The organism is Methanomassiliicoccus sp. (assembly GCA_033485155.1).
In the GTDB taxonomy this organism is placed as follows: domain Archaea; phylum Thermoplasmatota; class Thermoplasmata; order Methanomassiliicoccales; family Methanomassiliicoccaceae; genus UBA6.
This window is the reverse complement of the sequence record JAWQJJ010000009.1, coordinates 55,323-111,503: the sequence shown is the minus strand read 5'-3', so window position 1 is coordinate 111,503 and position 56,181 is coordinate 55,323. Positions and strand designations below refer to the sequence as shown.

Annotated in this window: 64 protein-coding genes and 2 tRNA genes (2 of these 66 running past the window's edge); 30 read left to right on the top strand and 36 right to left on the bottom strand. The window is 60.1% G+C overall.

Going from position 1 to position 56,181, the window contains the following annotated elements:
- A protein-coding gene (locus tag SA339_12640; GenBank protein MDW5564060.1) for an aconitase X crosses the window boundary here: on the top strand, positions 1-271 show its 3' portion. It extends 824 nt beyond the left edge of the window; 271 of the gene's 1,095 nt are visible here — the last part of the coding sequence; its start codon lies off the left edge, out of view; its stop codon occupies positions 269-271.
- 108 nt (positions 272-379) lie between these two features.
- On the opposite strand, the gene SA339_12635 is transcribed toward SA339_12640, so the two are convergent.
- From SA339_12635 to SA339_12615, 5 genes are all read right to left on the bottom strand, one after another.
- Positions 380-451 (bottom strand) — tRNA-Gly (locus SA339_12635).
- A gap of 46 nt (positions 452-497) precedes the next feature.
- Complete coding sequence (locus tag SA339_12630; protein ID MDW5564059.1) at positions 498-752, bottom strand: UPF0147 family protein; 255 nt, start codon at positions 750-752, stop codon at positions 498-500.
- Between the two features lie 38 nt (positions 753-790).
- The gene (locus tag SA339_12625; GenBank protein MDW5564058.1) at positions 791-1,141 is read right to left on the bottom strand and encodes an Lrp/AsnC ligand binding domain-containing protein; all 351 of its coding nucleotides are present in this window, start codon (positions 1,139-1,141) and stop codon (positions 791-793) included.
- Positions 1,142-1,229: 88 nt separating this feature from the next.
- Positions 1,230-1,397: a hypothetical protein gene (locus SA339_12620; GenBank protein ID MDW5564057.1), complete on the bottom strand. Its 168-nt coding sequence runs from the start codon at positions 1,395-1,397 to the stop codon at positions 1,230-1,232.
- 99 nt (positions 1,398-1,496) lie between these two features.
- Positions 1,497-1,961, bottom strand: coding sequence for a GNAT family N-acetyltransferase (locus SA339_12615; GenBank protein MDW5564056.1), 465 nt, complete (start codon positions 1,959-1,961; stop codon positions 1,497-1,499).
- A 197-nt stretch (positions 1,962-2,158) separates the two neighbouring features.
- Between SA339_12615 and asnS the strand changes: the two genes are divergently transcribed.
- Entirely contained in the window at positions 2,159-3,472 is a 1,314-nt protein-coding gene (asnS, locus tag SA339_12610) for an asparagine--tRNA ligase (GenBank protein MDW5564055.1), read from the top strand.
- Here asnS and SA339_12605 read toward each other — a convergent pair.
- From SA339_12605 to SA339_12590, 4 genes are all read right to left on the bottom strand, one after another.
- Positions 3,463-4,518: a M20/M25/M40 family metallo-hydrolase gene (locus tag SA339_12605; protein MDW5564054.1), complete on the bottom strand. Its 1,056-nt coding sequence runs from the start codon at positions 4,516-4,518 to the stop codon at positions 3,463-3,465. The two genes, asnS and SA339_12605, sit on opposite strands and share 10 nt — an antisense overlap.
- Positions 4,515-5,666, bottom strand: a complete 1,152-nt coding sequence (gene gcvT, locus SA339_12600; GenBank protein ID MDW5564053.1) for a glycine cleavage system aminomethyltransferase GcvT — start codon at positions 5,664-5,666, stop codon at positions 4,515-4,517. The genes SA339_12605 and gcvT overlap by 4 nt, the downstream gene beginning before the upstream one ends.
- 133 nt (positions 5,667-5,799) lie before the next feature.
- Positions 5,800-6,288, bottom strand: a complete 489-nt coding sequence (locus SA339_12595; GenBank protein MDW5564052.1) for a hypothetical protein — start codon at positions 6,286-6,288, stop codon at positions 5,800-5,802.
- A gap of 10 nt (positions 6,289-6,298) precedes the next feature.
- Positions 6,299-6,706, bottom strand: a complete 408-nt coding sequence (locus tag SA339_12590) for a hypothetical protein (protein MDW5564051.1) — start codon at positions 6,704-6,706, stop codon at positions 6,299-6,301.
- A 303-nt stretch (positions 6,707-7,009) separates the two neighbouring features.
- Between SA339_12590 and SA339_12585 the strand changes: the two genes are divergently transcribed.
- From SA339_12585 to SA339_12575, 3 genes are all read left to right on the top strand, one after another.
- Positions 7,010-7,858, top strand: a complete 849-nt coding sequence (locus SA339_12585; protein ID MDW5564050.1) for a hypothetical protein — start codon at positions 7,010-7,012, stop codon at positions 7,856-7,858.
- Positions 7,859-8,394: 536 nt separating this feature from the next.
- Complete coding sequence (locus SA339_12580; protein ID MDW5564049.1) at positions 8,395-8,583, top strand: hypothetical protein; 189 nt, start codon at positions 8,395-8,397, stop codon at positions 8,581-8,583.
- Between the two features lie 89 nt (positions 8,584-8,672).
- Entirely contained in the window at positions 8,673-10,052 is a 1,380-nt protein-coding gene (locus SA339_12575; protein ID MDW5564048.1) for an aldehyde dehydrogenase family protein, read from the top strand.
- Between the two features lie 7 nt (positions 10,053-10,059).
- On the opposite strand, the gene SA339_12570 is transcribed toward SA339_12575, so the two are convergent.
- Genes SA339_12570 through SA339_12555 form a run of 4 tightly spaced genes read right to left on the bottom strand, consistent with a single transcriptional unit; the run spans position 10,060 to position 13,843 of the window.
- Positions 10,060-11,097: a uroporphyrinogen decarboxylase family protein gene (locus SA339_12570; protein ID MDW5564047.1), complete on the bottom strand. Its 1,038-nt coding sequence runs from the start codon at positions 11,095-11,097 to the stop codon at positions 10,060-10,062.
- Positions 11,098-11,115: 18 nt separating this feature from the next.
- Positions 11,116-12,096 carry an ABC transporter substrate-binding protein gene (locus SA339_12565; GenBank protein MDW5564046.1) on the bottom strand — a complete coding sequence of 327 codons (981 nt, stop codon included), beginning with the start codon at positions 12,094-12,096 and terminating at the stop codon, positions 11,116-11,118.
- A gap of 3 nt (positions 12,097-12,099) precedes the next feature.
- Positions 12,100-12,915: an ABC transporter ATP-binding protein gene (locus SA339_12560; GenBank protein MDW5564045.1), complete on the bottom strand. Its 816-nt coding sequence runs from the start codon at positions 12,913-12,915 to the stop codon at positions 12,100-12,102.
- A gap of 1 nt (position 12,916) precedes the next feature.
- Positions 12,917-13,843, bottom strand: a complete 927-nt coding sequence (locus SA339_12555; protein MDW5564044.1) for an ABC transporter permease — start codon at positions 13,841-13,843, stop codon at positions 12,917-12,919.
- Between the two features lie 290 nt (positions 13,844-14,133).
- Here SA339_12555 and SA339_12550 point away from each other — a divergent pair, with 290 nt between their 5' ends.
- From SA339_12550 to SA339_12540, 3 genes are read left to right on the top strand one after another with little or no spacing between them, the layout of a single operon-like run.
- Positions 14,134-14,493, top strand: a complete 360-nt coding sequence (locus tag SA339_12550; GenBank protein MDW5564043.1) for a NifB/NifX family molybdenum-iron cluster-binding protein — start codon at positions 14,134-14,136, stop codon at positions 14,491-14,493.
- 12 nt (positions 14,494-14,505) lie between these two features.
- Positions 14,506-15,333, top strand: a complete 828-nt coding sequence (locus SA339_12545; GenBank protein ID MDW5564042.1) for an ATP-binding protein — start codon at positions 14,506-14,508, stop codon at positions 15,331-15,333.
- Positions 15,330-16,235: an ATP-binding protein gene (locus SA339_12540; GenBank protein ID MDW5564041.1), complete on the top strand. Its 906-nt coding sequence runs from the start codon at positions 15,330-15,332 to the stop codon at positions 16,233-16,235. The genes SA339_12545 and SA339_12540 overlap by 4 nt, the downstream gene beginning before the upstream one ends.
- Positions 16,236-16,240: 5 nt before the next feature.
- On the opposite strand, the gene SA339_12535 is transcribed toward SA339_12540, so the two are convergent.
- From SA339_12535 to SA339_12520, 4 genes are all read right to left on the bottom strand, one after another.
- Complete coding sequence (locus SA339_12535) at positions 16,241-16,564, bottom strand: NifB/NifX family molybdenum-iron cluster-binding protein (GenBank protein ID MDW5564040.1); 324 nt, start codon at positions 16,562-16,564, stop codon at positions 16,241-16,243.
- A gap of 78 nt (positions 16,565-16,642) precedes the next feature.
- A complete protein-coding gene (locus SA339_12530) occupies positions 16,643-17,020 on the bottom strand; it encodes a DUF134 domain-containing protein (protein ID MDW5564039.1) in 378 nt (125 codons plus the stop codon).
- A 57-nt stretch (positions 17,021-17,077) separates the two neighbouring features.
- On the bottom strand, positions 17,078-18,256 hold the full coding sequence (locus SA339_12525; GenBank protein ID MDW5564038.1) for an AAA family ATPase: 1,179 nt from the start codon (positions 18,254-18,256) through the stop codon (positions 17,078-17,080).
- On the bottom strand, positions 18,253-19,203 hold the full coding sequence (locus tag SA339_12520) for an NGG1p interacting factor NIF3 (GenBank protein MDW5564037.1): 951 nt from the start codon (positions 19,201-19,203) through the stop codon (positions 18,253-18,255). Before SA339_12520 ends, SA339_12525 begins: the two co-directional genes overlap by 4 nt.
- A gap of 79 nt (positions 19,204-19,282) precedes the next feature.
- Here SA339_12520 and SA339_12515 point away from each other — a divergent pair, with 79 nt between their 5' ends.
- A complete protein-coding gene (locus SA339_12515) occupies positions 19,283-19,630 on the top strand; it encodes a hypothetical protein (GenBank protein ID MDW5564036.1) in 348 nt (115 codons plus the stop codon).
- A gap of 79 nt (positions 19,631-19,709) precedes the next feature.
- Here SA339_12515 and rpl12p read toward each other — a convergent pair whose 3' ends face one another.
- The 8 genes from rpl12p to ftsZ (SA339_12475) all read right to left on the bottom strand — a co-directional run bounded on the left by rpl12p (position 19,710) and on the right by ftsZ (SA339_12475) (position 25,886).
- On the bottom strand, positions 19,710-20,021 hold the full coding sequence (gene rpl12p / locus SA339_12510) for a 50S ribosomal protein P1 (protein ID MDW5564035.1): 312 nt from the start codon (positions 20,019-20,021) through the stop codon (positions 19,710-19,712).
- A 21-nt stretch (positions 20,022-20,042) separates the two neighbouring features.
- Entirely contained in the window at positions 20,043-21,038 is a 996-nt protein-coding gene (locus tag SA339_12505; GenBank protein ID MDW5564034.1) for a 50S ribosomal protein L10, read from the bottom strand.
- 11 nt (positions 21,039-21,049) lie between these two features.
- A complete protein-coding gene (locus SA339_12500; protein ID MDW5564033.1) occupies positions 21,050-21,688 on the bottom strand; it encodes a 50S ribosomal protein L1 in 639 nt (212 codons plus the stop codon).
- 106 nt (positions 21,689-21,794) lie between these two features.
- The gene (locus tag SA339_12495) at positions 21,795-22,274 is read right to left on the bottom strand and encodes a 50S ribosomal protein L11 (GenBank protein ID MDW5564032.1); all 480 of its coding nucleotides are present in this window, start codon (positions 22,272-22,274) and stop codon (positions 21,795-21,797) included.
- 6 nt (positions 22,275-22,280) lie between these two features.
- Positions 22,281-23,156 carry a transcription elongation factor Spt5 gene (locus SA339_12490; GenBank protein MDW5564031.1) on the bottom strand — a complete coding sequence of 292 codons (876 nt, stop codon included), beginning with the start codon at positions 23,154-23,156 and terminating at the stop codon, positions 22,281-22,283.
- Between the two features lie 25 nt (positions 23,157-23,181).
- Entirely contained in the window at positions 23,182-23,406 is a 225-nt protein-coding gene (locus tag SA339_12485; GenBank protein ID MDW5564030.1) for a protein translocase SEC61 complex subunit gamma, read from the bottom strand.
- A 46-nt stretch (positions 23,407-23,452) separates the two neighbouring features.
- Positions 23,453-24,559 (bottom strand): cell division protein FtsZ, encoded by a 1,107-nt coding sequence (gene ftsZ, locus SA339_12480; protein MDW5564029.1) that lies wholly within the window; start codon positions 24,557-24,559, stop codon positions 23,453-23,455.
- Between the two features lie 193 nt (positions 24,560-24,752).
- A complete protein-coding gene (gene ftsZ / locus SA339_12475; GenBank protein ID MDW5564028.1) occupies positions 24,753-25,886 on the bottom strand; it encodes a cell division protein FtsZ in 1,134 nt (377 codons plus the stop codon).
- Positions 25,887-25,990: 104 nt separating this feature from the next.
- Between ftsZ (SA339_12475) and SA339_12470 the strand changes: the two genes are divergently transcribed.
- Positions 25,991-26,266 (top strand): acylphosphatase, encoded by a 276-nt coding sequence (locus SA339_12470; protein MDW5564027.1) that lies wholly within the window; start codon positions 25,991-25,993, stop codon positions 26,264-26,266.
- On the opposite strand, the gene SA339_12465 is transcribed toward SA339_12470, so the two are convergent.
- On the bottom strand, positions 26,267-27,109 hold the full coding sequence (locus SA339_12465) for a TatD family hydrolase (GenBank protein MDW5564026.1): 843 nt from the start codon (positions 27,107-27,109) through the stop codon (positions 26,267-26,269).
- Complete coding sequence (locus SA339_12460; GenBank protein ID MDW5564025.1) at positions 27,106-27,654, bottom strand: TATA-box-binding protein; 549 nt, start codon at positions 27,652-27,654, stop codon at positions 27,106-27,108. The genes SA339_12465 and SA339_12460 overlap by 4 nt, the downstream gene beginning before the upstream one ends.
- Before the next feature lie 295 nt (positions 27,655-27,949).
- Between SA339_12460 and SA339_12455 the strand changes: the two genes are divergently transcribed.
- Both SA339_12455 and ftsZ (SA339_12450) read left to right on the top strand, forming a co-directional pair.
- Entirely contained in the window at positions 27,950-28,258 is a 309-nt protein-coding gene (locus SA339_12455) for a CopG family transcriptional regulator (protein MDW5564024.1), read from the top strand.
- Between the two features lie 41 nt (positions 28,259-28,299).
- Positions 28,300-29,355, top strand: a complete 1,056-nt coding sequence (gene ftsZ / locus SA339_12450; protein MDW5564023.1) for a cell division protein FtsZ — start codon at positions 28,300-28,302, stop codon at positions 29,353-29,355.
- Here the strand turns inward: ftsZ (SA339_12450) and SA339_12445 are convergent, their stop codons facing one another.
- Entirely contained in the window at positions 29,356-30,072 is a 717-nt protein-coding gene (locus tag SA339_12445; protein ID MDW5564022.1) for an RNA methyltransferase, read from the bottom strand.
- Positions 30,073-30,114: 42 nt separating this feature from the next.
- On the opposite strand from SA339_12445, the gene truA reads away from it, so the two are divergent.
- Positions 30,115-30,909 carry a tRNA pseudouridine(38-40) synthase TruA gene (gene truA / locus SA339_12440; GenBank protein MDW5564021.1) on the top strand — a complete coding sequence of 265 codons (795 nt, stop codon included), beginning with the start codon at positions 30,115-30,117 and terminating at the stop codon, positions 30,907-30,909.
- A gap of 11 nt (positions 30,910-30,920) precedes the next feature.
- Here truA and SA339_12435 read toward each other — a convergent pair whose 3' ends face one another.
- Positions 30,921-31,220: a DUF3243 family protein gene (locus SA339_12435; GenBank protein MDW5564020.1), complete on the bottom strand. Its 300-nt coding sequence runs from the start codon at positions 31,218-31,220 to the stop codon at positions 30,921-30,923.
- A gap of 400 nt (positions 31,221-31,620) precedes the next feature.
- Here SA339_12435 and SA339_12430 point away from each other — a divergent pair, with 400 nt between their 5' ends.
- Together SA339_12430 and SA339_12425 are read left to right on the top strand one after the other, a co-directional pair.
- Positions 31,621-32,145 carry an adenylate kinase family protein gene (locus SA339_12430; protein MDW5564019.1) on the top strand — a complete coding sequence of 175 codons (525 nt, stop codon included), beginning with the start codon at positions 31,621-31,623 and terminating at the stop codon, positions 32,143-32,145.
- Positions 32,136-32,831 carry a CDP-alcohol phosphatidyltransferase family protein gene (locus tag SA339_12425; GenBank protein MDW5564018.1) on the top strand — a complete coding sequence of 232 codons (696 nt, stop codon included), beginning with the start codon at positions 32,136-32,138 and terminating at the stop codon, positions 32,829-32,831. The genes SA339_12430 and SA339_12425 overlap by 10 nt, the downstream gene beginning before the upstream one ends.
- Here the strand turns inward: SA339_12425 and SA339_12420 are convergent.
- Entirely contained in the window at positions 32,782-33,882 is a 1,101-nt protein-coding gene (locus SA339_12420; GenBank protein ID MDW5564017.1) for a DNA primase large subunit PriL, read from the bottom strand. The genes SA339_12425 and SA339_12420 overlap by 50 nt on opposite strands.
- 46 nt (positions 33,883-33,928) lie before the next feature.
- A complete protein-coding gene (locus tag SA339_12415) occupies positions 33,929-35,545 on the bottom strand; it encodes a radical SAM protein (GenBank protein MDW5564016.1) in 1,617 nt (538 codons plus the stop codon).
- A 721-nt stretch (positions 35,546-36,266) separates the two neighbouring features.
- Here SA339_12415 and SA339_12410 point away from each other — a divergent pair.
- From SA339_12410 to SA339_12395, 4 genes are all read left to right on the top strand, one after another.
- Complete coding sequence (locus tag SA339_12410; GenBank protein MDW5564015.1) at positions 36,267-36,854, top strand: hypothetical protein; 588 nt, start codon at positions 36,267-36,269, stop codon at positions 36,852-36,854.
- 237 nt (positions 36,855-37,091) lie between these two features.
- On the top strand, positions 37,092-37,649 hold the full coding sequence (locus tag SA339_12405) for a hypothetical protein (protein ID MDW5564014.1): 558 nt from the start codon (positions 37,092-37,094) through the stop codon (positions 37,647-37,649).
- A 629-nt stretch (positions 37,650-38,278) separates the two neighbouring features.
- The gene (locus SA339_12400) at positions 38,279-39,619 is read left to right on the top strand and encodes an NADP-dependent malic enzyme (GenBank protein ID MDW5564013.1); all 1,341 of its coding nucleotides are present in this window, start codon (positions 38,279-38,281) and stop codon (positions 39,617-39,619) included.
- Positions 39,620-39,654: 35 nt separating this feature from the next.
- Entirely contained in the window at positions 39,655-40,098 is a 444-nt protein-coding gene (locus SA339_12395) for a DNA-binding protein (GenBank protein MDW5564012.1), read from the top strand.
- Positions 40,099-40,154: 56 nt separating this feature from the next.
- Here the strand turns inward: SA339_12395 and SA339_12390 are convergent, their stop codons facing one another.
- From SA339_12390 to SA339_12375, 4 genes are all read right to left on the bottom strand, one after another.
- Entirely contained in the window at positions 40,155-40,421 is a 267-nt protein-coding gene (locus tag SA339_12390) for an elongation factor 1-beta (protein ID MDW5564011.1), read from the bottom strand.
- A gap of 9 nt (positions 40,422-40,430) precedes the next feature.
- Positions 40,431-40,601, bottom strand: a complete 171-nt coding sequence (locus SA339_12385) for a zinc finger domain-containing protein (protein MDW5564010.1) — start codon at positions 40,599-40,601, stop codon at positions 40,431-40,433.
- Positions 40,602-40,662: 61 nt separating this feature from the next.
- Positions 40,663-41,652, bottom strand: a complete 990-nt coding sequence (corA, locus tag SA339_12380; protein ID MDW5564009.1) for a magnesium/cobalt transporter CorA — start codon at positions 41,650-41,652, stop codon at positions 40,663-40,665.
- A 327-nt stretch (positions 41,653-41,979) separates the two neighbouring features.
- A complete protein-coding gene (locus SA339_12375; protein MDW5564008.1) occupies positions 41,980-42,726 on the bottom strand; it encodes a metallophosphoesterase family protein in 747 nt (248 codons plus the stop codon).
- 79 nt (positions 42,727-42,805) lie between these two features.
- On the opposite strand from SA339_12375, the gene SA339_12370 reads away from it, so the two are divergent.
- The 8 genes from SA339_12370 to SA339_12335 all read left to right on the top strand — a co-directional run bounded on the left by SA339_12370 (position 42,806) and on the right by SA339_12335 (position 52,798).
- Positions 42,806-43,528 carry a DNA alkylation repair protein gene (locus tag SA339_12370; GenBank protein MDW5564007.1) on the top strand — a complete coding sequence of 241 codons (723 nt, stop codon included), beginning with the start codon at positions 42,806-42,808 and terminating at the stop codon, positions 43,526-43,528.
- 153 nt (positions 43,529-43,681) lie between these two features.
- A tRNA-Lys gene (locus SA339_12365) sits at positions 43,682-43,823 on the top strand.
- A 123-nt stretch (positions 43,824-43,946) separates the two neighbouring features.
- Positions 43,947-44,219, top strand: coding sequence for a DNA-directed RNA polymerase subunit H (locus SA339_12360; GenBank protein MDW5564006.1), 273 nt, complete (start codon positions 43,947-43,949; stop codon positions 44,217-44,219).
- Between the two features lie 7 nt (positions 44,220-44,226).
- Positions 44,227-47,826, top strand: coding sequence for a DNA-directed RNA polymerase subunit B (locus SA339_12355; protein ID MDW5564005.1), 3,600 nt, complete (start codon positions 44,227-44,229; stop codon positions 47,824-47,826).
- Positions 47,823-50,612, top strand: coding sequence for a DNA-directed RNA polymerase subunit A' (locus SA339_12350; protein MDW5564004.1), 2,790 nt, complete (start codon positions 47,823-47,825; stop codon positions 50,610-50,612). Before SA339_12355 ends, SA339_12350 begins: the two co-directional genes overlap by 4 nt.
- The gene (gene rpoA2 / locus SA339_12345; GenBank protein MDW5564003.1) at positions 50,612-52,090 is read left to right on the top strand and encodes a DNA-directed RNA polymerase subunit A''; all 1,479 of its coding nucleotides are present in this window, start codon (positions 50,612-50,614) and stop codon (positions 52,088-52,090) included. The genes SA339_12350 and rpoA2 overlap by 1 nt, the downstream gene beginning before the upstream one ends.
- Positions 52,087-52,365 (top strand): 50S ribosomal protein L30e, encoded by a 279-nt coding sequence (locus SA339_12340; protein ID MDW5564002.1) that lies wholly within the window; start codon positions 52,087-52,089, stop codon positions 52,363-52,365. Before rpoA2 ends, SA339_12340 begins: the two co-directional genes overlap by 4 nt.
- A 4-nt stretch (positions 52,366-52,369) precedes the next feature.
- Complete coding sequence (locus SA339_12335) at positions 52,370-52,798, top strand: NusA-like transcription termination signal-binding factor (protein ID MDW5564001.1); 429 nt, start codon at positions 52,370-52,372, stop codon at positions 52,796-52,798.
- On the opposite strand, the gene SA339_12330 is transcribed toward SA339_12335, so the two are convergent.
- Entirely contained in the window at positions 52,785-53,846 is a 1,062-nt protein-coding gene (locus SA339_12330) for a 4Fe-4S cluster-binding domain-containing protein (protein MDW5564000.1), read from the bottom strand. The genes SA339_12335 and SA339_12330 overlap by 14 nt on opposite strands.
- A gap of 123 nt (positions 53,847-53,969) precedes the next feature.
- On the opposite strand from SA339_12330, the gene SA339_12325 reads away from it, so the two are divergent.
- The 3 genes from SA339_12325 to SA339_12315 form a co-directional block, all read left to right on the top strand.
- Positions 53,970-54,491, top strand: coding sequence for a hypothetical protein (locus tag SA339_12325; GenBank protein ID MDW5563999.1), 522 nt, complete (start codon positions 53,970-53,972; stop codon positions 54,489-54,491).
- Between the two features lie 45 nt (positions 54,492-54,536).
- Positions 54,537-55,190 carry an orotidine-5'-phosphate decarboxylase gene (gene pyrF / locus SA339_12320; GenBank protein ID MDW5563998.1) on the top strand — a complete coding sequence of 218 codons (654 nt, stop codon included), beginning with the start codon at positions 54,537-54,539 and terminating at the stop codon, positions 55,188-55,190.
- 278 nt (positions 55,191-55,468) lie between these two features.
- Positions 55,469-56,181: the 5' portion of an STT3 domain-containing protein gene (locus SA339_12315; protein ID MDW5563997.1), read on the top strand. Its footprint extends 5,743 nt past the window's final position; the window shows 713 of its 6,456 coding nt (coding positions 1-713); the start codon lies at positions 55,469-55,471; the stop codon falls past the right edge of the window.

The following is a 56,181-nucleotide window of genomic DNA, read 5'->3' as shown; positions in this document are numbered from 1 at the left end:
GTCTAAGAAGCTGGCCGATCGAGCGCCAAGCAATATCGAAGCATGGTTCTTCACCTCCCGACTGTGCTTGGACAAGTGTCCCATCTTCGGGGATGTGCTCAGAAAACGAGGCCATGTGTTCGTGGACGAATGCCCCCTGGGCATGAGGGAGGAGCTCGTTGGTAGAGCGATAGCGTGCGACAGCCCCTCACTGGTCGAGTGCTTACGCAACAGCGGTCTCAGGGCATCCTATCGTTCGGAGGCAGAAATGCATCAGTTGCTTACGATCTGATGCCCGCTAAACGCTGCCTGTCTGTGCCATAGTGGGATGGTCCAATGCGATGACGATATCACGCCTGTTTATTGACAAGAACACATTTTAACTGGGTTTGTTTAAAAGTGCGGGCGCCGGGATTCGAACCCGGGCTTCAAGCTTGGGAAGCTTAAGTCCTAACCACTAGACTACGCCCGCCTATCGAGCCTGAACGTGGATTGGTGATTAAAAGGTTTTGAGGCGGTCACTTCACCGTCTCAAGCTGGCTTATGATATTCCAGATTAACGTCCTGCCGTGGAGCGGGATGTTCGGGTCGTTGGCCAGCTCGTCCAGTATGTGCACGGCGCTGGCCGCCCTGACGTCCATGGCCTCGTTGGGCTGCTGCAGGCGCCCCTTGGCGTCGGTAGCGCCCCGTCGGATGTTGCGGGGCACCGAGGTGTCCTCAGCCAACTGGTCCAACACGTCCATTATCTGCTTGAGTTTTATGTTGTCTACCATTGGTTTCACCCCCGTCGAGCGGGGAGGGTCTTTCCTCATCACTTGCTTTCCGGGCCACCTTCGGTCCGTTCGTACTTGAGCTCGCCACCCTTCTTGAAGGTGGTGACCACCATGAAGGTCTTGCTCTCCTTAACCCCAGGGATGCTGGTCACAGTGTCCATAAGGAACCTCTTCAGCTGCCCGTAGGTCTCGAACTTGACGACCGCCACGATGTCGGTGTCGCCTGTCACCAGGTAAACGTCGTCAACGGCGTCGTTCTCCGCGATGGCCTCTGCGATGATGTCGGCGTCCTTGGTCTCGACCTTAAGGTTGATCAGGGCAGTGACCTGATCATCCCCGAAGTAGGACGACATGACGGTATCGTAGTCGGACTTTTCCCGGTTCTGCATCGGATGACCTCTCCTGACACTATAGGATGTATAGGAAGATATGCCCTATGAATATGGTTGGCCCTATTCACGTGGGCGCAAAAAGGCTCTATCCCGCCGTTTCGAACTCTTCCTGGAGGTCGATGATGACCTGTTCAAGCACTTCTTCCAGGGAGGAGCTGCGATACTCTCTCACCCCGCCTATCTCGCTCTGAACTCTTGCGATATAGTCGTTGTTGTCCTTGATGAATTCAACGTTGCATAGGGTCTCTTCCATCTTCCTTCACCCGGCCAACATCCACAAGGGATGACAGCACGCCGAATACTACGATGTCTATATATTGATTTTCCCTTCAACGCCTGGCCTGGTCCTCATTCAACGGGCGGTGGGATCAAGCACCTTGTCCATGAAGTACGCATCTCTCCCTGGACCGTAGTAGTCGCCAATCATGCCATCGAGTACGTAGCCCTGGTGTAGGTACAGGTTCAGCCCGGCGACGTTGGTGACGCTGACCTGGAGGACCATCCGGTCCGCTCCCCTCCTGCCTACCCTGGCTTCGGCCTCGGCCAGGAGAGCCTTGGCCACCCCCCGGCCACGGAACTGGGGGAGCACGGCGAGGGAGACCAGCTGGGCGGCCACCAGCTCCGGGCGGTAGTTGACGGTGGCCGATCCCATGACCTCGCCCTCCTCGGCCAAGAAGGTCTCGAAACCCTCCTCCTCGAGCATCGCGGCGAGGACCTCGACCGAGTAGCGATCTTCCTGGAAACAAGCGTTCTCGATGCGCTGCACCTCCGGCAGTTCCTCGATCCCGGCGTCCCTCATCCTCACAGGAGCGCTCATGGCCCGGCTATGATAAATCCCCTTGCCTGGGCCAGAGCCGCTCGAGAGGTAGCATCGCCACAGAGGATGACCGGCCGTTCGTGTCCCAGCACGGAACAGACCGTTTTTCGGATCAGCAGCCATGGCGGAGCGATTCGCGATCGGCGCTCGCTGCCATGCTCACCGCCGGTGACTGGCATGACGAAATCATGAGATAGTTGAACGATAATGGAACAATGATGTCCTACCTTCCGGTGAAGCGGCTGTTCAGCGCCCCTGCCGACGCTGAGGTGGAGGTACGGGGATGGATCTACCGTGCCCGGTCTAGCGGTGCAATCGTCTTCCTCGTGCTGAGGGACCATACCGGCATAATCCAAGTGACCGTGAAGAAAGGTAACCTGCCAGAGCCGGATTTCGAGGCGGCGCACGGCGTGACCGTCGAATCTTCGGTCAAGGTCAGGGGCAGGCTCTTCGACGATAAGCGCGCCCCGGGGGGAAAGGAGCTTCGAGCTACTGCCTTCACCGTCGTCGGTCCGGCCGCTATCTTCCCTATCACCGAGTACCAGAGCGAGGAGTTGCTGCTCGATAACCGCCACCTGTGGATACGTTCCCGGGAGCAGACCGCGGTCATGCACATCAAGGCCGTGGCGATGGCCTCGGCCCGCGATTGGCTGAGGGAGAACAACTTCACCGAGGTGACCCCACCGATCCTGACCACGAACGCCTGCGAGGGCGGGACCACCCTGTTCAAGCTGAAGTACTTCGATCGCGATGCATACCTCAGCCAGAGCGCGCAGATGTACCTCGAGGCGCTCATCTTCTCCCTAGACCGCGTGTACTCCATCACCCCATCGTTCCGGGCGGAGAAGTCGCGCACGACCAGGCACCTGACCGAGTACTGGCACCTGGAACTCGAGGAGGCATGGGTCGATAACCGGGGGAACATGGAGATCCAGGAGCAGTTGGTGACGGCGATGGTCCAGGGGGTCCTCAAGAACGCCGCGGAGGATCTGTCGCTCGTGCGCAAGAACATCGAGCCGCTGAAGGCCATCGTCCCGCCGTTCAAGCGAATGACCTACTCCAAGGCGATGGAGAAGCTTCAAGGACAGGGCTACGAGATCGGTTGGGGATGCGATCTGGGCGCGCCGGAAGAGCGCGCCCTTACGGCCGAGGAGACGGTGCCAGTGTTCGTGACCAACTACCCCAAGGAGTGCAAGGCATTCTACATGAAGGAGGACGACGAGGACCCTCGGACCTACGCCTGCGCCGACCTTCTGGCCCCCGGAGGCTTCGGCGAGATCATCGGCGGCTCGGAGAGGGAGACGGATCTCGGCAAGCTCATCGCCCGGATGCAGGCGCAGGACATTTGCCAGGACCCGTACCAGTGGTACCTGGACCTGCGCCGCTTCGGTTCGGTTCCGCACTCCGGGTTCGGGCTAGGCATCGAGCGGGTCGTCAAGTTCATCTGCGACCTGGAGCACATCCGGGACGCGGTGCCGTTCCCCCGGACGGTCTCCCGCGTCTACCCCTGAACGTACCTTGCGAGGTGCACGATCATGTCGTACGCCTCTTCTAGCTCTTGGATCTCCACGAACTCGTCGGCAGTATGCGCAAGATGGGGGTCCCCGGGGCCGCAGATGTAAACGTGGGGGTTCACCGCCGCGTACTTGGGGGCCTCGGTGGCGTACGGCACGACGATGGGGTCGGTGCCCAGGAAGTTGGACAGTACCTGGCTGATCTCCGAACCGGGATCGGACTCGAACGCTCCCAGGGTGTACTCGATCTTCATCTCGTACACCTCGCCCCGGAGCCGGTTGACGATGATATCCTCTATGTCGTTAGCGGTCTGGGTCGACGGATGCCGGATGTCGACCTCCACCGTGCAGTGGTCCGAGACGACATTGTTCTTGTTGCCCCCCTTGATCGTGGAGAAGCACACCGTCATTCCGGTGGATCGCTGGGAGGACATCTCCGCCAGGTCCAGCAGGCGGTCGAGGCAGTAATGCATCTTGAGTATGGCGTCATCCCCCAGCCACGGCTGGCTGGCGTGAGCGGCCCGGCCTCGGGTGGTCAGCCGGAAACGGAAGACCCCCTTCTCTCGATACGCCGGGGCGAGCTCGGTGGGCTCCATGATGAGGATGCCCTTGGCCTTGCGCACAAGATCCTCCTTGACGATGGCATCCACTCCCTCCATCTGCTCCTCCTCGTCGGTGGTGAGGCAGATGCTGAACGGAACCTCGTCCTTCACCAGTTCGCCGGCCGCTTCGATCATGGCCGCACATGCTCCCTTCATGTCGCAGGTGCCTCGTCCGTATACGCGGTTGCCGTCTTCCTCTCCCTGGAACATCGTCCAGTTGTCTCCGACCGGCACGGTGTCAAGGTGACCGGAGAACAGCATGCCGTTCTTGCCGTAGGTGGCGATGAGCGCCGGGTACCGTTCCGGACCGACCAGCCGCACTCGCATGCCCGCGGACTCGAGCCTGCGACGGGTAAATCTGAGGATGGTGCTCATGTCCGCATGTAGGTCGCTGTCCATGGCCAGCAGGTCCTGCAGAGTATCGACGACCTTGTCTCTCAATCCTTCACTCTCCTGATGAACGGTGGCTTGACCACCACCGCTCTGACTTTATTATCCCTGATCATCACCTCAAGCTCCTCGCCCTCCCTGGCGTGGTCCGCGTCCACGTAGGCCAGGGCGATGCCCTTGTTGAGGATCGGTGACAGGGTGCCGGAGGAAACCCTTCCGATCTCATCCCTGCCCGCCATCACCGTGTACCCATGGCGCGGGATGCCCCGGTCCAGAAGCTCGAGTCCTACCAGCTTGCGGTAGGCGCCCCGCTCCTTCTGCCGGAGCATCGCCTCCCGGCCTATGAACTCATGGCTCCATTTGATGACCCACGCCGGGCCGGTCTGGAGCGTGCTCTGGGTTCCGTCAAAGTCAGCGCCAGAGAGCAGGTACCCCATCTCCAGCCGGAGCACGTCCCGAGCACCAAGGCCGCAGGGCCGGAGCTCGAGGTCCCTCCCGACGGATAGGAGGGCGTTCCAGACCATTTCCGCGGCCCCGCTCTCGACAAGGATTTCGAAACCGTCCTCGCCAGTGTACCCGGAGCGGGTGACGTAGCTCTGAGTCAGGCCGGAAGGCAGGGGAGCGCAGTTCATAAGATCTGGAAGGAAGCGCTCGGAATTCTCTGACGACGGGACCTTGAGGTTGACGATGTCGCCGTAAAGCCGCTTCAGCCCTTTTAGATCCATGTCAGTGAGGCGCTGCAGGACCTCCTGCGCTTTCGGGCCCTGCAGGGCGATGCACGCCAGGCGCTCGGAGACGTTGATCACTTCCGCGTCTCGGACACGGTCGCGCACCCACTCGTAGATTTGCTCTGCATGGGACGCGTTCGGCACCATCAGATAGGTGTCAAGGCCGACGCGGAAGGTGAAGGTGTCGTCCATGATCTTTCCCTGCTCGTTCAGCACGTGGGCGTAGATACCCTTGCCCAGGGGGAGGTCCTTGATGTCGTTGGTGAGGAGCTCTCGCAGCGAGTCCTCCGCTCCCTCACCCCGGATGATGAGGTCACCCATGTGGGAGACGTCGAAAATGCCTGCTCGCTCCCTCACGGCGCGGTGCTCCTCCAGGATGCTGGTGTACTGGACCGGCATCTCCCAGCCCCCGAACTCGACTATCCGGGCGCCCAGCGCGACGTGGGCATCATAAAGAGGAGTGCGCTTCATGGACCTTCTTAGGAAGTCCCAGGACGGCTAAAATGATTTGCTCGTTGTATCGCCAGGTCCCTTGGCGTTCACAACGCGCTGAAGAGCTCCACCGCCCACGTCACGAACGCCTGGAATGCGTCGACGAAAGGACCTATACCACTCTGTCATTGCTTCGGTCCGGAGTGGTAGGGGCTGAACGGCTGTCTCCCCTGCCTCCCGGATCTCGGCCGGTACGAGCGAGGCACTTTTCTCGCACCGCTTTTGCTATCTCATTGGTGATGACGAACGAGCCGTGCTGCGCATTTAGGGAATGATCGCCGCTCCTGGCCAGGCTCGGATACGGCACTATGGAGATGATTCGATCATACTGTATCTCCATCGCCCCCCTGGACCTATGTTGAAGTACGAGGACATCGCCGAGTACCACCGATTGCGGACGTCCAATCTCGTACTGACCGGCCAGCAGGTAGAAGAAGAGGGACATGAAGAGGACGACGGCGATCAAACCGGCGATCATCATGTCCGGAACGACGAGCGCGATGGCGATGAACGCCACCGCGCCGGTGATGGCGAATAGGACGCCCCAGATCGCCAGGTTCCGGCGGTTCATCGGATTCTGGAAGTTCGTAGTTCCATTCACAGTACCATCCTCACAGCTCCCGGATCTCGACGGTCTTGCTGTTGATGACTCTCCTCAACGTGCCGTTGCCCGAGCCCCTCTGCTCGATCTTGGTGCCCCAAGCGTCGTGCATGGTATCGACCACCAAACGAATGGTCCCCGGCGGACGCGGACCAGAGCGGCGCTTCTTACCGTTCTTGAGATGAACGATGAACTCCACCGGAGCGTTCTCCCACCAGTACTTCTCCTTCTTGCCGTCTCCGACCATTAGGTTGCGGCGTCGTACGACGACGATGCGGTCGATCTCCTCCTTCGAGATGAACCCTCCCTTCTTGGTGTACTGACGGAAGTACAGCGGGGGGATGATCAATCCGTTCTCGTAGACACGCAACGGCATGGCGGAGAGGACCTGATTGGTGTAGTAAACGACTTCGCTCAATAAAAATAGGAGTATAATGCCAAATATGCCGATGATTAGGCAAAATATTAAAACTGGCTCATAGGGGCCATCAATTAGAGCAAAGAGGAATATACACAGAGCGGCAGTCCCTCTAAGGTACCAAGTCATCGCTAGATTTCTTTTATATGAATTGAAACCTCCCGGCATATACGATGGCATCATCGTTTCTTCGAACACTATGGCTCCATGTTCCGATACCCCCACCACCATCACCCTCCACTAGACCAGGCGTTGTATGTTGTCCAGACGCTTAAAGCCGACACTCCCAGATCGAGGCCAGAGATGAGCTTGGAGACCGAATCGAAGCTTGGGCATATCTTGCCCTCTGTTCCTCCACCGGTCATCTCAAGCGCAAATCCAGCCCCTGATAATGCGAGGCTAAAGCACGAAATCTCGACCCAGGTAAAATCTGTTGATTGTTCGTTTATCTGGGTCAAAGAAACGACGGATAGGATCGCTCCCATGATCGATACAGCGAAGGACGCGAAATCCCTCATCGTCCCCATCACCGCCGTGCTCACGAACGTTATCAGGGAACCGACGCTGCTGAAGATGATCCCGAACATCGTCGCCTCCATATTCACCAGATCATTTCCCAGGATCGATCTTATGGTGTTCTCCACGGTCGAGGCCGCCGCCGAAGCTATCTCTCCGGCGGCATTGGCAATGAAGCCGTCATTGGCATCCAGTATCGCCATCATCACGATCGGCACGATCATGATGATGGCTATCCTCGAGACCACCCCTCAAGTAATAGGTGATGCTGTCGACGCTGCTAGCTCGGCAATCGGAGAGGCTGGTCAAGCGATAGTAGAATCAGTTCTTGGGAGCGCACTCGTTAATGATGTGGCAATGATTCTCAGTATCATCCTTGGAGGGATGAGCGCGCTATTGGATAGTATTGTTTTTACTGTTGGCGGTTCTTTCTTGACGTTCGCATTCTCTCTATTTGGGGCTTTCCTTTCAATAATCGCCATGGTAGAAGTACTATCATCTGGTTGCTCCTTGGATATTCTTATGATAGCGATACTGGGCGCGGTTGCTTCTGGTTCGGCTATATCGTGGCCGATTATTATTCCGAGAGCATGGAGGAAGAGTTTTGCCCTTCCTACGACGCTTGCTCGAATATAATTGCTTTAACTTCATTTGGGGTCTCTGTAATCTGGCTCGGAACAGCAGTATATAGTTACAATGAAGGGAGTTGATAAATTGTTTCAGGCAGAAAAAAGGCCGATATTCAAGGAGACACCAATCCCCTTTTTCCGCGAGAAGCTGGGTATGATGACTTACCGGAAGATCCTCTTCATTACCTTCTTCATACGGGGGTGGGGGTCACTGATTATCCTTCTAGTAAGTTATCTCTTGATGTTGCAGAAGCAAGAAAATCACTACAGTATTCAATTTATCCTTTGTGACATAGTGGCAATTCTGTTTATCATATGCATTTTCTTTGTGTCCGAGAACCTCTACGTCACTCGTGGCCTGACTTCTCGCCCCCTCATCGTACATGAAAACGGCCTGACCATACCGCCGATCTATTTCCGCGTGCTGTTCAAGACGGTGGCTTCGTTCCGAAAGAGAAGATCGCCTACGTCACCGTTCGAAGGTGGAAAAAGTTCTACATTCGTCTTCAGGAGAACGACGCCACCATATGGTACAACGCCCCGGTGGAGTTCGTCATCCACCAGACCAACGGTTGGCGGCGCCGGTCCGGTCCGCGTCCGCCGGAGGTGATCAAGGAAGCGGTGGACTCCATGCATAGCGCTTGGGGAGTCAAGGTCGTCCAGCGCGGCCAAGGCAACGGCACGAGGAAGAGGGTCGTCGATGGCAAGCGCGTGGAACTGATCGAGCTTTGATCTCGTGTATCGACGGACACGGCCCTAGGTGAGCGTTCGACCGCTCGACGGCCAAAACAATCAATAGCGACGACGAAGATGGAAGCCTCGTGACCGTCCGTTCCATCAACCCTCGCACCGGGCAGGTGATCCGCGAGTTGCCATCATCAACGCCGTCGGAGCTTCGCGACGCCCTGGCCCGGGCGCGCCTCTGCCAGAGAAAGTGGTACGCCGGAACCCCTCGCAAGGAGCGAGCCTCGCTGATCAAGGAGCTGGAGGCCGTCTGCCTCCGCCGAAGGGACGAGGTCGTAGGCTTAATGCACGAGGAGGTCGGCATCCCGAAGAAGGCGCTGGCCGGCGCGTACAACAGCGCCTTGTCGGGGGTGGACCGCTACGTCGAGGAGTACCTGGCCTCGATGGACCGCCCCTATTCTCTCCCATCTTCGTGGACCGCCACCGACGCCATGATCTCCTTCCACCCGCACGGCGTCATCGGCCATATCGGGGTGTGGAACTTCCCGTTCTGGCAGACGATGATAACGGCCATACCGGCGCTGCTCACCGGCAACGCCGTGGTGTTCAAGCCGTCGGAGTTTTCGACCCTCTCCGGCCTCAAGATCGCCGAGCTGGTCCGCGAGGCCGGGTACCCCGAGGACCTCTACATCCAGGTGGTCGGGGGAGCGGAAATCGGGAAGCTGATGGTCACCTCCGACGTCGACGCGATCACCTTCACCGGGGGCATCGAGACCGGGCAGGACATCGCCAGGAAAGCGGGCATAAGGCCGCTCATCCTGGAACTCTCGGGAAACGACGCCGGGATCGTCCGCGCCGACGCCGACGTCGAGCAGGCCGCCAGGGGCATCGCCTACGGCACTTTCAGCCGCGGCGGGCAGGTGTGTGTTCGCATCAAGCGAGTGTATGCGCACGAGGACGTGGTCGACGAGCTCCTGGAGCGCCTTGTGAGCATCGCGGGGCGCTTGAGCATGGAGGATGACATCGGGCCGCTGATACGCGGGGAGGCGCGCGAGAACGTCCATCGCGTAGTTCGCGACGCCGTCGACGGCGGAGCGGAGCTGCTGTGTGGCGGTGAGGTCCCCGAGGGCCCCGGTTTCTTCTACCCGCCTACGGTGCTCAGGCATTCGGACGACAGCCTCGAGGTCGTCCGCAAGGAGACCTTCGGGCCGGTGTGCCCGGTGCGCGCGGTCGGGAGCGACGACGAGGCCGTCACCCTCGCCAACGACACCCACTACGGGTTAGGGGCGACGGTGTGGACCTCCGATTCCGAGGCCGGAATCGAGATGGCCGGGAAGCTGGAGGCCGGAAACTTGTGGGTCAACGAGTGCGTTCGGACGCTGCCGGGCGGCGAGTACTTCCAGGGGTGGAAGCAGAGCGGCATCCCGTCGTCGATGAGCAGGCTGCAGATGTTCACCAAGAAGAAGACCATCGTCGCGCACCGCTCCTGCCAGCCCCGCGCCCACTGGTTCTGCTGATCGAGCGTTAGGGGCGGCAGGCGTCGACCATCGCTTTCACGTTCCGGAGGGGGATGCCGCGGTGCAGGGAGCAGGAGCACATCATTACGAAGCCGGACGGCCCGCACTCCTCGAGGTACTTCCTCGTCTCCGCTTCTATCCTCTCTTCCGGGCCGAGGAGCAGCGTCGTGAACGCGTCGACCCCTCCCAGGATGCAGGTCTCGCCGCCCCATGTATGCTTAGCCAAAGGCAGGTCGTTGCGCTCGGCGAACTGGAAGCCAGAGATTCCCTGCTTAACGCACTCGGAGACCAGGGGCGAGAACGCCGGCTCGGTGAAGATGCCGTGGGGATGAAACACCGTCGGAAGGTCGTTGTCCTTCCCTACCTCCACCACCCTCCGTAACCCGGGGAGCGAGTATCTCGAGAAGTCCTCAGGTCCGATGAGATCCGGGTTGTCGGAGGCGGCGGCGACGAACAGCGAACAGTTCACTCCATGCGAGCATAGCGCGCCCGCGAGGTCCTCGCCTAACTTGGACGCGAACTCTATCGTCCGCTCAGCCAGGGCGCGGTCGGTCAGCAGGTCCATGAGGAGGGCCTCGAGACCACGGAGCATCCCTGCTTTGGTCACTGCTCCCTCGATGTTCCCCAGGACGGCGACCTCCTTCCCTATCCTCTCCGACGTGAGCGCGTGGGACCTAACTACATTCGACAGCGGCTCGTCGGTGAGAGGGTCTGGCAGCTCGGCCCGGTCCACGGCGCCCGGATCGGCGAACGGGGGGCGCTCGATGGTAGGGATGCCTCGCTCCGGGAATCGAAGCTGTCCGCCGAGCATCTCCGTTTCGAGACCGCAGAACTGGATGCTCCCGACCACGGCATCGTGTCCGAGAAGGTGCTGGGCCCCCACCACCGCCCGGGACGACAGCTCGGCGTCAAAATGGCCGGCGCATACCCTCGGCGTAGGGACGTCGATCACATCAAGACCGAGGGTGAGGTCGCGCAGGAACACCGGGACGCGGTCAGGTACGCCGAGCCGCAGGGCCTCTTCCATCCTTTCCTTGGAGATCATCCCCGTCCACCGTTGATCTCAGGCCGGTACTGCCTGCAGATAGGTACGGTCCACCATGCCCTCGATATTCGGTAGCTCGGCGATCTTACCGCTCGTGACCAGGAACTGGCCGACTGAGCGCAGGCTTTCGAGGTCTGTCTGGTCCAGCCCCAGTTTATAGTCGACGGTGGTCAGGCACTTCTTCTCATCGTCCGCGGTCAGCCCGATCTTCCCTGCGCACAGGGCGATGGCCGCCTCGCTGTCGTTCTCCATGTACCCGATCGCTCGATCGATGGCCTTGAGGGCAGCGGTGATGGTCGCTGGCCTCTCATCGATGAGCTTCTGGGTCACCATGATCACCAGCGGATAGTTGCTGCCCAGGCCGCTCGAGTTGGCGATCTCGTGCACGTCGTCCCCACATGTGTTCTCGACACTGGTCGGCCACGGCTCGCTGCCGATTATGGCATCGACCTGCCGGGTCTTCACCGCATTGGGCATATCTGACGGGCTCAGAGAGACCTGGGTCACGTCCGCGCTGCTCAGACCGTTCGCCTCCAACAGGCGGAGGAGCGCACCCTGACTGCTGGATCCGAACTGCACGCCGATCTTCCTTCCGACCAGGTCTGAGACGTTGCTTATGTCCTTCCAGCCTACCAGCCGATGCTGACCCTCGCCGCCACCATAGCTGGCGACAAGTTTCGCGCCCAAATTCCTGGACATCAGGGTGACCGCGGGAGAGTCGCCCATGGCTCCCATATCCGCCGAACCGGTGGCCAGGGCCTCCGCCGATTGAATGCCTCCGCTGACAATGAGCGGGGTGACGTTGAGCCCCTCATCGGTGAAGAACCCCATCTGTTGGGCGATGATGAGCGGCTCGTAATCGATCTTGTTCGAATAGGTGATCTTGAGCTCCATCGCGTTCTCCTTCGCCGGGGCGCTCGTCAGTATGATGGTTCCGGCCGCGGCGATCACGATGACCGCTATTAGGACCACCACCAGTATGCTCCTGCTCACTTTCATCTTCTATGTCTCCTTCGCTCCTTCGATGGTTATCGGTGCCAGCAGCTCGGTCCGCTTGCACCCGCACTGGGAGAGGACCTCCTGCAGGGAGCAGGAGATTTCCTTCCTGAGACCTACCACGTCCTCCTGGAACAGATCTCTGGGCCGGGGGATTCCCACCCTCCACTCGCGGTATATGTGCCCCGGATTGGTGCCCATCAGCATGATGCGGCCGCCCAGCGCGATGGCCTCCTCAATGTTGTGAGTGATGAACATGAACGTCCGTCCGCCCTGCTCCCAGAGTTTAAGCAGCTCAAGGTCCATGTGCTTGCGGCCCTGCTCATCCAGCGCTCCGAAGGGCTCGTCCAGCAGAAGTATGTCAGGTTCGAGGACCAGAGTGCGGGCGATGGCCACCTTCTGCCGCATGCCTCCAGAAAGCGCGCTCGGACGGGTTTTCTCGAACCTCTCCAGGTCGACCTTCTTCAGCATCTCCCGCGCCCGCTCCCGCGCCTCACGCTTGGGCAGCCTAGCGCTCCGCAGTCCAAACGCCACATTGTCGAGTACCGATAACCAGGGAAAGAGGCTCTGCTCCTGGAATACCATCCCTATGCGTGGATGAGGGCCGGCGACCTCCTCTCCCCCAAGGGTCACCCTGCCTCGGGACGGCCGCTGGAAACCGGCCGCCAGGTTAAGGAGGGTGGACTTGCCGCAACCGGACGGCCCCACGATGCACAGGAACTCGCCGTCCTCTACCGACAGGTCTACGTTCCTCAGGGCAAGCAGCCCCTTGCCGCTATCCTCTATGAACGCCTTGGAGACGTTCTCGAACTGCAGCCGCATCTCACTCGGCCCCCAGGCCCAGGCGGTCGCGGACCCGTCGTTCGGCTACGCTGAAAAGTATCTTCTCGATGAACAGACCGATCCCGCAGATCAGGAGGATGGAGACGAACGCGGCCTCATAGTCCAGGGACCATCTGGCTTGGACGAGCACATAGCCCAGACCGAGCCCGATGCCCACGACCATCTCGGCAGCTATCAGCACCCGCCATCCGTTGGCCAGTCCGATGCGCAGGCCGTTCAGAATGTGCAGCGAGGCTGCCGGCAGCAATACCCGGAAAAACATACCCAGATTACTCGTGCCTAGGCTGCTGGCGGCCCGGCGGTAGATGGGGGGCGTCCCCCTGATCCCGGAGGCGGTGCTAATGGCCACTGCCGGCAGCACGGTCATGTAGATCATGAACACCGTCGAGGTCTCTCCTAGCCCGAACAAGAGCAGGGCGATAGGAATCCATGCCAAACCGGGGATCAGCTGCAGGACGGTCATGGGGGTCATCCCGATGCTATTGAGCACCGGGTTCGCTCCCATGAGCATGCCAATCACTATGCCCGAGGCCACGGCCAATAGGTACCCGGTAGCCCATCTCATGATGCTGCTCGAAACATGCTCGAGGATGGTGTGGTCGTAAAGCTTGGACCCCTCCAGCAGATAGATCAGCCTCGAGGCGGTGTCCAGGGGGGAAGGGTAAACAACTCCTTTGACCTCATAGACCCACATCGAGACCGCCTGCCAGGCCAGGAGGATGATGGCAAGGCCCACCAGCCCCACGATAGCCCTGTAGGTCCACTTCTGGACCCGGCTGGTCTTGGATGTGAAATGGGCCACATTGCGCGCGATCGCATCATCGATGGCCAAGGCCTCGCCGCCATCGTGCGACGGCCTGACCTGGGCCCTTTCTCTTACCGTGATACGATTCCCTTCGATCCTCATTTCTCTCCACCGAGAGCATCCATCGTTACACCCGGTTCTCCGAACTGGCAGAGTTAACAGGGTATAGGGAACGATTTGATTAATAGATGAAATAGTTTTGTTTATACTCAAATATTAAAGTGAGGCAAATTCCGACAGCTGCCTGATCCGGGGGCCGGAGAGAATAATTTTCTGAATTTCAGTCGCATAGCTCCCGGAAGAGCTTTCAGGAGATAATTTTAAGCTTATGCACAATATTTAGGCCGTTAACCCCGCCCATTGGCGAGGCAGATGAACAGCAGGTGAATGTATTGAAAGTATCAGTACCGGTTATGGGCCAAAAGGGATTGGATGAGATCGTCGGCGGGCACTTCGGCAAGTCTCCTGGCTATGTTATCTATGACACGGATACAAAGAGCGCCGTTACCATCAGTAACACCAGTGAGCATCTGGGAGGGACCGGATTGCCCCCTGAGCTGCTGGCTAAGAACGGGGTCAATGTAGTCGTGTGCTCTAACTTGGGCCCCAAGGCTGTTGACATGCTCGCCTCATTCGGCATAGATGTATTTGTCGGCGCCCGTGGCACTGTCAGAGGCGCGCTGGAATCGTGGCAGAGAGGAGAGCTTGAGGCGGCTAACAAGGACAATGCCTGCAAGGAACACGGGCACTAGGCAGGTGACAGATTGAAAATTGCGGTGGCTAGCGGTAAGGGAGGGACCGGAAAAACGACCATCGCGGTCAACCTGGCCCTAGCCATCGAAGGCGATGTCCAATTGCTGGACTGTGATGTGGAAGGACCAAACGCGCATCTCTTCCTCCGGCCCTGCATCGAGAGCGTTCGTCCAGTCGGGATATCCACCCCCCGGATCGACGCCGATAGGTGTCTTGGCTGCGGCAAATGCTCTGATGCCTGCCACTTTAACGCTCTGCTGAGAATAAGGAAGAAAATCAAAATCATTCAAAACCTCTGTCATGGTTGTGAGGCTTGCCAGCTTGTTTGCCCCACCGGGGCCCTCGCTCTGGAGCCCCGGAGGATCGGCTCCATCAGCGAGGGCATGGCAGGCCCCATCCCTATCGCCTTTGGCGAACTGGATATAGGGCAATCTCTGAGCGTGCCGGTCATCCGTGAGCTCAAGGCTCTGGTCAGGGGGCACGCTCATACCGTGATCGATTGCCCCCCGGGCACGTCGTGTCCAGTGGTGGAGGCGGTCCAGGGATGCGATAGGTGCCTCATGGTCACTGAGCCCACACCCTTCGGCCTTCATGATTTGAAGATACTGGCCAAGGTCCTCGGCAGGATGGGCGTCCCCATGGGAGCGATCGTCAATCGGGACAACGGTACCTATGAGCCTTTGGAGGAGTTCTGCCGATCCTCTGGCATACCCGTCCTTATGCGCATACCCTTCGATCGTCGGATCGCAGAGCTGTACTCTAGGGGTGAGGTCTTGGTCGACACCTACCCTGGGTTCCGGGAACGGATGGTCGGACTGTTCAATCAGGTGAGAGCATGAAAAGGCCTGTGCGGCAGGTGGCGGTCCTCAGCGGGAAGGGGGGCACTGGAAAGACGACGGTGACGGCCAGTCTCGCCTGCTATGCCGGTCGGCCGATAGTGGCGGACTGCGATGTGGATGCCTCCAACCTCTCCCTGCTGCTTCAGGGGACGCCCCGCTCCAGGCATCCCTTCATCGGCGGCCTGAAGGCTGATATCGATCCCGCCAGGTGCACCTCCTGTGGTAAATGTGAGGACCACTGTCGTTTCAGGGCGATAAGGTCCATGAAGGTGGACCATATGGCATGCGAGGGCTGCGGGGTTTGCCAGCTGGTCTGCCCCGAGGGGGCGGCTGTTCTCCATGAGACTGTAAGCGGGGAGATCTTCGTCCGGGACACCTCCCATGGCACGGTGGTGGATGCGGAAATGATGCCTGGAGAACCGAACTCCGGAAAGCTAGCAGCCAGGGTAAGAACTCTGGCCATGGAAGAAGCGAAGATCCAAGACTCGCCGCTGGTGTTGATCGATGGCCCTCCCGGAACTGGTTGTCCGGCCATCTCCAGCGTCATCGGCGTCGACCTGGCCCTCATCGTCACCGAGCCGACCCGCTCAGGCGGCCATGACCTTGGTCGGGTCATCGATCTAGCCTCCCACTTCAACACTCCCTGTGCGGTGATCATCAACAAGCATGACCTCAACCCCGACCTGACCATAGAGATCATCCATGAGTGCCAAAGGAGGGGCGTACAGATCATGGGTCTGTTGCCCTTCGATGAGCAGGCCGGTGAGGCGATCATCAGCGGCCTGCCCCTTCCCGAGAGCGCCCCTGATTCACCTGCGGAGATGGCCGTAAGGGCTGTCTGGGAAAAGGTATTGGCTTTCCTGGAGGGCATCCCTGACGGGCCGTCTATCACCGTGCGGTGAAGACCTCATCGCGCCTTCCTAGTGCCGAACCGGCGGACCGCCTCGCCCACGCTCCCTGCCGTCCACGTTTCCACTCGTATCCCGCCTTCGTCAAGAACCTCCTGCGCCCCCGGCCCTACCCTACCGGTGATAAGAAGGCCCACCTCCAGGTCCATCAGCTGCTGGGCCGCTTTGACCCCCGCTCCGCTGCTGGCATCCTTGGCCTCGTTCACAACGTAGCCAAGGTCTCCGGAGACGTCATCGTATATGGCGAAGACGGCACAACGCCCGAAGCGCTCCTCGACCGGCTGGTCCTCGGTTTCCCCGTTGCACGTCACAGCCATCTTCATAGCGTCCTCTCCGTTTTCCGGTGGCGATCCTTCTCCGAGGGACCGGCCCGCGATCGTAATATGCATCTGACCATGATATCACTCGTCTTTGAGAACAGGGACGCCGTCATCGGTCCCTCGTCCGTTCCCCCTCTCCACGAGGTCATCAGCGATCATGAGCTTCCTGGCTTCCACCACCATGGTGGTCAGCTTGATCCGCGCACTGGTCAAGCATCGCCATACGGTCCCTCGCGAGACGCCCATCCGGATGGCCGCCTCCTCCTGCATGAGTCCCTCGTAGTCGACCAGTCTCAGGGCCTCCAGCTCATCGGTCGTCATGATCAGGGGCGGAAGGCCAGCCTCCTTGCCGGACAATGGACCGAAGAGGATGGCCAAAGGGGCCTCGGTGATGTTCCTGGGCTTCATGGGCCGCCCGGGGCCGCATCTCCTGCGGCAGCAGCAGCTCTTTTTTGGCATATGAACAATATGAATAACGTTGAAGGGCTCTTAAAACCCCCGGAGCCACCTTGCGATCTAGACCTTGGATCCCAGCATCTGCTCGAGCATCTCCCGGAGCACCTTCACCGGCATGTCCGGTACGGAGATGTAGGTGGTCCGTCCCCCGGAAGGATCGCCGGTGACCTTCGTCTCCACCAGCCCCTCGTTGGCCAGCTGCTGGAGGTAGGCCCAGAACTGAGTGTGTCCCCTCGCCCGTTCCCCGTACTCCTCGGCGGCGACCTTGTACGCGCTCTCCACGTCCCTCGTCGTGACATAGGCCTGGTCCTTCGACGCCCTGGCCACCGCTAAGAGCACCAGCTTCTTCTGGACGTCCAGCTCCTCTACTTTGGTGCTGGTGACGACGTTATAGGTGAGCGCCTTGGCCGTTCTCACGTTCTCCGGCGTCACCTGCGGGCTCCCCTCTTCCTCGGCCATCATACCTGCCTTCTCCAGGATCTCGATGGCGAACCGAGCGTCCCCCATCTCCGCCGAGGCATCGGCGATAAGCTCGACGGAGCCCTCGGGCACAGCTCCGGGGAAGAACGCCAGCTGAACGCGATCGGCGATGATGTCCCTCAGTTCCTCGGCCGAGTACTTCTCGAAGGCTATCACGTTCGCCCTCCTGAAGGTCGAACGCGAGGCCGGGTCCAGCAGGTCGAGGAGATACTTCTGGGAGATCATGATGAGGGACATCGACGCTCTGCCCCCGACCTTCTCCTCGTCGAACCGCGACAGATGGTAGATCAGGTCGCCGGCCCCCTTGCGTAGCAGCACGTCCGCTTCGTCGAGCACCACCACGAGGTGCAACTTCTCCTTCTCCAGGTGCTTGTGCAGGGTGCGCAGCATCTCCGCGGTGGAGAACCCGCGGTCCGGGAACCGCTCGTCAAAGTGGTTGACCAGCCGGAGCAGCACCGCCGATTCGGTGTTGCGCTGGCGGCAATTCACGACGATGAAGTCGAGGGCCTTCCCCTCCGCTCTGCCCTCCTTCACCAGGTCCAGGCAGAAGCGCTTGCTGGTGGCGGTCTTCCCCGTCCCCACGTTGCCGATGAGGAACGCTGTCTGCGAGACCCCCGACTCCAGCACCGGGCGGAAGAGCATCCACAGCCTCTCCATCTGCTTGTCGCGATGCACCAGGCGGTCGGGGACGTAGTCGAAGGATAATTTCGCTGGGTCTTTGAGCACCCGGCTGGCCCGCTCGAAGCGGTGGGCGGTCAAGAGCGCCTCACCCGGTAGAACCCCGAGCAGGGGATGACGTTCAATCCGTTCGCTTCGAAGATGTCCGCCAGGAGATTATTGCCCAGCGAGTCCGAGGCCATATGCCCGGCGACCACGATGTTCACGTGGTGTTTCCTCGCCTCCTCGATGTGGCTCTCCGGGACATGCATGCATACCACCGTACCGATCCCTGAACGGGACAGCTGCTCGTACATCTCCTTGGGTGCCGAGGTCCCGCCGGCGAACTTGACCGCAACCTTGCCGGCCCTTCGGTCCCGGGCCCCGGCGAAGATCTCGGGAGGGTTGCACTCCTTCATGCCGTTCTCGTACTCCGGGATGTCCGCCAGGATGTCCAGCAAATCGTCCAGCCTCTCCGGGGCCTGTTCGTCCAGCAGGCGCTGCATGAACGCCTGTCCCACGAGGTCGCAGGGTTGGTGGAGGCACATGAGCGGGATATCCAGAAGGCGGCATGCGTCCACCGTCTGGGAGTGATTGATCGAATGCGTGGCGCACATCACCTCGTGCACGCGCGGGCCGACGATGCACTCCGCCGCGGTGATGGGAACGCCCCACGACCGCATCATCGTCTCCTGTATGGGCACCACCTTGTACATGGATGCTTGGGCCCGGCCCCGGGGATGATGGCCGATGAGGGCATCGATCCTTGTCCCACGCTCCTTCAGGCGATCGGCGATGAGCGCTTCTGCCGGAGTGATGTCGATGCCCCACATGACCGAGGCGACCTCGCGGCCATCGTCGTACAGGACGCGGCTGTCGGCATAAGGGTTCCACAGCGAGTCGGCGTCGAACCTGTCCCGCCCCTTGGCGTCGAGCTTCTCGTACGCTCTCCTCGTCCTCGCGAGAGCGGAATCGAGCTCCGTTCCCTTCCGGGGATCGACCTTCTTGGCCTCCTCCACCGCCATCCGGTAGTAGTCTGACAGACGCATGCTATCCCCGAATGATTCCCCTGCCCACATATAATCTGTGGGGAACAATTCATAGGAGCGGGGTGCCCATTCCCTAGTCATGAATGAAGAGGAAGGCCTCATCTCCATCGTCAAGGACCCCATGGGATCGCTAAAGGTAGAGGACCTGGTCATGGAGGCAGCCAGGGACATGATCAAGGATGAGATAAAGCGGTACATTCGCAGGAAGCTGGAGGAGGACCCCAAGCTCAAGAACGACATACGCATCGCGGTGGCCGAGCTCATGGACGCTAAGATCCGCGAGGCCTACGCTATGGTCAAGCTCGGCAAGTGCGGAGTAAACCTCGGCATCGCCATGGTGCCGGCGGATCTCAAGGAGCGTATGGACCGCGACATCGCCGGCCTCCTGGAACGCGAGATGGGACAGGTCGTCAGCAAGCTCGATTGAAAGAAAGGGAAAGAGGTTTAAAAGGGGGGCCGGAGCCCGTTGAAGGTTGGGAGTTCGACTCCCGAGGTCGTCCACCTGTTTAACCGAACAGGGCGGACAGGCCCGCGGCAGCCTCTTCCTCGCTGACCTCGGGCTTCTTCTCTTCTTCCTTCTTCTTCTCCTTGTGCTCGGCCGGGGCGGCGGCGGGGGCCGCAGCGGCGGCAGGAGCGGCGGCAACAGCGGCGGAGGCGATGGCCTCGTCGATGTTGACACCTTCCAGGGAGGCGGTAAGGGCCTTTACCCTGGAGGCGTCCGGCTCAACGCCGGCGCTCTTCAGGACGTTCGCGATCGCATCCTCGTTGACGGTCTTTCCAGCGGCGTGAAGGACCAAAGCGCTGTATATGTACTCCATTTCTATTCCTCCAATGTTTCTTCAATCGAACAGAGAGCTAAGGCCTGCTGCTGCTTCCTCTTCGCTGACCTCGGGCTTCTTCTCTTCTTCCTTCTTCGGTTCTGCCTTCTTCTCCTGAGGCGCAGGCGCGGCAGCTGCGGACAGCTGCTGCTTCAACCGGTCATCCTCCAGTCCGGGGACCTTGGAGGCGATGGCGAGCATCTCTGCCCTTGCCTTCGCCAGGAGGGGACCGATGGTGTCCTTGGTGGGGATGGCGGCCTTGACCCCGAGCGCGGAAGCCTCGCGGTAGGCCTTGCCCATGAGCGGACCAATGGTCTGCTTGGTCGGGTAAACGATGCTCACACCTAGGGCGGTTGCATTCCTGGCCGCGGTGGCCAGCATGGTCTGGTAGTAGTTCTCGGGGATGTCCAGTACGGCCTTCTCGTAGAGGATGCCGTCCTCGAACGCGCCCCTGAGGTCCATACCGACGGTCATCGGTAAGATCTCCAGCTTGGGTAGGATCTTGGCGAGCTCTTCGGACACCTTGTGCCCCTTCTCTACCAGGACCTTCTCCTTGCGGATGACGATCTTGCCGCCCTCGATGGCAGCGGGGATACCGGCCTTCTGCAGCTCGCCCACTATGGGGCCGGGCTTGAAGGGTGTCTCGCCCTCCTTGACGACGATGTCCTCGGGAGCGATGTCACCGGGCTTGGCGGGGGCCGCCGATTTGGTGGCCTCCATCTGCTGGAACAGCTTGAACGGGTTCTCGGGGGTGGCGATGACGGCGCACTGCCCCGCGACCAGCGGCTTCAGCTTCTCCAGGCCCGGCCTCTCCTTGGCCGCTTCGTCGATGGCGATGAGCAGCAGGTTGTTCCTGGTCATCATGACGGCGGCGTTCTTCCTCATCCCGTGACGCATGTCCTGCATCTGGGGGGAGGGGATCCCATGGACATCGACGATGGCAACGACAGGGTTCTTCACCATGACGTCGGCGAGTTCCTTGACCTTCGCTTTCTTCCAAGATGCTACGTGTGCCATCTCGTTGCCTCCTAGATCAATCTCTCCGACGGACCCATAGTCGTCTTGACATAGGCCGAGTCAATGTTCATCTTGCCTTTTTCTAGCTTGCCGATCACCCTCTTAAGGATGGCGTCGACGTTCTCTGCTATCTCTTCGGGAGCCATGTCCACCGTGCCCACGGGCGCCTGGAAGGTCTTGCGGTCCTTGGAACGGACCGACACGGACTTCCGCAGGTTGTCTATCATGGGCTTGGGGTCCGCCCCTGGCGGGATGGGCTTGGGCATCTTTCCTCTCGGCGCGAGGACGATACCCAAACGCTTACCGATTTGGGGCATCAAGGGGGCCTCGGCGATGAAATAATCGACCTGAGAGGCGACCTTCTTGGCCTGCTTCTTGTCATCGGCGATCTTTCCCAGCTCGTCGGGAGTGATCACCATATCGGCCACGCTTCTTGCCTTGGCGGCAAGCTCAGCGCCTCCGATGACGCAGACCCTTAGCGCCTTACCCCTTCCATGTGGCAGAACAACGTCTTCCTGTATCCTGTTCTTGGGAACAGACAGGTCCACATCCCTGAGGTTAATGGCCAGGTCAACGGTCTCCTTGAAGTTCCTCTTAGGCGAGGACTCAAGGGCCTTCTTGACGGCCGCTAGGGTTGTTTTCTCTACCAAATAAGATACCTCCTGTAGTGCAATTGAGCAGTGAAGCTCTCCTACAGTGCGGGTTCCCTTAATAGGGCATTGCTTAAAATAGTTTTGGATGGGGGAGGTACCCCGATCACTTGGCGAGCTGCTGGTCGAACTTGCCGGCCAGTATCTCGTTGCGGGCCACCTTCGGCTCCATTCCCTCGATGGTGACGCCCATCGAGGTGCAGGTGCCGACGACCTCCAGGACCCTCATCTTCAGGTCCTTGCCCATAAGGGAGTCTCCCTTCATCTCGGCGATCTTGATGGCCTGGGCGATGCTCAGGTTACCGATCTTGCTCGCCTTAGGCGATCCGCTCCCCTTCTCCACGCCCAGCTCCTTGGAGATCAGCGAGGAGGTCGGGGGAGTGCCCACCTTGACCTCGAAATTCTTGGTCTTGGAATCGATGATGATCTTGACCGGGACCTTCATCCCGTCGAACGCCCTGGTCTTGTTGTTGATCTCGGCAACGATCTTGGGGATGTTCACACCTAGGGGACCGAGGGCGGGGCCCAGCGGCTGACCGGGGGTCGCCCGGCCTCCTTCTACTAGCACTTCAACTGTATCTGCCATATAGCTTCACCTTTCTTTCTCTAGAACCCTGACATGGTCTCCTCTGACCGTCACCGGTATGGGGACCATCGCTTCGAACAGCTCCACGGTGATCTCCTCCTTGGATTCGTCGATGTTCTGGACCCTGGCCTTCTCGCCCTTGAACGGTCCAGCCACCAGCTCGACCACGTCGCCCTCCATGATGCCCGAGACAAGGGGCTTGGGAGCGAGGTAATGGTCGATTTCCTCGAAGTTCATCTCTCCGTCGACGAAGCTGTGCGCCTTCCTGACCCCCTTCACCGCGTCCCTCATGCGGTCGGTGTTCATGCCCTCGATGAGCACGTACCCGCGCAGGTTGGTGGGTGCGAGGATGGCGGAGATGTCTGACTTGCCGGACTTGGCGCGCGCGCCGATGCCGTCGGTGACATCCTTCTCATGTCCGATGGATGTCTTGAGCGCAAGGATGGACTGCCTGGCCTCGGCAGAGAACTGCAGCCGGTCGCATTCCGAAGACGCCTCCACCAGGCATGCCTCCAACGTGATGTCAATGCGGTCCTTGAACGCCGACCCGACCGGGGCGTAGACCTCCAGCTTCAGCTCCTTGGGCTTGGCACCCTCCAGGAAGAAGTCGAACTCCGGTTGGGATTGGGAGCTGTGAGTGTCAAAGAGGGAGCTGCCAGTGGCGTCATAGAGGCGCACCGACCACTCCGCGGCATCCGCCGGGATGAGGTTTATGGACACCTTCATGTGGGCCTTCTTCTTGGCCGACTCCTTGCTCTTCAGCTGGAAGCTCCAGCTGGTCATGCCGGACGCGGGGATCTTGGCCTCCCCGCCCTTGCCTACGAATGAAAGCATGCCGCTGCCTCCGAGGGAGGGAGCGAACGCCTGTGAATCTTCCTTCATGTCGATCAATCCTACACGAGATTGCTCAGCCGAAGTATGTCGGGAGGTAGGTCATCAGCCAGTAAATGAGGAATCCCATTCCCCCGATGGCCAGAAGGCCCAACCCGGTGATCTGGACGACCTTGATGTATTCATCGGTGGAAGGCTTGCGGGCCATCTTGATGACTCGGCCGTACTTGCCCTTGCCGATCCTCTGGACCCGCTCCTCGATGTCCTTTTGGACTTCCCAGGACTTTTCCACAACGTCCATGTTGATACACCCTTCGGTGGTGATTTGTGCGGTAGGTTAGAGACAACTACTTAATAAAGTCGACGTCAACCACCTTTTTCGATCGCTCTTCCCGCGGACCGATGATGTTCTTCGACTTCACTCCGGTGATCACGACCATGACCCTCACGGTATCCTTGAGGGTCGGGTCCACCGCGGCACCCCAGATGATCCTAGCATTAGGGGCGATCTTGGCCTGAATGATCTCGGCCACCTTCTCCGCCTCGGAGATGCTCATGTTGTCGCCGCCGCTGACGTTGACCAGCGCGCCGGTTGCGTTGGAGATGTCAACATCGATCAGCGGGGAGTTGATGGCCTCGTTTATGGCATGCTCGACCCGGTCCTCATCGTCGCCCTCGCCCATGCCGATCATGGCCACGCCGGCGCCCTTCATGATGGTCTTCAGGTCGTTGAAGTCGAGGTTGACCAGTCCGGGCTTGGTGATGAGCTCGGTGATGCCCTTGATCGCCCGGACCAGAACCTCATCCGCCACCTTGAATGCGGCGTTGAGTGCTAGCCGGGGGCACAGCTCGAGGAGCTTGTCATTGGGGACAACGATAACGGTGTCCGCCGCCTGTCTCAGCTTCTCCAGGCCCCACTCGGCGTTCTCCGAGCGGATGACACCCTCGGCCTTGAACGGGTAGGTCACCACGGCGATGGTCAGCGCGCCCATATCCTTGGCCAGTTTGGCCACATAGGGAGCGGAGCCGGTGCCGGTGCCGCCGCCCATACCGGCGGTGACGAAGACAATGTCCGATCCGGTCAGGATCCTCCTCAGCTCCTCCTCAGCCTCCTTGGCCGCCTCTTCCCCCACCTGGGGCAGCGCCCCGGCCCCCAGGCCGCGGGTGCTCCTTCGCCCTAGGAGAATCTTGTGCGGTGAGCGTACCGCGAGAAGATGCTGCGCGTCGGTGTTGGCGGCATATATGTCCGCGCCGATGATACCGACCTCGGAGAGGCGGTCGATGGTATTGGTGCCTCCTCCCCCGCAACCAATGATCTTGATGGTCGTCTTCAGGCTCTCCAGGATCCGTACGAGCTCCTGGTCGGCGGAGGAATATTCATTATTATAGGTGGGACCGAGATCTCCGCCCTGGGCACCAGCGCGGGATATGGCGTCACTGAGGAATGACTTCATTATAAGCCCTCCTGGGCACAGCCAGTAGCCAGAACTGGTCGCCCGGGCGAGGGTTAAGAAGCATTTATAGTTTAAAAGGTTTCGGTGCCAGTGATAAAATACGCAGACTGTCTGGTAAGGGTAAAAAAGTGGGCCGGAGGGGAGGCTCCGGCCCCGGAGGTGCGCTACGCTTTTGCTAGAGCTTCGAGTCGTCTCACTTGATGAAATCGACGTCGGTATCCTTCAGCCGGGATGTCTCCTTGGAGCGGCCCAGTATCTGCTTGGACTTCACTCCGGTGATGACTACCATTACCCTGATCTTGTGCTCCAGGGTCGGATCGATGGCCGCACCCCATATGATCCGTGCGCTGGGCTGGACCTTGGACTGAAGCACCTCGGCGACCTTCTGGGCCTCCTGGATGGTCATGTCTCCTCCGCCGACGACGTTGACTAGCACCCCGGTAGCGGAGCCGATGTCCACGTCCAGCAAGGGAGAGTTAAGGGCGTCCTCGATCGCTTCCATGGCGCGATCCTCGGTCTGCCCGTTGCTTTCGCCCAATCCGATCATGGCCACGCCGGCGCCCTTCATGATGGTCTTGACATCGTTGAAGTCGAGGTTGACCAGTCCGGGCTTTGTGATGAGCTCGGTGATGCCCTTGATCGCTCGCATGAGCACCTCATCAGCGACCTTGAATGCGGCGTTGATGGACAGCCGGGGGCACAGCTCGAGGAGCTTGTCATTGGGAATGACGATTACAGTATCAGCGGCGTTGCGCAAGCGTTCCAAGCCCCACTCGGCGTTCTCCATCCTCATCTTCCCCTCGCCCCGGAAGGGCAGGGTGGTGACGGCGATGGTGAGGGCACCGATGTCCTTGGCAATCTTGGCAATGTACGGGGCAGATCCGGTGCCGGTGCCGCCGCCCATACCGGCGGTGACGAATACGATGTTAGCATCGATGAGAGCCTTCCGGAGGTCCTCCTCCGCCTCCATGGCCGATTCCTCTCCGATCTTGGGCAGCGCCCCGGCCCCCAGGCCGCGGGTGCTCCTTCGCCCTAGGAGAATCTTGTGCGGTGAGCGTACCGCGAGAAGATGCTGCGCGTCGGTGTTGGCGGCATACAGCTCGGCGCCGGTTATGCCCTCCTGGGCGATCCGGTTGATGGTGTTAGAGCCGCCACCTCCGCAGCCAATGATCTTGATGTTAGTCCTGAGCTTCTGCAGCAGATCCAGTAGTTCTGCGTCGGCAGAGCTTACCTGCGTGACGCCGGACCTCACAGGCGCAACCGAGGGCCCGAAGGAGCCTGCGGTAGCGCTCTCTCTAGCCAGCGCTTCCTCGACCAAAGATTTCATAGTGCATCCCTGCTCGCCGAAATGGCCTTTTTAGGTATTAATAAATTGACCCAGGACTTTTATTCACGAGCAATTACTTATGGGGCCGGCAATATCACGCATCCATGCAGGAACGGGCCGAGGTGAGGTTCTTCGGGAAGGTGCAGGGTGTGTCCTTCCGCGCGTACACCAGACGCTACTCCATAGTCGCCGGTGTGCACGGTTGGGTGCAGAACATGGCCGATGGATCGGTGGCGGCGGTCTTCGAGGGTGAACGATCAGACATCCAGAGGGTCATCCACCGGCTATGTGCCGAGCATCCCCTGGCCGAAGTGGAGCGTTTCGAGGTCCAGTGGTCGGCAGCCACCGGGGAGTTCGATTCCTTCGCCATCCGTCCGTAGTCATTCGATGGTTATGCCGTAAAGCCGCTCAGGGTTGTCCTTATGAATGCGTAACGCGCGCTCCTCGGTCAGCACTCCTGAGGCCAGGAGGGCCTTGGTGCGCTTGGGGACGGTGTTGATATTCATGACCGCCCCGGGTCGGGACAGCTCGTCCAGGAAGTCGGTCTCCATGACGAAGCGGTCCCCCTTGGATAACGCTTCCTTGATCGCCGGCTTGCTGGCGAGAACAGAGGGGAACAGTCCATGGTTCTCCTCGTCCAGCACGAGGGGAGGAGAGTAGTGTTTTATGACCTTCTCCCTACACAGGCCGGCACTATCGGCGATGCGGGCCAGGTCGAGCATGACCGCCGGGTCGCCGCTCTCGGTGTGCAGCACCACGGGGCAGGAAGCCTCCTTGGCAAGCTCCATGCCGTAGCGCATGATCTCGTTCGAAGCATCCAGGATCTCTGCGCTGACCGGGAAGTGCGGTCGACCGATCTCCCCTATGGCCACTGTCTCGCGCTCGAGCACCAGCCTCTGTGCCTCCTCCATCCCGTCCTTCATGATCTCGACGGCGCGGGGAAGGCCGAACCTTTCCGCCAGTCCGATGAGCAGCACCGGGTACGGCCCGACACAGGCGAACACCTTGGCCCCGCTCTCGGCGTTGCACTTATCTGCCATACGAAGGGTGATGCGGTACGATTCGGCAAAGTCCTCCCTGGTGTTGATGGGGACCTCGGAATAGGGCATGTGGCAGAGGACCGCATGGGTCCCCCCTGCCTGGAAAAAGTCCTTTAACGCTTCCACCCCCCTTCCCGAGGGCTGAAGGTGTAAATGGTTGTCGAAAACGGGGTGGGCGCTCAGCGCAGCAGCCCCGCTGCCTTAAGCTCCTCGGTGATCTTATTGACCGCAGCCTCGACGTCCTGGGGCTTCCGGGCCCCGGTGCACACCAGTTTACCGGAACCGAACAGGAGGACGACCACCTTGGGCTCGTCCAGCCGATAAACGAGCCCCGGAAACTGCTCAGGTTCGTACTCCACCCGTTCCAAGCCCAGGGATATGGCTATCGCGTTGAGGTTGATCTCTTGTCCCAGGTCGGAGGAGGCGACGATGTTCTGGACCTCGATCTTGGGCTCTACTATGATCTTGATGCCGGCCTTCTCGATCTGCTTGGCGACCTTGTTTATAGCCACCTTCACATGCTCCAGGCTCTTTGCTCCGGTGCATACGACCTTTCCGCTCCGGAACAGTAGGGTCGCGGTCTTGGGTTCCTTCAATCGATAGATAAGACCGGGGAACTGCTCGGGCTCGTACTCCGCGCCCTCGAGGGCAAGAGCAATCGCCTGCAGGTCAAGCTCCTCACTGAGAGATGTGGAAGCGACGACGTTCTCAATCTTTATCTTGGCCATAAGGTCACCTGAACCTGGGTATTTATATGCCTTTATAAAGCTTTTGCGTTAGCTTAATGGTGGGTGTGACATCCAGATGAACGGCCCACCCTTGGAGATTACGATAAATATACTAATGTGATGTAATAGTAGGTAATTTAGTATTTGATTGTTTTACATGAATAAATGAAGTCTTCCGCAGGTTGCTTAACTGGCCATCTGAGACCCTGTCCTATAGATTTATATAGTAAAAAATCTATAATGACATTTGTCCGACAAAAGTGACAATATTGTCGGACGTCATCGAGCGGGAAGCATGAGCGAGACTGAAAGGATTACCATAAGGATACCAAGCGACAAAGTCCAGGCGCTGGGGATATTGGTCAAGGAGGGCAAGTACCCCACCATCTCCGATGCCATCCGTGCGGCCATCGACAGCTTTGTTGAGAGCAACTTCACCCCCGAGCACATCGAGCGGGTCACCGTGGAGCTGCCAAAGGGAAACGTCGTAGAGCTGGAGTGCTTGGTGAAGGATGGCGATTCGGTCTCCATCGACGATGCGATCAGGAACGCTGTGAGAGAGTACACGAGGAAAAGACTGACCAAGTTGGAGGAAGGTCACTAGCCGGCATCCAAGTTTTTATGGATGCGAGCGGGGGCGGTCCTGTGGTGGGTCAAAACGATACCGAGGAGGAGCTGCGTCGGGAGTGCGCGGAACTCAAAATCCTTGTTATTGGTTGTGGCGGAGGCGGGTGCAACAGCGTGCACCGTCTCATGAACATCGGTATACAAGGCGTCAAGACGGTAGCTATCAATACCGACAAGAACCACCTGCGCACCGTCAATGCTGACCAGCGTCTGCTCATCGGTAGCCAGCTGACCCGTGGCCTGGGAGCAGGGGGGATCCCTGACGTAGGGGAGGCGTGCATGGAGAACGCCTTAGAGCCTCTCAACGAGATCCTCAAGGAAGCCGACCTGACCTTCATCACCGTGGGCATGGGCGGCGGCACCGGCACTGGGGTCGCCCCAGTGGTGGCGAGGCAGGCCAGGAGAACCGGCTCGCTCGTCATATCCATGGCCACCACCCCCTTCGAGTTCGAGCGGGGCCGTCGGATGGAGGCAGCCCGCCAGGGCATCAAAAAGCTCAACGACAACTCGGACATGATGCTCCTACTGGACAACAACCGACTGCTCGACATGGTCAACCACCTGCCCATGGAGCAAGGGTTCGGGATAATGGACCAGCTCGTCTCTGAGATCATCAAGGGCCTGGTGGAAGCTGTCACCCTGCCTTCGCTAGTCAATCTGGACTTCGCCGATCTGCGCACCATCATGCGCCACAAGGGCGTGTCCACCATTCTGTACGGCGAGAGTACCGACCCCGAGGGCGCGGTGCGCGATGCGCTCAGCAATCCTCTGCTGGAGATAGATTATGAGGGTGCGACAGGGGCGCTCATCCACGTCACCGGTGGTGAAAAGCTCTCGGTCAAGAAGGCGACCAAAGTGCTGGCGGGGATGAGCGAGCAGCTGGACCCCGAAGCCCAGGTGATCTTCGGGGCCAGGGTGGACGCCGAATGCAAGGACCTCATCAGGGTCATGGCGGTCATCACTGGCATCAAGGAGCTAGCGCCCAAGGAGGGAAGGCGGTCCTCCGAGCGTAGGGAGCTTGAGAATACCCTTGAGGACCTGGTCACCACAGATCGCCCGCGGAGCAGGTACTGATCACTTTTCGTTCTTCCGCTTCTCGATCAACTTGGCCGCGTCCCCGATGACGCCCATGATGGTGTAGAACTCCCACTTAGTCGGTACGCTCCTTCCCATCATCCGGCGGAACATGATCTCAGTGTTCTCCCTGCGGAAGTCGGGGTAGTCGATCGCCACCAGGAGGCGGGCGAAGTACTTGTAGAGAAGCTCGCGTTCCTCCTCTGAGGAGACCGGGTTCCTTGAGATGCGATGCCCCTGGACCTGGAACAGCTCGTAGAGGACAATGCTGACGGCGTGGGACAGGTTCAGCGTGGGGTACTCGTCGCTCGAGGGAATATGGGCCAGCAGGTCGCAGCGGGCCAGCTCCTCCTGAGAGAGACCGAGTCCCTCCCGCCCGAACAGCAGGGCGATACGTCCCTCGTGGTCTGCGGTCTTGCTCGCCAGCTCCCGTGCCGGCATGGGGATGCGAATATAGCGCTTGGGTCCGTGGGTTACGATGCCCGTGGTACCCACCACCAGGGAGCACCCCTTCACCGCCTCGTCGATGGTACCAACGACAGAGGCGTTGCTAAGGATGTACCCGGCATGTTTGGCTCGCTTGAACGCCTCATCGCCGATAGGGCAGGGATTCACCATGCACAGCTCGTCGAAGGAGAAATTGCCCATGGCCCGGGCCACTGCCCCGACGTTGCCTTCATGCTCTGGCTCTACCAGAACGACCCTGAATCGACCCATGCGCTCGGAACCATTAATAGGCCTGTTCTACTTAATCCTGACGTGATCTGGCGTGCCGCCATCAAGCTCGCCTACGATGGGCGGTCGTTCATGGGTTCCCAGAGGCAGCCGGGAGAGCGCACGGTGGAGTCGGAGATCATCGCCGGCCTCGTGAGGATCGGGGCCATAGAATCGGTGACCGCATCCCGCTTCCGCATGGCAAGCCGGACCGATCGGGGGGTGAGCGCACTGGGTAACGTGGCGGCATTCGACACTTCATTCTCCCGTCCTGCTATGCTACGAGCCATCAATTCGGCTGTGGAAGATGTCTACGTCTACGGCGTGGCCGAGGTGCCCCCGACCTTCAGCCCCCGACGGGCCAGAGGGCGATGGTACCGCTATATGATGTCGTCCAGGGGCCTGGACGTCGAACGCATGATCGAGTGCGGGGCCGCCCTCCAGGGCCAACACGACTTCCGCCGGTTCTGCAAGCCCGAGGGGCGGTCTACGGTGAAGGTGCTGGAGAGCGTCGCGCTGCGGGAGGTCGACGGCATACTGATCATCGATATCAGGGCCCGGGAATTCCTCCGCAACATGGTGCGCCGAATGGTCGCCGCCCTGTTCAAGGTGGGCGAAGCCAAGGCGACCGTGGCCGAGGTGCGCTCGGCGCTGGGGGGCCGTAACATCACTTTTGGTCTCGCCCCAGCTGAAGGTCTTACTCTAATGGACATCGATTACGGCTTTCCGTTCTCTGTCGAGTGCCCACCCACGATGTCACGGCGGGCTGAGGAGTACCGGTTGGATGCCTTTGCCCGGCTGGACTTCGCCGATTCCCTGCTTCAGCGTTGCCGGGAGTGAGCGCTCCCGGCTCATTCCAGCATCCGGAAGATGACGTTGGCGATGACTTTTCTCTCCTCCGGCTCGGCCACGGCCCACATATCCTTGATAAGCTCTTCCTCCTTGGTGGCAGGGCATACCTTCTCCGCCAGAAAGTCACCTAGGCGCAGGGCCATGTCCTTAATCTCGTCGTCGGAAATGCCCAGCCCTCGCGCCGCGGCGATGGCGTCCTGCAGCGTCTCCCTCCATGTGGTCCAATCCTTGGTGAAGTCCAGGGCGTTTATGCACATGGTCACCTGCTCTTCCTGTTGCTCCGTCTGGGTCTCTCTCATATGCCTTCACCTCATCGGTCGGACGTTGCATACTCCAGGCGTTATCATATATGCTTTTTCCATCGTGTGATGGGGAACGGGCGTCATGGCGAGGAAGGACCGAGCGCGGTTCTTCAGAGGCAGCGGTCCGTGGTAGCGTTCCCCTGAATATTTGGGCCGATAAGGGGGCGCTCCGGAGCCTCCGGCACTGGCCTGATGGTAGGAAACGGACATCCTTCAATTTTTGATATATGAAGGTTATTGTAGCATGCTACAAAACCGTTTTAATATGCGGTAGAAAGCTTCCCGATGACCTGAGATAGGAGGAGGGTCCACGGGGACGAGGGGTCCCGGGGCTTTGCCCCAAACCCCTCAAAATATGGATGTTTTTTTATTCGCGGGGGCTGTTCCTCAGCGTGTGATGATTGCGATCACCGGCACGCCGGGGACGGGGAAGAGCAGCATGGGGGCCATCCTGGCCTCCAGAGGTCGGGAGATCATCGAGCTGGGCGACCTCATCAAGAAGCATGCCCTCCACGATGGCATGGACGAGGAAAGGGGGAGCCTGGAGGTCGACCCCGATTACCTGGCAGAACGCCTTCCCGATCTGCTACCGGATGGCGAGATCGTGCTGATCGGTCACCTCGCCCACCTCGTGGGGGCCGATTTAATCATCGTGCTCCGCTGCAGTCCATCGGTGCTGGAGCGGCGGCTCGAGGCCCGGGGATGGTCGGAGGCTAAGGTCCGGGAGAACATGGAGGCCGAGGCCCTCGACGTCATCCTGGTAGAGGCAGTCGAGTCGGAGCAGGAAACGTTGGAGATTGACACCACTGACATGACCCCGGCTGAGGTCGCCGATGCCGTGGAGGAGATACTGGCGGGGGAAAGGGAGAAGTACGCAGTAGGGAATATCGACTGGAGCCAGGAGGTGCTGGGATGGTACTAGACACAAAGCGGGACCGGGTGGAGTTCATCATTCTGCCGGTGGCACGGGCGATGTCGAGGTTCCACCCCAATACGATCTCTTGGGCGTCCTTCGTTCTGGCCTGGGTCGCCGGAGCGCTCATCTTCTTCAGTCCTCAGGGCGGCACGACCACGGAAATCATCGTCATGCTGGTCCTAGCCTCTCTGGCCGTGCTCGCCAGCGGATTCCTCGATGCCATCGATGGCAAGGTCGCCCGATTGACAGGCCGGGCATCGAGGAGGGGGGACCTTCTGGACCACATATTGGACCGGTACTCTGACGTGGTGATGATCGGTGCGGTGGCGGTATCCGCATGGTGCAACCCGTACATCGGCATGTTGGCCATAATCGGGGTGCTGCTGACAAGCTACATGGGCACGCAGTCTCAGGCGGTGGGGGCCGGGCGGCTGTACGCCGGGCTCCTGGGAAGGGCCGACCGGGTTGTCCTCCTCACCATTGCCCCTCTCCTGCAGGCCCTTTTCGTCTTCCTCCTAGTTGGAGACGTAGGGTTCGGCTCCTCCATGTCCCTCTATCAGCTCTCCTACCTGGAGATCACCGATACGGTGCGCCTCTCCGCCTTCGAGATAGTGATGCTATGGTTCGCCGTGGTCGGCAACATCACCGCGGTCCAGCGGGCGGTCGAGATCTGGAGGAAGGTGACGGACTAGGCCTGCCCCGTGCGTTCTTCGGGGGGAGGTTCTTGATGCGGTAGTACGACAGAGGATGCTTTACGTACTCCTTGGGATGGTTGCACAGCGAGTCCGGCTCGAAACAGATCCCGTAGCTCTTCATGGTCGCACATTCGGGTGGGGTATACTCGGTTCCCGACGTCTCCCCGGTGATATGGTCCACCTGATACTTGGTCTTCGATTGATCAAAATCGGGGGAGGTAGCGTAGAGCGCGAGGATATCATCCGAGGAAAGACCGACATGATGCAGGAAGGCGGTTAGGGCGAACCGTCCCGAGTGCGGAATGTTCTCCCCGGCTTGGGCCATGCCGATGAGGTGCTTCATGCACGGCGGAAAGTTCTCCACGCTGACCTTGCCGAAGTCCTCGGCCTTGAACTGGTCTCGCTTGATGGCGGTGCGGTCCTTAAGCTCCCGCAGGTCCTCCCCCAGCGCGCGGGTGATGCTCTCTGTGACCGGCAAAGGCAGTTCAGACTCGATGCGGTCCTGGAGAGCCTGCTGCATGACCCGGGCGAACTTGACCTGGCTCAGGGTAACATGTCCATCCCGGACCTCGGTGTTCACGAGCTTCCATTCCTTGCTTCGCATGCGCGAGGTAAACCGCAGATAATCGGAGAAGTGCATCCTGACCGCGAGTTCCTCCCTAGCGTCCAGCTCGGTGGAGACCGGTACCCCAAGTTGGTAGGCCACCTCTTCTACCACATCGTTCTCCTCCCTCTCCAGCCGTTCGCACATGGCGACCCCCTCGGCCAGGGCATAGCGTTTCGTCAGGAACTTGTCCCCCACGCTGGACACGAACATCCTGGCCATGGGATAGGAAAGGATCTCCTCCAACTGTTCGGCCTCGGTGCCCATGGGACGGAGACGGATGATGCCGTCCTCCAGGGCATCCATCACCCTGGCCTTGCCCCGTGCCCGGGCCTGGCGGAAGGCCTGATGCTCCAGCAGGTCGTCGAGGGTGACCCCCTGGTCCTTGACATGCTCCGCCGCATCCTTGAGGAACGGGTACTTGGCGAGGTGGAGGCCCTCCATGGTCAAAGTCAGGCCATCCGCGGATAAATAAGTTCCAATCGACGCTTCAGTGGAAGGCAACGAGCTCGAGTAGCTCGTCGGTGACCCGGGGGTCGTCCAGCGCCCTGGCCAGGTCCTCTGGTCCCCGCATCGGTCGGTGGCGGAAGAGCCGAATGGCCCTTTTCCTTCCGACCCCCGGCAGGGCCTCCAGCGCCTTCAGGGAGCAGGAATTGATCCGCAGGGGATGCTCGATCGCGGTGATGCTTCGGAAGCCCCAGCCGATGACCTTGACGTCGACGAACCGGCCCAGTTCCAAGGTATAAGGTACCCCCACCAGCAAGGGGTATGAACCGATCTGGCGACCGAAGGTGGTGTTGCCGTCGTGCAGCTCGGTGAACACCCTGCGCAGGACGCGGCCCCGGGGAACCAGTCTTTCGAGCATGGGGCGATCGATCTCCTCCCTGACGAACTCCTTGAACCGCATGAAGTCCTGGTGGCTTACGGTCGGCGGGAACGGCCGGCGGATGGGGATGACCTGCCGAACGTTGATACGCCGTAGCAGCAATCCCTCCTCCAGGACGGTCCGCAGGAAGGCCCTGTCCCTCGCCAAGCCCTCTTTGGTCTCGCCCTCCAGTCCTATGATGAAGTTCAGACCGGGAAGGAGATGGGGAAGCCCGGTGGGGCCTACCGTACCGCCGACGCGGTTGATCGCTCGGATGGCCTCCATGGCCTGCTCGGCGTTGGCATTCAGATTGTTGGCATCCCTCACCGCCGGGTCGGCGGATTCCAGCCCGAGGGCGAGGACGTTGCCGGGGGTGCAGTTCCGGACCAGGCTCCGCAGGACCGCCGACGACTCCTCGGGGTAGGAGGCGATGACCGCGGGATTGGCGTTGTCCACGTGCAGCACGTCCGGCCTGAGCGAAGACAGGCCAGAGAACAGACGCTCCACCGCCCCGGGGTTTGGCCGGGGAGGGTCCCCGGCGCTCAGGTCGGCTTTATACGAGACGATGCAGGTCTGCGCCCCGAGCCTGAAGTTGACGACCCCCAGCTCCCGCAACTTCCGGCACTCGGCAATGATGTCCTCCTCATCCCGGAACGAGGGGCTCCCCTTCATCGGCTCCACGCAGAATGAGCATCCCCCCGAGGCATAGCGCACGCACCCACGGTAGGTCTCGACCTCGGCCACCATCGGTTGTGGGAAATCGGGATGGCGGAGGACGGTGTCCGCCCCGGCCAGTAGCCAGGAGTTCCATTCCTCCATCGACCTCCATCGCTCGCTCGCGCTTCCTGCGGTGAGCAGGTCATGGACCGAGGCAGCGGGGTCCCGGTTCGCGAGGTGATCGAACTTCCCGGCGTAGCTAGGGTCCAGGGCGGCCGGGCCGCCCAACGCCCTGATCCCCGGCAGCCGCTCGGCGAGGGTTACGATTTCCCTGCCCGATGCGGGCATGGCCCTGAGATACTTGCCCGGGACGGCGGAACCGGCCAGGACCAGACTCACCGCGGCGTGGGGCAGGGCGACGCCCTGGCGTACCTGATCGATGGTAACATACTCCGCCTCCGCTCCGGCCGCGCGCGCAGCGCCCACCGCGGCCCTGACCTGTGGAGATATGTATGGCGGTACTCCCAGGCAGGCAGGCTCGTCAACGTACCCGTCGATAATGAGCGCCCGGAGGACCCTGGTCATGGATGATGGAATGGACCGGGCGTATATCTACCATAGCTCTTGACCATCCTGCCTAGCGGCTTGGTGATATCCCGATTGCTGCCCTGTCCGATGACACCAGTGGCTAGAGGCCTTCCATGTCTTCATGCGGCCATCGTTCTCATCATCGAGTAGCGCACCAGAGCCGATGCTCAATCTTCTGGTGGACGAACATCAGTAGGCATGGAACCAACCAGGTTTGATGCTAGCGGCCATCGCTATGATGCGAAGATGAAGGGGAAGCCCCTGAGAATTGTGCCTAGACACGCGTTTGAATCTGTGGGATTGCACCAACCTTGGCAGATGAGGATGGAGAGTGTGGCTTCCCCTTCGAAACGAGCTGCCTCATGCAAGTTTAAATCAATTTCGCAATGAGATCTCATCGTCCAGAGCGACCTGTTTCACATGTAATCGTGAAAGATTACGTCCGGCCCACAGACGCCTCAGCTGGAATAAGGGGCGGGCCGGACGACCCCTGCATGGGAGTTATCATGGGGAAGCATCATCCATGCAGTGATCGGACCCATTTCAAGGTGCAACATCACATAAATTTTGTGAACGATGCCTCTATGGATTTCAAAGGGGTGAGTGGTCGAAGGCTCGAACGTTACTCACATGTGTAGTCGATGCTGATAGAATCTTATAATCCAGAAAATACCAGAATTATTATTTTAACACAATCATTTACTGTTTTGGTGGAAAGTTGGCAATTAGCTTCCAGTATTCGCATGAATTTAAAGGGAAGAGAGCGAACGAGGTCTTCGACAAGATCATGGTTTGGCTGACCAAAGAGGATGCCAAGAAGGTCGTTGGTACCGAGCCGACACGCATAGAGGCCATCCATGGCTCCCACAGGACCGTGAAAGGTTGGAAAAGAAATGCCAAGAAGGAGCTAACCTTCGACTTATCCCAATCATCGAACGGAGTGGTGGTATCCGTAAACGCGTCCCCGGTCATGATTAACAGTTCGGACCTCGCTCAGATGGCCGAAGATGCGCGATTGAACTGGGGCATGCTCCTCGAGGAATGCTGGGGCTTTGTAGAAGGGAAGACAATCACCGAGAATGGGGAACGCTTGAAGTTAGAGAAGGCCGACCTCGTAGCCAAGAACCGCGAGGAGGGCAAGAGAATGTTCCTGTACGGTTCTATGGGCGTTGTGATCGTATTTGCCGCAATCTTTACTATCGTCGGGGTAGCGCACATCCCTTTGCCCAGCGTGGTTTTCATTATTCCGGGGACAATGTGCGCAATGACCGCGCTCTGGGGTGCCACTAAGATGAGATCGAAATGAGATAAGCTCAGCCTGACAACGCAAATTGTCAGCCTTCCGATGGACGAAGGACAGTTCGTCACCCACTCGTTTCTTCATGGATAGTTGAGATGATGACAGCGATCTGTATTTTTATCCATACAATAATTATAAGCTGGATGAGGCCGTTTCCTGGCTGGGGATATAGGAGAGAAACAAATGGAGAACAATCCACCACCCATAGCGCAAGCTCCGATACCGTACTCGCAAATACCGCCCGTGCCACCACCTAGGAAGTCGAACAAGACGATCATCGTCGCAGTGATCATCATCGTCGCAGTGCTGGTCGTTGCTGCGGTGGCTATGACGGTGATGAATGCATCAGCCAATGTCAAGAGCACTTCCCAGGAAATGGTGCTCAAGCAATCCGATTTCCCATCAGGGTGGCGTACATCCGGGACAACCTTAGAATTGCCAGATCATCCAGGGGTCGATTGGGCCTACTCTGTGTTCAATAACTCGATCACCAGGGGGGCGACCGAATCGTTTGCCGAGGTCTCCTGCCAGATACTGACCTACAACTCCGTCGCCAGCGCCAAGGCGGACTATTCGAACATGATCCAGAACGAATCATTCCAGCCGGTTACCGAGGTAAGCGGTCACTTCGATCAGTGCCACCTGAAGGCCATCTCGGTCTCCACTGTGGTGATGAAGGAATATGTGTTCCAGAAAAAGAACGTCTGCGGAGTGATCGTCTTCTCTTATGTTGGGGGCTATCAAATAGACCAGGCATGGATAGATCAGATGCTGGATCTACAGGAAAGCAGGATCGTATAGGTCCATGCGCTAAACCACTTCCATTCTTTTTTCAAGGTACCGTGCTTGACGGTCCGCGCTCAACACAGCTGTAAATCGAAATAATGGATGGTCGGTAACAAGAGAAAAAAGAAGAATCGCTCCCTTTCGGTCGACACGGCTGGACATTCCCCCCTCGCCCCATGGCTCCTACAACGACAGATCATCGAGACCATATCTCTTGACTAATGGTCAAGGATATGGCCTCTCAACTCAACCTCCACGCTTGCAGGGGCCCATTCCCAGAACGACTCTATCTCTGTTCTTCACTTCGAACGCTGCTGCGAATCCTTCAGTCGTTGGACCATGGTCATACTTAATTCCGCTGAGCTTACCGAACGGTGCGGAGATAGGGACAGTCCAGGCCGGGCTGCCCAGGTGCACAGGCGGGCAGGGAAAAGCATCCGACGCATAACGTCTGTAAATCACAAGAATGATGAATAATTCGTCATCTCACTACGAAGGTCGCAGCGCGACGGCCTAGAGCGAACGGGAACGCGTCGGCATAGGAACAAATCCACCGAACAGTTTAAGAACGAAATCGAGGATTTCGAGCAGGTCCGGGCCCTGCTAGATTCTATCAAGCCCGGTGGAGCGAGTTCCCAATGACGATGGACAAGAAGACCGAGGAAGAACTGTTGAAAAAGGCGTACGAGCCGGCCAGGCTGGCCATGAAGTACCACCCCTTCTACGAGGGAAAGATCGAGATCACCGCCAAGTGCCCGGTCCGTAACTTCCAAGACTTCGCCATATGGTACACCCCTGGTGTCGCGGAGCCGTGCAAGGACATCAAGAAGAACCCCGAGAAGGTTTACGAGCACACCAGCAAGGGCAACATGGTAGCGGTCGTTTCCGACGGCACCAGGGTTCTTGGGCTCGGGGATATCGGCCCGGAGGCTGGCTTGCCGGTCATGGAAGGGAAGGCCTTGTTGTTCAAGTACTTGGGCGGCGTGGATGCCGTCCCTATTTGCCTCGCCACCAAGGATACCGAAGAGATCATCAAGACCGTCAAGTACCTCGCCCCGTCCTTCGGAGGCATAAACCTCGAGGACATCGAGAACCCCAAGTGCTTCGAGATCCTGGACCGCCTCCGGGCGGAGATGGACATCCCCGTATGGCATGATGACCAGCAGGGTACCGCGACCATCGTGACCGCAGGGGCCATCAACGCCCACAAGGTTGTGGGTAAGAAGATCAGCGAATCCAAGGTCGCCATGGTCGGCGCTGGCGCTGCCAACATCGCTATCTCCAGAGTTATGGTCGCTGCAGGCTTCAACATCAAGAACATCGTCATGTGCGACAGCAAGGGCACCCTGCACAAGGGGCGCGAAGACATTAAGAAGACTCATGCCGAGAAGTGGTTCATGTGCACCCACTCCAACGCCGAGAACGTGGTCGGAAGCATCGAGGATGCAATGAAGGGCGCCGACATCGTGGTCGCCGCGTCCCGGCCCGGGCCCGGTGTGATCAAGAAGGAGTGGGTCAGGGGCATGGCCAGTGACGCCATAGTCTTCGCCACCGCCAACCCCATACCGGAGATCTGGCCCTGGGAGGCTAAGGAGGCGGGGGCCCGTATCGTGGCCACCGGCCGGAGCGACTTCCCCAACCAGGTCAACAACTCCCTGGGCTTCCCGGGCATCTTCCGCGGGGCGCTGGACGTAAGGGCGCGAACAATTACCGACGATATGTGCATCGCGGCCGCCCTGGAGATCGCCAAGACTGCCGAGGACAGGGGCCTGAGCGAGGAATACATCGTGCCCACCATGGACGACTGGGAAGTGTTCCCCCGGGAAGCCGTGGCAGTGGCCATGAAGGCTATCGAGACCGGAGTGGCCAGGGTCAAGTTGAGCCGCGACGAGCTGTGGAAGCGGGCCGAGGGTACCATCAAGAGGGCCAGGAGCGAGACCAAGCTGCTGATGGACGAGGACTACATCCGCGCCCCTCCCGAGTAAAACCCTTTCCGTTACCCTTTTTCTATGGTGGCATCATGAGATATTCCGAAGCGACCAGGGGCAGAGTCTTCATCATCCGGCTGGAGCAGGGAGAGGTGGTGCACGAGGTCCTCGAGCGGTTCGCTTCGGAGCATGATGTCCGGGCCGCCGCGGTGCTCATGGTCGGTGCGGCGGACTGCGGCAGCAGCATCGTTTGCGGTCCCAAGGAGGCTAACGCCCGGCCGGTGGAGCCCCTGAGGCATGCGCTCCCCGGCGTCAGTGAGATGGCCGGCGTGGGTACCCTTTTTCCTGATGAGAACGACCGCCCGATGCTCCACGTGCACGCGGCATTCGGTCGGGACGGAAAAGCCTCGGCCGGCTGCGTTCGCAGCGGGGTAGTAGTCTGGCAGGTGCTCGAGGTGATAATGTTCGAGCTTGTCGGTTCCAACGCCCGTAAGGTGAGGGACCCCTCCACTGGCTTCGAGTTACTCGAGCCTTGAGGCTCGGTGCAGATACAAGATAAAATTAGGGCCGGCGCGGATGCGCCGAAGTGGTTTCAGACCAGGGTGATAGTGGTGTTCTCGACGCTCTGGACCTGGGGGATCGACCTGAGGGCCTCCTCCAGTTTCTCGATGATGCCCGAGGTATCGTCCATGATGGCGGTGACCTCGATGATCTTGAGACCGAAGGCGAAGGGCTTGATGCTCACGCTGTTGATGCCTACCCCGTCCGGGAGGACCGACGGCATGGCCTTGACGATGTCCTCGGGGTTGACCTCAGGACTCTCAGGAACGACGTTGTACACGGCGGCGACCTTTCCCATGGTACGCACCTAAGGTCCGGTGAACCCGCACTTGGTGCAGGTGTAGGTTACGCTCTGGTCCCTGCACTTAGGGCAGCGGCCGATCTCCACCACGCCGCACTCGGGGCACTTGAAGAACGTCATACCGTCGTTCTTGCCCAGCCTGACACCGCATGAGCTGCAAATCTTCTCTGATTCCATAGTGATCACCGAAATTTGAGCCGATAGAGTTTTGTCTTGGTATATAAGACCGCCGTTAATCTCAGAACCAACCCCGATACCTGAACAGGAAGACCATGACCAGAGCGACCACCGCCATCAATGCCAGCACTCCAGGGTAACCAAAGGGAGAGCTCAACTCGGGCATGTATTGGAAGTTCATTCCGTACAGGCCAACGATGAAGGTCAGGGGAGCGAACACCACCGAGATGAGAGTCAGCACCTTGACGATATTGTTGAGCTGATTGCTCACGTTGCTCTGGTAGATATCCAGGGTCTCGGCGAGCATATCGCGGTGGGTGTCCACGGTATCCATAAGCTCGATGGTATGATCGTAAGCATCCCGGTAGTAAGGGGCGGTGTAGTCGTCGACCAGGTCCGACTGCCCCTTCACCAGGACGTTGATGGCCTCTCGGAGCGGCCAGATGGCCTTGCGTACCTTAATCAGCACCCTCCGCAGGTGCTGGACCTCGGTCAATGAGCGGGTCCCGGTGTCCGTCAGAACCCTATCCTGGGCGTCCTCTATCATGTCTCCCAGGTCCTCGGAGATGGCGAAGTAGTCGTCGATGACCGCATCGATGATGTCGTAGAGCAGGTAATCGGCGCCCATGCTCCGGACCTGGTTGTGCTCATTGCCCAGGGCTTCCATGGTCCGTGAGAAGCGGTGCTTCTCCGGCACGATGGTCACCAGGAACCCCCTTCCCAGCAGGTTGATAGCCTGCCCCTCGGTCACCTCCCCGTTCTCCAGCTTGAGCAGCCGCCAGGTGATCAGGATATGCTCCTCGAAATCCACTAGTTTGGGGCGGGCAGGAAGGTGTTCGGCGATCTCTTCGATCACCACGGGATGAAGATGGAGGCGCTCCCTGAGCACCTCTAGGTCCTCCTCGCCGAGCTTGCCCCTCACGATGATCCAGGTGACCTTGCGCAGCCCGATACGGTCCAAGGCCTGGCCGATGCCGCTGACCTCCTCACGGACGACCGCCGTACTGTCGTAGGCCATAACGGTAATGGTCGTCCCGCCGGTCCCGGACATCGAGATGATAATGCATGAGGGGTGATTTCAACTTCGTGTGCGGTGGAGTCCTCAGCGACAGCGGGAGGAGGAAGCCGCACCGGATGTGTGATCTTCTGCGGCCAAGCTGCGATGCCAATAAAAATGTCAGACTGGGGCAGAAGTCCCGGCAAGCTTGAACGAATAAAATCACAGGTATCGTTCGTCTCCTAAGCCGCGTTAATGCGAGCGTGCTGACTCGACGCAGCGACGAATAGGGGCAACGGTACATGGCCCGCCGTCATCCGGCCTGTGGTCGTCCGTTCTGCCGAGGCGTCGGCAGGAAGTAGGAACGGTAAGCTCCTCCTGTCAGGGAGAGGTCACTGACCGGTCCCTGAGACGAGCCCGGAGGACGACCTCCTCATGCCGGTCGTCGGTCCTGATCTCGCGCACCATTAGCTCCCGGCCCTCGATATCCATGATGTTCATGGCCGGCCGGGAGCGCCCCTTCAGGCGGCGGGAGGTGGAGGTGGCCGCGGTGATGAAGAAGCATCCGTCCAGGTTCCACACCCACGCCAGGTGTTTGTGGCCCGATAGCACGATGTCCACCCCAGCCTCCTTGCAGATGCCCAGCAGGTCTCCGGCGTCGGTGGGGATCTGTCTCTCTCGCCCCGTCCCGGGGATCGGGATCAGGTGATGGTGTAGCGCCACTATGCGCACTCCCCGGCCGGACAGGTGGTTGCGGATATCGTCGTAGTGCTCCCTCCCCACATGCCCGTCGTCAACGTCCGGTTCGGTGGAGTCCAGGCCGACCACGGTCACCTCTTCCCCGTGGTAAAGGGGAAAGCGGGGGCCGATGATCTCCTCGAAGATGGTGTAGCCGAGGTTCCGGGCGTCATGGTTGCCAGGCACGATCAACCGGTCTTTCACTTCCAGGCGGTCCAGGAACCGCTTGGCCGCCTCGTACTCGGCGACATAGCCGTCGGTGGTCAGGTCCCCGGTCACCACCAGCAGGTCCGGTCCCTCCTGCTGGATCGTCCGAGCGACATTGTCCGCGTATTCCTGAACGAACAGGGAGGAGGAGAAATGCAGGTCCGAAATGTGTGCGATCTTCATCATCACCACGATGCCCGGGGGGCGAGATAAAGTTCGCTCCGTCCGAGTCATTTTTACCGCCATACCACATGCCTGAGATGTGAACGGCGAGGAAGAAAGCGTTTCGAAGGTCATGGACGAGCTGAGGGCTAGGTCAAACGAGGCTTCCCGGGCGGGCATGGCCCGCTACGGCATCGATACCACCGCCGCCCTCGGTGGGTCATCGGTACCCCAAATGAGGGCCATGGCCCGGCGCCTGGGAAAGAACCATGCGGTCGCCGCGGCGCTGTGGTCCACCGGGGTCCACGAGGCAAGAATACTGGCAACGATGGTCGACGAGCCGACCACGGTCACCGAGGAGCAGATGGAGGCGTGGGCCCTGGAATTCCGCTCCTGGGACCTGTGCGACCAATGCTGCACCAACCTGTTCGTGGCAACGCCCTACGCGTGGCCCAAGGCGGTCGAGTGGCCCCGCCGCCCGGAGGAGTTCGTCAGGCGCGCCGGTTTCGTGCTCATGGCCGTTCTGGCGGTTCACGACAAGAAGGCCCCCGATGCCCGGTTCCTGGACCTCCTGCCGGTTATCGAGAATGGGGCGGACGACGACCGCAACTTTGTGCGCAAGGCGGTCAACTGGGCTCTCCGACAGATTGGAAAGCGGGATATGGAGCTCAACCGGGCGGCGGTGGAGTGCGCTCTTAGGATCGCTGGCCGCGAAAGCAAGGCGGCACGGTGGATTGCCGCCGACGCGCTCCGGGAGCTGAGGGACGATGTGGTGCAGGCCCGCCTGCAGGCGCGGGAGATCAAAAAACACGGCAAGCCCTAAGTTTTCAATATCGTACGTCTATTAGGGGAGCGGCCGACCGAGGCGGTAGACCTCGAAAACCGCTGTTGTTCCAGCTCTGGCCCCACCCTCTTGATAACCTTTAAATAATTAGAGTCTTTACATGGGGTTCTGCAATGCCTATTAGCTTGCAATGGGCCCGTAGCTCAGCTAGGTAGGACGGTGGCGGGGAAGCTCATCACCATCCCTAGAAAGAGCATCTGGCTTTTAACCAGGTGGTCCGGGGTTCGAAAGGCGCACGGCCTTCCCGTGCGCTCCGAAAATCCCCGCGGGCCCGCCCTGGAAATATAGGAGAGGAACGATGGAAGGTGTAACGTTCGGGAAGCCAGCGCGGCGGTCTTTTATAACCCTGACTCTTAGTCAAAACCAATTTCCAGCAACAACGGGCGAGGTGAACTAGGTGGTAGAGTCGGATTTACACGTTTTGGAGCACGATCTCGTGCCAGAGCATTCCCTGCTCTCGGAGCAGGAGGCCGAGAAGGTCTTGGCCAATTTGAAAATAACTAGGGACCAGTTGCCGAAGATCCGGAGGGACGATTCTTGTATCCGGCTCTTAGAGCGCATCGAGGGACCTATCAACCCCGGCAGGATAATCCAAATCAGACGGAAGAGCGATACCGCCGAGGAGTTCATAGTATACCGCCTTGTGATCAGCAAGGAGCTCAAGGGGTGAGAACGAATTGCGTGATTTGATTGAACTGTATTTCAAGGACCGGTCCATCGTAAATCATCACATCTCCAGTTTCAACGATTTCCTGTCCACGATGGACAACCCCAACAGCCGCATGCAGAAGATAGTAGACAACCTGAGGGTGTCGGCGGATGATACCAGCAGGGGGATAATAAAACTCGAAGAGGACCGTACTGACGGCCGCAAGGTCGAGATTCGGGTAGGTCGCCGCCGGGACGAGAAGACCGGCAACATAGACCCGCAGTACAGCCGGCCCACCATTCGCATCCTCAACCCGGTGGTCCGGGAGGCGAACGGAGCAACGCACAAGCTCACTCCCATGGAGGCGAGGCTGCGTAATCTGAACTATCTCGCTCCCATCGAGCTGGAGTTCACTATCATCGAGGACGGCATCGAGAAGGAGCCGGAGAAGGTGCACATCGGCGATCTGCCCATCATGCTCCGGTCCAAGCGGTGCAACCTCTACAAGGAGAACATGGAGGAGGAGCGGGAGCTCACCGACAGCGAGTACCGCGAGAAGCTCATCGAGGCTGCCGAGGACCCCGCGGACCCCGGTGGATACTTCATCATCGGCGGCACCGAGAGGGTGCTGATATCCCTAGAGGACCTGGCCCCCAACCGGGTCATGGTTGAGTACAACGAGCGTTACGGCACCCAGCTCGAGGTGGCCAAGGTCTTCTCTCAGAAGGAAGGGTACAGAGCCCTCACCCTGGTGGAGAAGAAGAAGGACGGCATCCTTATGGTCACCGTCCCGGCGGCCTCCGGTCAAATTCCCTTGGTCATCCTGATGAAGGCCCTGGGAATGGAGAACGACAAGGAGATCTACGACGCCATCGTCAGCGTGCCGGACATGGCCAACATCGTGTACGCCAACATCGAGGAGTGCCACGATAAGAAGCTGTACCCTCCAAACGGTGTGTTCACCACCGAGGACGCGTTGAACTATCTGGAGCGCAAGTTCGCCACCGGACAGGCTCGCGAGTACAGGGAGAAGAAGGTCGAGTCCATCATCGACCGTTCCCTGCTGCCTCACCTTGGAGACACCAAGGAGGACCGCATTAAGAAGGCCTACTTCCTGGGCCGTATCGCTCGCTCCGTGCTGGAGCTGAGCATCGGGATGCGGAAGGAGGACGACAAGGACCACTACGCGAACAAGCGCTTGAAGCTGTCCGGGGACCTCATGGAGGACCTGTTCCGGGTGGCCTTCACCAATCTGATGAAGGACCTCAAGTACCAATTGGAGCGCTCCTTTGCCCGGAAGAAGGACCTTCGCATCGGGTCGGCCATCCGTCCCGACCTGTTGACGCACCGCCTATTGCACGCCCTTGCCACCGGTAACTGGGTCGGCGGGAGGGCAGGCGTGTCGCAACTTCTGGACCGGACGTCCAACATGAGCACCCTGTCTCACCTGAGGAGGGTAACCTCATCCCTCACCAGGTCCCAGCCTCACTTCGAGGCCCGTGACCTGCACCCCACACAATGGGGTCGCCTGTGCCCCAATGAGACCCCTGAAGGTCAGAACTGCGGTCTGGTCAAGAACGCCGCTCTGATCATCGACGTGTCCGAAGGGTTCCGCGAGGAGGACGTACAGTGGCTCCTGCGCGACCGCGGCGTGGTCGAGGTGAAGGCCGGGGAAGCCATCACCGGAGCCAAGGTCTATGTCAACGGGGACCTCGTGGGCTACATTGAGAACCCCCGCGTGCTTGTGTCGGAGATCCGCGCCGGAAGGCGCCAAGGACTGTTGTCCAACGAGATCAACATCCGCTACGATGAGGAGATGGGCGAGGTCATCATCAACTGTGACGAGGGCCGCCTGAGGCGCCCTCTGCTGGTCATCCAAGAAGGACGGCCGGTCATCACCCGCAAGCATCTCGAGGATATCCGCGAGGGCAAGGTCAAGTGGGCCGACCTGTTGCGCGAGGGGGTCATGGAATGGATCGACGCCGAGGAGGAGGAAGACTCCCTGGTGGCGGTGGAACCCTTCGAGCCGCCGGCAAGGTGCACCAACTGCGGCCGCGCCCTGTCACCCACCGATGTCGACTGGATGAACCCTGGAGTGGACACCAAGGACGCCACCGTCAAGTGCAAGCACTGCGGCGGGGACATGAAGGTACCGTTGCTCATCACCTCCGAGAACACCCATATGGAGGTCGATCCCATGGTCATCCTGGGCGTGGCCGCCGGCGTGGTGCCATACCCCGAGCACGACTCGTCTCCGCGTGTCACCATGGGCTCGGGTATGGCCAAGCAGTCGCTGGGCCTGAGCTGCACCAACTACCGCAAGCGTCCCGATACCAGAGGCCATGTGCTCCACTATCCGCAGAAACCGATGGTGCAGACCAAGCCCATGGATTTCGTGGCCTTCAATGACCGCCCGGCCGGACAGAACTTCGTGGTCGCGGTCATCTCTTATCACGGGTACAACATGGAGGATGCGCTCATCCTGAACCGCGCGTCCATCGAGCGGGGTCTCGGCCGGTCATCCTTCCTCAGGACCTATCGGGCCGAGGAGCGCCGGTACCCCGGAGGGCAGGAGGACCATTTCGAGATCCCCTCCCCCGATGTCCGTGGTGCCCGTACCGACCTCTCCTACGCCAACCTGGGCGAGGACGGCCTGATCTCCCCGGAGACGCTGGTCTCCGGCGGCGATGTGCTGGTCGGCAAGACCTCTCCGCCCAGGTTCCTGGAGGAGGAGACGGACTTCCTCACCCCGCAGAAGCGGAGGGAGACCTCTATTACCATCCGGCCGGGAGAGAGCGGCTGGGTCGACTCGGTCATGCTCACCGAGTCGGAGAACGGCTCCCGCCTGGTCAAGGTCAAGGTGAGGGACGAGCGGGTCCCCGAGCTGGGTGACAAGTTCGCGTCCCGGCACGGGCAGAAGGGAGTCATCGGCCTGATCGTGCCGCAGGAGGACGTGCCGTTCACCTGCGATGGTGTGACCCCCGACCTTGTGATCAACCCCCACGCCATTCCGTCGCGTATGACCGTCGCCCACGTCCTAGAAATGATCGGCGGCAAGGTAGGAGCGATGGAGGCGCGTTCGATCGACGGTACCGCCTTCTCCGGTGAGAAGGAGCAGGCCCTGCGTGAGGCGCTGGGCCGCGCTGGCTTCAATACCACCGGCAAGGAGGTCATGTACGACGGTCGGACCGGGAAGAAGATCGAGGCCGAGATATTCACCGGCGTTATCTACTACCAGAAACTGCACCACATGGTGTCCGGAAAGATGCACGTGCGTTCCCGCGGCCCGGTGCAGATACTAACCAGACAGCCGACCGAGGGCCGTTCCAGGCAGGGCGGTCTGAGGTTCGGTGAGATGGAGAGGGACTGCCTCATCGGGCACGGGGCGGCCATGGTCATCAAGGATCGTTTGCTGGACGAGTCGGACGGCACCTTCCTTTATGTATGCGGAAATCCCGCCTGCGGGCACATCGCCATGATGGACCGCCGGGGGGCCATCCGCTGCCCGGTATGTGGCAACAACACGAACGTGCACCTCGTCCAGACGAGCTATGCGTTCAAGCTGTTGCTCGATGAGCTGCTGTCACTTGGCGTCGTCATGCGCCTTCAGCTGGAGGACCTAAGATGATGCGAGGCGTTTCAAAGAGGATCGGTTCGATCAAGTTCTCGACACTGTCGCCCGACGAGATCAGGAAGATGTCCGCCACCAAGGTCATCACCGCGGATACCTACGACGATGACGGCTTCCCGATCGACATGGGCCTCATGGATCCCCACCTGGGGGTCATTGAGCCGGGTCTGCGCTGCAAGACCTGCGGTAACAAGGTGGACGAGTGCCCCGGGCACTTCGGCCATATCGACCTGGCCATGCCGGTCATCCATGTAGGCCTGGTCAAGGAGATCAAGAAGCTTTTGCAGTCAACCTGCAAGACCTGCGGGCACCTCCTCATGACCAAGGAGGAGGCACAGCGCAAGGCCCAAGAGTGGGCGGACATGGACGACCTGGGCGGCGATGCCATCGACTACCGCCTGTTGGCCAAGGGAACGGCCAAGGACGCGTCCAAGAACACCATTTGCCCCTATTGCGGTCAGGAGCAGGGCAAGATCACCCTGGACAAGCCGACGACCTTCCGCGAGGATGGCCACAAGCTCACCCCCAAGGAGGTCAGGGAGCGCCTGGAGCGCATACCAGACGAGGACCTCCCTCCGTTGGGCATCGATCCCAACTCCTGCCGCCCTGAATGGATGGTACTGACCGCCCTGGCCGTACCGCCGGTAACGGTCCGTCCGTCCATCACCCTGGAGTCCGGGGACCGGTCCGAGGATGACCTGACCCACAAGCTCGTGGATGTCCTGAGGATCAATCAGAGGCTTCGGGAGAACCGTGACGCCGGCGCCCCCCAGCTGATCGTCGAGGATCTCTGGGAGCTGCTGCAGTACCACGTCACCACCTACTTCGACAACCAGACCTCGGGCATCCCCCCGGCCAGACATCGTTCCGGCCGGCCGCTCAAGACCCTGGTGCAGAGGCTGAAGGGCAAGGAAGGCCGCTTCCGTTCCAACCTGTCCGGTAAGCGTGTCAACTTCTCCGCCCGTACCGTCATCTCGCCCGACCCCTCTCTCTCGATCAATGAGGTCGGAGTGCCCGAGGAGGCCGCCCGTGAGCTCACCGTTCCGGTACACGTCACCCGGTCCAACCTTGAGTTCCTGAGGTCCATGGTTAAGGGTGGCTCCAACCCTCCAAGGATTGACGGCAAGTACCTGCCCGGTGTCAACTACGTCATTCGTTCCGACGGCCGCAGGATGAAGGTCACCGACCGCAATGCAGAATCGATCGCCGAGGGTCTGGAGGTCGGATACGTGGTCGAGCGGCACCTCATGGACAAGGACGTCGTCCTGTTCAACCGGCAGCCGTCCCTGCACCGCATGTCCATGATGGCTCACACCGTGCGGGTCATGCCCTGGAAGACCTTCCGCTTCAATCTGTGCGTCTGCCCGCCGTACAACGCCGACTTCGATGGCGATGAGATGAACCTGCATGTATTGCAGAGCGACGAGGCCCGGGCGGAGGCAATGATCCTGATGAGGGTGCAGGAGCACATCCTGTCCCCGAGGTTCGGAGGCCCGGTCATTGGCGCCATCCACGACCACATCACCGGGACCTTCTTGCTCACCCACATGGACCCCCGCTATGACAAGCAGGAGACCATCAGCATCCTCGCCAACATCAGGCACGACGATCTACCCAAGCCTATCATGGAGGATGGCAAGGAACGATGGACTGGACACCAGCTGTTCTCCCTTGTCCTTCCCGAGGACTTCCACATAACCTTCAAGGCCTCGATCTGCCGGAACTGCGCGGTGTGCAAGAAGGAGGATTGCGATCTGGACGCCTACGTCAAGATCCGCAAGGGGAAGCTGCTCACCGGCACTATCGATGAGAAGGCCATCGGTTCTTTCAAGGGCAAGATCCTCGACAAGATCACCCGCGACTACGGCGCGGACGCGTCCCGGGAGTTCCTGGACAACGTCACCAAGCTGGCCATCGGGGCGATCATGGTGCGCGGCTTCACCACCGGCATAGACGACGAGGACATCCCCGAGGAAGCGACCAGGCAGATCAACGAGGTGCTGACGGACGCCGTGCGAAAGGTATCGGAGTTCGTCCAAGCTTACCGCGAAGGCATCCTCGAGCAGCTGCCCGGACGTTCCCTCGATGAGACGCTGGAAGTGGAGGTCATGAAGGTCCTGGGACGCGCCAGGGACGAGGCCGGTCAGATCGCCGGCCGCCACCTGGGTATGGAGAACTCCGCGGTCATCATGGCCCGTTCGGGGGCCAGGGGTTCCATGCTTAACCTGTCCCAGATGGCCGGTTGCATCGGCCAGCAAGCGGTCCGTGGGGAGCGTTTGTCCAGGGGCTACTGGAACAGGACCCTTCCGCACTTCAAGAAGGGCGACCTGGGAGCGGAGGCCAAGGGGTTCGTGCAGAACTCCTACAAGAGCGGGCTCACCCCGACGGAGTTCTTCTTCCACTCTATGGGTGGACGTGAGGGTCTGGTCGATACCGCCGTTCGAACGTCCCGGTCGGGTTATATGCAGCGCCGGCTGATCAGCGCGCTGGAGGACCTCAAGCTGAAGCAGGACGGTACCGTCCGCAACACTGCGGACATCATAGTCCAGCTCCGGTACGGCGAGGACGGCGTGGACCCCTGCCGCAGCGTGCAGGGGGACGCGGTGGACGTGGACGACATTCTGTCCGAGGTTCTTGGCGACGACGCCGAGGCTCTGGCCCGCCTCGAGGAGAAGAAGCTGGCCGGCTACGCTACCATCGAGAAGGATCTCATGGAGACCATCGAGGAGGAAGAGGCCGAGGAGCCGGAATATGACGCCGGTGGGGGCGGAGGTGAGGACTGATGGCCCGTAAGGATACGTTCAACGCATTGCAGAAGAGGGGGATTGACGCGGCGGTCGCCGATAAGCTCCTCCAGGGGTACACCAGCATCACCGACATCGCTTCGGCGAGCTCCGCGGACCTGCTGTCCCTCGGTCTTACCGAGGAGCAGACGGCGACCGTGCTCAGCAAGCTGGGCAAGGCTAAGAAGGACTCCGGAAGCAAGAAAGCGGTCAAGAAGGAGGCCGTCGTCGAGCCGGTCAGGAAGGTCGAGTTCCAGCGGGTGATCAAGGCCAAGCCGGTCACCGCGTACGAGACCAAGCTGAACGGCATGCTGCAGGAGCTCGGTCTGGAGCTCCCGCGGAGGGTCGTGGTCACCCTTGGCGAGCGGCTGGAAGGCACCAACATTTCCGACGCCAAGATCAAGGAGATCCTGACCCGGTCGTCCCAGAAGTTCGAGCTTCACAAGATGGACGCCAACGAGTCGGCCGGTATCCTGGCCGCCCAGTCCATCGGCGAGCCCGGTACTCAGATGACCATGCGTACCTTCCACTACGCCGGTGTCGCTGAAATCAACGTTACTCTGGGGCTGCCGCGTCTCATCGAGATTGTGGACGCCCGCCGGGTGCCGTCGACCCCGATGATGACCGTCTACATCCAACCGGAGTACCGGGAGAACGTTGACGAGGTCCGAAGGGTCGCCTCGCGCATTGAGAAGACCACTCTGTTGGACATCGCCGACATCGAGACGGACATCGTCAACATGAAAGTAATAGTTCATCCCGACATGTCCAAGCTGGACCAGAAGGGCATCACTCTGGAGCAGATCGTGGAGCGGCTGAACAAGGACCGGCGCCTGCGCGGCCAGGTCGCGTTGGTCGCCGACGAGGAGGATCCTGCCCGTAGGCAGGTAGTAGTCTCCTCGGAGGAGGCCAGCTTCAAGAAGCTGCAGGGCATCGTGCAGGCCACCAGGGACTCGGTCATCCAAGGCTTGGATGGTATCGAGAGAGCTATCCTGAGGAAGCAGCCTAATGGCGAGTACGTCATCTACACCGCGGGGTCCAACCTCCGCGACGTCCTAGCCGAGGACAAGGTCGACCGCAAGCGGACGACCACCAACTCGATTCAAGAGATCTATGACGTGCTCGGGGTGGAGGCGGCCCGGAACTCCATCATCAACGAGGCGTCGAGGACCCTGGAAGAACAGGGCCTTACGGTCGACATCCGGCACATCATGCTCGTGGCCGACCTAATGACCAACGACGGCGACGTCAAGGCCATTGGCCGGCATGGGATCTCCGGCAGGAAATCGAGTGTGCTCGCAAGGGCCGCGTTCGAGATTACTGCCACCCACCTGCTCCATGCCGCTCTCACCGGAGAGACGGACGATCTGGACGGAGTGGCGGAGAACATCATAGTGGGGCAACCAGTCACCCTGGGGACAGGTGCTGTCAACCTGGTGTACGAGCCCAAGAAGAGGCCCAAGGAGGCAATCGAATGATAGATTTGGGAAGAGCGATTAAGGCCGCTGCGACCACCGGCAAGGTGGTCTACGGCGTGCAGCAGGCAGAGAAGGCGGTGAACAGCGGGGCGGCCAAGATGGTCATCTACGCTGACAACTGCCCGAGTGAGTTCCTCAGATCTGGAAACCACAGCATCAAGGTTGTCAAGTTTGAGGGTACCAACATGGAGCTAGGGGCTCTATGCGGGAAGCCGTTCTCGGTGTCCGCTCTGGCGGTCATCGACAAGGGTACCTCGAACATCCTTTCGTTGTGATCCTATGCCGGCTGAGATAACTTTCACCGAGGACACCCTGAGGTACATCAACCTCTTCGAGGCGGTTACCAAGACCAGGGTCAAAGACTGCATGGAGACCGAGGAAAAGCTCGTTTTCGTCGTCGAACCGGGCCAGGCCAACCGGGCCGTAGGCAAGGCCGGCGAGAACGTTATCCGCCTCAAGAACCAGACCGGCAAGAACATCCAGGTCATCGAGTACTCCGATGAACCGGAGAAGTTCATCCGGAACGTGTTCTACAACTACAACGTGCAGAACGTGGTCATCGAGAACCGGGGCAACGTCGTTCACGCGACGGTGACGGTGGATCCGAAGGTCAAGGGGCGCGCCATAGGCAAGAACGGGCGCAACCTCAAGATCGCTCGGGACATCGTGAACCGGCACCACAACGTCCAGAGCATCAGCGTGGCTTGAGCGGTTCCCGCTCCACTTCCAGCCTATCGGCGGTGGGGTACTCCTCCACCAGGAAGGACTCGTAGGGAAGCTCGGGGAAAAGCTCTTCGAGCACCCACGGGGCCACCTCAACCCTTTTCTTTTCCTCATCTTTTCTGAACAGTTCCTCGGGCACCTCATATTGGCGCAGGAGAGCGATGATCCCATCCATGGACCCTTCGACCACTCCCTTCAGCAGGGTGCCTTCCTCGGTGATGACGTCGGAAGGGAGCGCTACCCGCACCGCCCGGCGCTTGATCCTCTTCCGCAGTTGCACGGAGTCCTTGAAGCTCGAAGAGCAGTAGTGAACCGGCACCTTCCTGGCCGCGGCCACAGCCTTGAGGGCGGCCTCCTCGCTCCCCTTGACCGCCGCGGATACCTCATCCTTGACCTCCATGCCTCGATCCATCAGTCGATCCCAGTTGCCCTCGGAGAACTCCAGTTCGTTAAGATTGACGAAGTCCAACCTCGCTTCCGCAGCGTAGGCAATGAGGGCGCTCAACCCCTTCTCTTCTCCCGGGAGGGCTGGCACCTCGAGGCCGACCTTCATCCCCGACGACCGCTTGAACGCGGCGAGGCCGGTGCCCGCCATCGATGACCACATCTCCGCCGGGGGATGCAAGCGCAGCTCGTCCAGCCCCGCCTCCTCCAGACGGCGGAAGGCGTTGAGGTCCAGGGACGAAGTATATAGATGGATGTGATGTCTCGGCCCGAACTCCTGTTTGAGCATCTTGATGAGGTGCACCGTCCGCTCCAGGCAGGCGACCGGATCGCCCCCGGTCACCCCGGTGCCCTGAGCACCGATCGACCTCGCTTCCTCCAGGATTTCGTCGTCCGAAGCGACCCGGCGCTCGTTGGCATAGATAACATCCTTTCCCCTCTTCTCCAAGGACAGCGGGCAGTAGAAGCACCCAGTGGTGCATTGGCCGGAGACGAGGAGCACCATCTTGGTCCCCTGCCGGCATAGCACGCACCCGCGAGGCAAGCGGCCGGTGTACGCCGAGCCCGCCTCCATCGATTGCACCTTCATCGACCATTTGAGGCGCAGACGGCTAATAAACCTTTACTCGACGGGGGCCGGTCAGATCTGGTGGCTACTGTCGCATGCAAATGTTATATAGAAGCGGCTCGAAAATTAGTATGGGAGGAAGTTATGTCGATAAGGGTGGTTGAACCGGAGGTCTCCTTCGATATGGAGGGGGCGAGGGTCGAGCTGCAGGGATACGAGAGAGCGATTGATCGGCCTGCGAGCGAGATGATAATCGTCCCCAACGACCTGCCGACCAGGTGGACGGAGGTGCCGATCAAGCCCTCGGAGCGGCTCCGCGAGGAGAAAGTCGACTATGCCGTTTCGAGGTTCGCCCTCATGGACGGGCGGAAGGAATCGGGAAAACTTTCCTTCGAGGCCATGGTGTACCGCAACCAGAGGGCGGCCGTGGAGGTGCTGGTGAAGATGCTGGGAAAGATGACCAGCCTCCAGCTGACCCGGGTCGACCTCGGCACCGCGGGGGCCATGATGGAGGTCGTGGGCAAGGCAGGACGGAAGATGAAGGCCGTTGCCTTCGTCGAACGCAACGTGTTCGGCCTGATCATGCTGTCCTGCGATACGGAGAGCGGCGTCTCCGATGCCTGGCTCCTGAGCATGGGTCGGCTCATGATCTCCCGCATGCACTGAGCACATCTATAATGGGGCACAACCTTCACCCCTGCGGTGCATGGCATGAGGACGGATAACCGCATAATCTTGGCGCTGGACGAGACCGATGAAGTGAAGGCCCTGAAGGTGGCCGAAGAGGTCAAGGACCTGGTGGACGCCATCAAGATCAACTGGCCGCTGGTGTTGTCGACGTCCCCGGAGATGATCACCCGCCTCGCCCGCCTCGCCCCGGTCATCTGCGATTTCAAGGTCGCGGATATACCGAACACCGACCGCCTCATTGTTGAGCAGGTCCGACGCCGGGGTGCCTCCGGGGTCATCGTCCACGCCTTCACCGGTACCGATTCGCTGAGGGCTGCGGTGGAGGCTGCCGGTAACCTCGACGTGTTCGTGGTCACCGAGATGTCCCATCCCGGGGGGCAGGAGTTCACCGCCCCGCTGGCCGAGAGGTTCGCGGCCATGGCCGTGGAGGCCGGGGCGGCAGGGGTCATCGCCCCCGCTACCCGCCCCGAGCGAATCGCCAAGGTACGCTCTATCGTAGGTGACCTTCTGATACTCTCCCCGGGAGTGGGGGCACAGGGGGGAAGCGCCTCGGACGCCATCTCGATGGGGGCCGACCATGTCATCGTGGGGAGGTCAATCTACGGTGCCGCCGACCCCCGGGAAGCCGCCGGCCGGATTGTCGAAGAGGTTCGCAAGGTCCCCCGACGCCGCTGATCGTCAGCTCTGCCTCATTTGCGGTATGCCGTAAACTTGTATCTCGGTGCGATCCAACGGGAGGCGGCACGACGTCCTGGGCCCTCTTTCGTCATGAGGGCGTTCCATCGCCCGACCCGGGCATGATGGCTTTCGAGCACGGAAGCAATATTCTCATCGCCGATCAGGTGGCGCGGGAGCAAGCATTCAAGGTTGTGCCAGCACGGCTAAGCAGAGAGACAGTCTATTTATAGTGGACGGCTAATCACACACAGATTTCCGCTTAGGAGACTCTAACGATGGAAGCGAACGCAGGGAGGCCAGGAGGCCCATCCCAGAAGGAACGGAAGCCAGCGAAGGGCGGTCTCCGGTCCCGGCTCAAGGACAGTTGGCTGGGCAGGAACTGGGGCACCGTGCTCATCCTGGTGGCTGTGATTTTTATCGCATTCTTTGTGCGCAGCTACTTCGGATACTCCACATCGGTGGACAATGGCTTCCTACTCGGAGGAGGTTCAGACTCATACTACCACTTGCGCGTTATCGAGCACGTCGAGAGTACAGGTGAGCATCTGGTCCATGATCCCCTCCTGAACTACCCGATGGGCATCAGGAACATGAGGCCTCCACTGTACGACTGGTCGGTAGCAGTCACTAGCATGTTCCTGTCAGGGGTATCGGGAGCCTCGCTCTCGGACATGACAGGCTACACTCTGGTCCTCTCCGCTCCGTTCTGGGGCGCGCTGACCATCGTCCCGCTTTACATGATCACCCGGGCCGCCTTCGGCAACCGGGCCGGACTGCTAGCATCATTGCTATTCGCCCTGATGCCTGGCAACATCGCAAGGAGCGTGATCGCGGACGCCGACCACGACGCCATGATCCTGTTCTTCGTGGTGTTCTCGCTATACTTCCTGTTCCGTGCCCTGGTCACCATTAATGGTACCAAATGGGTCACCGACTGGAAGGATAGAAAGACCATACGCCCAGGGATACGTAACTATCTGGACACCAA

Coding starts and splice junctions, on each gene's coding strand:
- SA339_12630 (MDW5564059.1), bottom strand. CDS start 752: ATGGTAGACAACATAAAACTCAAGCAGATAATGGACGTGTTGGACCAG.
- SA339_12625 (MDW5564058.1), bottom strand. CDS start 1,141: ATGCAGAACCGGGAAAAGTCCGACTACGATACCGTCATGTCGTCCTAC.
- SA339_12620 (MDW5564057.1), bottom strand. CDS start 1,397: ATGGAAGAGACCCTATGCAACGTTGAATTCATCAAGGACAACAACGAC.
- SA339_12615 (MDW5564056.1), bottom strand. CDS start 1,961: ATGAGCGCTCCTGTGAGGATGAGGGACGCCGGGATCGAGGAACTGCCG.
- gcvT (MDW5564053.1), bottom strand. CDS start 5,666: ATGAAGCGCACTCCTCTTTATGATGCCCACGTCGCGCTGGGCGCCCGG.
- SA339_12585 (MDW5564050.1), top strand. CDS start 7,010: ATGAGCTTGGAGACCGAATCGAAGCTTGGGCATATCTTGCCCTCTGTT.
- SA339_12570 (MDW5564047.1), bottom strand. CDS start 11,097: ATGATCTCCAAGGAAAGGATGGAAGAGGCCCTGCGGCTCGGCGTACCT.
- SA339_12565 (MDW5564046.1), bottom strand. CDS start 12,096: ATGAAAGTGAGCAGGAGCATACTGGTGGTGGTCCTAATAGCGGTCATC.
- SA339_12560 (MDW5564045.1), bottom strand. CDS start 12,915: ATGCGGCTGCAGTTCGAGAACGTCTCCAAGGCGTTCATAGAGGATAGC.
- SA339_12555 (MDW5564044.1), bottom strand. CDS start 13,843: ATGAGGATCGAAGGGAATCGTATCACGGTAAGAGAAAGGGCCCAGGTC.
- SA339_12540 (MDW5564041.1), top strand. CDS start 15,330: ATGAAAAGGCCTGTGCGGCAGGTGGCGGTCCTCAGCGGGAAGGGGGGC.
- SA339_12535 (MDW5564040.1), bottom strand. CDS start 16,564: ATGAAGATGGCTGTGACGTGCAACGGGGAAACCGAGGACCAGCCGGTC.
- SA339_12530 (MDW5564039.1), bottom strand. CDS start 17,020: ATGCCAAAAAAGAGCTGCTGCTGCCGCAGGAGATGCGGCCCCGGGCGG.
- SA339_12520 (MDW5564037.1), bottom strand. CDS start 19,203: ATGCGTCTGTCAGACTACTACCGGATGGCGGTGGAGGAGGCCAAGAAG.
- SA339_12515 (MDW5564036.1), top strand. CDS start 19,283: ATGAATGAAGAGGAAGGCCTCATCTCCATCGTCAAGGACCCCATGGGA.
- rpl12p (MDW5564035.1), bottom strand. CDS start 20,021: ATGGAGTACATATACAGCGCTTTGGTCCTTCACGCCGCTGGAAAGACC.
- SA339_12505 (MDW5564034.1), bottom strand. CDS start 21,038: ATGGCACACGTAGCATCTTGGAAGAAAGCGAAGGTCAAGGAACTCGCC.
- SA339_12495 (MDW5564032.1), bottom strand. CDS start 22,274: ATGGCAGATACAGTTGAAGTGCTAGTAGAAGGAGGCCGGGCGACCCCC.
- SA339_12490 (MDW5564031.1), bottom strand. CDS start 23,156: ATGAAGGAAGATTCACAGGCGTTCGCTCCCTCCCTCGGAGGCAGCGGC.
- SA339_12485 (MDW5564030.1), bottom strand. CDS start 23,406: ATGGACGTTGTGGAAAAGTCCTGGGAAGTCCAAAAGGACATCGAGGAG.
- ftsZ (MDW5564029.1), bottom strand. CDS start 24,559: ATGAAGTCATTCCTCAGTGACGCCATATCCCGCGCTGGTGCCCAGGGC.
- ftsZ (MDW5564028.1), bottom strand. CDS start 25,886: ATGAAATCTTTGGTCGAGGAAGCGCTGGCTAGAGAGAGCGCTACCGCA.
- SA339_12470 (MDW5564027.1), top strand. CDS start 25,991: ATGCAGGAACGGGCCGAGGTGAGGTTCTTCGGGAAGGTGCAGGGTGTG.
- SA339_12460 (MDW5564025.1), bottom strand. CDS start 27,654: ATGGCCAAGATAAAGATTGAGAACGTCGTCGCTTCCACATCTCTCAGT.
- SA339_12455 (MDW5564024.1), top strand. CDS start 27,950: ATGAGCGAGACTGAAAGGATTACCATAAGGATACCAAGCGACAAAGTC.
- SA339_12445 (MDW5564022.1), bottom strand. CDS start 30,072: ATGGGTCGATTCAGGGTCGTTCTGGTAGAGCCAGAGCATGAAGGCAAC.
- SA339_12435 (MDW5564020.1), bottom strand. CDS start 31,220: ATGAGAGAGACCCAGACGGAGCAACAGGAAGAGCAGGTGACCATGTGC.
- SA339_12430 (MDW5564019.1), top strand. CDS start 31,621: ATGATTGCGATCACCGGCACGCCGGGGACGGGGAAGAGCAGCATGGGG.
- SA339_12425 (MDW5564018.1), top strand. CDS start 32,136: ATGGTACTAGACACAAAGCGGGACCGGGTGGAGTTCATCATTCTGCCG.
- SA339_12420 (MDW5564017.1), bottom strand. CDS start 33,882: ATGGAGGGCCTCCACCTCGCCAAGTACCCGTTCCTCAAGGATGCGGCG.
- SA339_12415 (MDW5564016.1), bottom strand. CDS start 35,545: ATGACCAGGGTCCTCCGGGCGCTCATTATCGACGGGTACGTTGACGAG.
- SA339_12400 (MDW5564013.1), top strand. CDS start 38,279: ATGGACAAGAAGACCGAGGAAGAACTGTTGAAAAAGGCGTACGAGCCG.
- SA339_12395 (MDW5564012.1), top strand. CDS start 39,655: ATGAGATATTCCGAAGCGACCAGGGGCAGAGTCTTCATCATCCGGCTG.
- SA339_12390 (MDW5564011.1), bottom strand. CDS start 40,421: ATGGGAAAGGTCGCCGCCGTGTACAACGTCGTTCCTGAGAGTCCTGAG.
- SA339_12385 (MDW5564010.1), bottom strand. CDS start 40,601: ATGGAATCAGAGAAGATTTGCAGCTCATGCGGTGTCAGGCTGGGCAAG.
- corA (MDW5564009.1), bottom strand. CDS start 41,652: ATGTCCGGGACCGGCGGGACGACCATTACCGTTATGGCCTACGACAGT.
- SA339_12375 (MDW5564008.1), bottom strand. CDS start 42,726: ATGAAGATCGCACACATTTCGGACCTGCATTTCTCCTCCTCCCTGTTC.
- SA339_12350 (MDW5564004.1), top strand. CDS start 47,823: ATGATGCGAGGCGTTTCAAAGAGGATCGGTTCGATCAAGTTCTCGACA.
- rpoA2 (MDW5564003.1), top strand. CDS start 50,612: ATGGCCCGTAAGGATACGTTCAACGCATTGCAGAAGAGGGGGATTGAC.
- SA339_12340 (MDW5564002.1), top strand. CDS start 52,087: ATGATAGATTTGGGAAGAGCGATTAAGGCCGCTGCGACCACCGGCAAG.
- SA339_12335 (MDW5564001.1), top strand. CDS start 52,370: ATGCCGGCTGAGATAACTTTCACCGAGGACACCCTGAGGTACATCAAC.
- SA339_12330 (MDW5564000.1), bottom strand. CDS start 53,846: ATGAAGGTGCAATCGATGGAGGCGGGCTCGGCGTACACCGGCCGCTTG.
- SA339_12325 (MDW5563999.1), top strand. CDS start 53,970: ATGTCGATAAGGGTGGTTGAACCGGAGGTCTCCTTCGATATGGAGGGG.
- pyrF (MDW5563998.1), top strand. CDS start 54,537: ATGAGGACGGATAACCGCATAATCTTGGCGCTGGACGAGACCGATGAA.